Source organism: Citrobacter sp. CK188 (assembly GCF_030333525.1).
GTDB classification, from domain to species: Bacteria; Pseudomonadota; Gammaproteobacteria; order Enterobacterales; family Enterobacteriaceae; genus Citrobacter_B; species Citrobacter_B koseri.
In genome coordinates this window covers 403700-453326 of sequence record NZ_JAOWFU010000034.1, presented here as the reverse complement: position 1 = coordinate 453326, position 49627 = coordinate 403700, and the positions used below count along the sequence as shown (strand labels likewise).

The 49627-nt window shown below is 53.5% G+C and carries 45 protein-coding genes and 1 rRNA gene; 19 read left to right on the top strand and 27 right to left on the bottom strand.

What is annotated here, in order from left to right; genetic code table 11:
- Window positions 1–82, top strand: a 5S ribosomal RNA gene (rrf, locus tag OGV67_RS22185); the annotation flags it as partial.
- A 130-nt stretch (window positions 83–212) separates the two neighbouring features.
- Here the strand turns inward: rrf and OGV67_RS15815 are convergent.
- From OGV67_RS15815 to OGV67_RS15785, 7 genes are all read right to left on the bottom strand, one after another.
- On the bottom strand, window positions 213–971 hold the full coding sequence (locus tag OGV67_RS15815) for an amino acid ABC transporter ATP-binding protein (RefSeq protein ID WP_012135408.1): 759 nt from the start codon (window positions 969–971) through the stop codon (window positions 213–215).
- A 7-nt stretch (window positions 972–978) separates the two neighbouring features.
- Window positions 979–2082, bottom strand: coding sequence for an amino acid ABC transporter permease (locus OGV67_RS15810; protein WP_024130997.1), 1104 nt, complete (start codon window positions 2080–2082; stop codon window positions 979–981).
- A 9-nt stretch (window positions 2083–2091) separates the two neighbouring features.
- Window positions 2092–3273, bottom strand: coding sequence for an amino acid ABC transporter permease (locus OGV67_RS15805; protein ID WP_049010077.1), 1182 nt, complete (start codon window positions 3271–3273; stop codon window positions 2092–2094).
- A 69-nt stretch (window positions 3274–3342) separates the two neighbouring features.
- Window positions 3343–4368, bottom strand: coding sequence for an amino acid ABC transporter substrate-binding protein (locus tag OGV67_RS15800; protein WP_012135405.1), 1026 nt, complete (start codon window positions 4366–4368; stop codon window positions 3343–3345).
- 433 nt (window positions 4369–4801) lie between these two features.
- Entirely contained in the window at window positions 4802–5023 is a 222-nt protein-coding gene (locus tag OGV67_RS15795; protein WP_012135403.1) for a putative periplasmic lipoprotein, read from the bottom strand.
- A gap of 269 nt (window positions 5024–5292) precedes the next feature.
- A complete protein-coding gene (locus OGV67_RS15790; protein WP_286465723.1) occupies window positions 5293–8406 on the bottom strand; it encodes an efflux RND transporter permease subunit in 3114 nt (1037 codons plus the stop codon).
- An 11-nt stretch (window positions 8407–8417) separates the two neighbouring features.
- Window positions 8418–9575 (bottom strand): efflux RND transporter periplasmic adaptor subunit, encoded by a 1158-nt coding sequence (locus tag OGV67_RS15785; protein WP_047460889.1) that lies wholly within the window; start codon window positions 9573–9575, stop codon window positions 8418–8420.
- A 406-nt stretch (window positions 9576–9981) separates the two neighbouring features.
- On the opposite strand from OGV67_RS15785, the gene envR reads away from it, so the two are divergent.
- Entirely contained in the window at window positions 9982–10644 is a 663-nt protein-coding gene (gene envR, locus OGV67_RS15780) for an acrEF/envCD operon transcriptional regulator (RefSeq protein WP_115614370.1), read from the top strand.
- A 52-nt stretch (window positions 10645–10696) separates the two neighbouring features.
- Here the strand turns inward: envR and OGV67_RS15775 are convergent, their stop codons facing one another.
- The 14 genes from OGV67_RS15775 to acuI form a co-directional block, all read right to left on the bottom strand.
- Window positions 10697–10861 (bottom strand): DUF2556 family protein, encoded by a 165-nt coding sequence (locus OGV67_RS15775; protein WP_047460895.1) that lies wholly within the window; start codon window positions 10859–10861, stop codon window positions 10697–10699.
- 82 nt (window positions 10862–10943) lie between these two features.
- Entirely contained in the window at window positions 10944–11828 is an 885-nt protein-coding gene (gene yhdJ, locus OGV67_RS15770; protein ID WP_104868121.1) for an adenine-specific DNA-methyltransferase, read from the bottom strand.
- A gap of 86 nt (window positions 11829–11914) precedes the next feature.
- Window positions 11915–12211 (bottom strand): DNA-binding transcriptional regulator Fis, encoded by a 297-nt coding sequence (fis, locus tag OGV67_RS15765; RefSeq protein ID WP_000462905.1) that lies wholly within the window; start codon window positions 12209–12211, stop codon window positions 11915–11917.
- Between the two features lie 23 nt (window positions 12212–12234).
- A complete protein-coding gene (gene dusB / locus OGV67_RS15760) occupies window positions 12235–13200 on the bottom strand; it encodes a tRNA dihydrouridine synthase DusB (protein ID WP_115614371.1) in 966 nt (321 codons plus the stop codon).
- A 292-nt stretch (window positions 13201–13492) separates the two neighbouring features.
- Window positions 13493–14269 carry a carbonic anhydrase gene (locus OGV67_RS15755; RefSeq protein ID WP_153257904.1) on the bottom strand — a complete coding sequence of 259 codons (777 nt, stop codon included), beginning with the start codon at window positions 14267–14269 and terminating at the stop codon, window positions 13493–13495.
- A 141-nt stretch (window positions 14270–14410) separates the two neighbouring features.
- Entirely contained in the window at window positions 14411–15292 is an 882-nt protein-coding gene (gene prmA / locus OGV67_RS15750) for a 50S ribosomal protein L11 methyltransferase (protein ID WP_047460904.1), read from the bottom strand.
- Window positions 15293–15303: 11 nt separating this feature from the next.
- On the bottom strand, window positions 15304–16755 hold the full coding sequence (panF, locus tag OGV67_RS15745) for a sodium/pantothenate symporter (RefSeq protein WP_047460907.1): 1452 nt from the start codon (window positions 16753–16755) through the stop codon (window positions 15304–15306).
- Window positions 16745–16987, bottom strand: coding sequence for a YhdT family protein (locus tag OGV67_RS15740; protein WP_012135393.1), 243 nt, complete (start codon window positions 16985–16987; stop codon window positions 16745–16747). Before OGV67_RS15740 ends, panF begins: the two co-directional genes overlap by 11 nt.
- Before the next feature lie 106 nt (window positions 16988–17093).
- Complete coding sequence (accC, locus tag OGV67_RS15735) at window positions 17094–18443, bottom strand: acetyl-CoA carboxylase biotin carboxylase subunit (protein ID WP_012135392.1); 1350 nt, start codon at window positions 18441–18443, stop codon at window positions 17094–17096.
- A 10-nt stretch (window positions 18444–18453) separates the two neighbouring features.
- Entirely contained in the window at window positions 18454–18924 is a 471-nt protein-coding gene (accB, locus tag OGV67_RS15730) for an acetyl-CoA carboxylase biotin carboxyl carrier protein (RefSeq protein ID WP_012135391.1), read from the bottom strand.
- Between the two features lie 22 nt (window positions 18925–18946).
- Complete coding sequence (gene aroQ, locus OGV67_RS15725) at window positions 18947–19399, bottom strand: type II 3-dehydroquinate dehydratase (RefSeq protein WP_058668166.1); 453 nt, start codon at window positions 19397–19399, stop codon at window positions 18947–18949.
- 235 nt (window positions 19400–19634) lie between these two features.
- On the bottom strand, window positions 19635–20255 hold the full coding sequence (msrQ, locus tag OGV67_RS15720) for a protein-methionine-sulfoxide reductase heme-binding subunit MsrQ (RefSeq protein WP_012135388.1): 621 nt from the start codon (window positions 20253–20255) through the stop codon (window positions 19635–19637).
- Window positions 20256–21257, bottom strand: coding sequence for a protein-methionine-sulfoxide reductase catalytic subunit MsrP (msrP, locus tag OGV67_RS15715; protein WP_374189568.1), 1002 nt, complete (start codon window positions 21255–21257; stop codon window positions 20256–20258). It lies immediately after the preceding gene.
- A gap of 77 nt (window positions 21258–21334) precedes the next feature.
- Window positions 21335–22309 (bottom strand): acrylyl-CoA reductase (NADPH), encoded by a 975-nt coding sequence (gene acuI, locus OGV67_RS15710; RefSeq protein WP_047460914.1) that lies wholly within the window; start codon window positions 22307–22309, stop codon window positions 21335–21337.
- A gap of 203 nt (window positions 22310–22512) precedes the next feature.
- Here acuI and csrD point away from each other — a divergent pair, with 203 nt between their 5' ends.
- The 8 genes from csrD (at window position 22513) to tldD (ending at window position 34936) form a co-directional block, all read left to right on the top strand.
- Window positions 22513–24453, top strand: coding sequence for an RNase E specificity factor CsrD (csrD, locus tag OGV67_RS15705; RefSeq protein WP_115614373.1), 1941 nt, complete (start codon window positions 22513–22515; stop codon window positions 24451–24453).
- A gap of 307 nt (window positions 24454–24760) precedes the next feature.
- Window positions 24761–25804: a rod shape-determining protein MreB gene (mreB, locus tag OGV67_RS15700; RefSeq protein WP_000913396.1), complete on the top strand. Its 1044-nt coding sequence runs from the start codon at window positions 24761–24763 to the stop codon at window positions 25802–25804.
- 64 nt (window positions 25805–25868) lie between these two features.
- Window positions 25869–26888: a rod shape-determining protein MreC gene (mreC, locus tag OGV67_RS15695; protein ID WP_012135384.1), complete on the top strand. Its 1020-nt coding sequence runs from the start codon at window positions 25869–25871 to the stop codon at window positions 26886–26888.
- Entirely contained in the window at window positions 26888–27376 is a 489-nt protein-coding gene (gene mreD, locus OGV67_RS15690) for a rod shape-determining protein MreD (RefSeq protein WP_012135383.1), read from the top strand. The genes mreC and mreD overlap by 1 nt, the downstream gene beginning before the upstream one ends.
- An 8-nt stretch (window positions 27377–27384) precedes the next feature.
- Window positions 27385–27978, top strand: a complete 594-nt coding sequence (locus tag OGV67_RS15685) for a Maf family protein (RefSeq protein WP_115614374.1) — start codon at window positions 27385–27387, stop codon at window positions 27976–27978.
- Window positions 27968–29437, top strand: a complete 1470-nt coding sequence (gene rng, locus OGV67_RS15680) for a ribonuclease G (protein ID WP_012135381.1) — start codon at window positions 27968–27970, stop codon at window positions 29435–29437. Before OGV67_RS15685 ends, rng begins: the two co-directional genes overlap by 11 nt.
- 67 nt (window positions 29438–29504) lie before the next feature.
- A complete protein-coding gene (gene yhdP, locus OGV67_RS15675) occupies window positions 29505–33305 on the top strand; it encodes an AsmA2 domain-containing protein YhdP (protein WP_286465718.1) in 3801 nt (1266 codons plus the stop codon).
- A 185-nt stretch (window positions 33306–33490) separates the two neighbouring features.
- The gene (tldD, locus tag OGV67_RS15670; protein ID WP_047460926.1) at window positions 33491–34936 is read left to right on the top strand and encodes a metalloprotease TldD; all 1446 of its coding nucleotides are present in this window, start codon (window positions 33491–33493) and stop codon (window positions 34934–34936) included.
- Between the two features lie 102 nt (window positions 34937–35038).
- Here the strand turns inward: tldD and aaeR are convergent, their stop codons facing one another.
- Window positions 35039–35968 carry an HTH-type transcriptional activator AaeR gene (aaeR, locus tag OGV67_RS15665; protein WP_049010571.1) on the bottom strand — a complete coding sequence of 310 codons (930 nt, stop codon included), beginning with the start codon at window positions 35966–35968 and terminating at the stop codon, window positions 35039–35041.
- A 183-nt stretch (window positions 35969–36151) separates the two neighbouring features.
- Between aaeR and aaeX the strand changes: the two genes are divergently transcribed.
- The 5 genes from aaeX to OGV67_RS15640 all read left to right on the top strand — a co-directional run bounded on the left by aaeX (window position 36152) and on the right by OGV67_RS15640 (window position 41112).
- Window positions 36152–36355: a p-hydroxybenzoic acid efflux pump operon protein AaeX gene (gene aaeX, locus OGV67_RS15660; protein ID WP_000051840.1), complete on the top strand. Its 204-nt coding sequence runs from the start codon at window positions 36152–36154 to the stop codon at window positions 36353–36355.
- Between the two features lie 7 nt (window positions 36356–36362).
- Window positions 36363–37295, top strand: a complete 933-nt coding sequence (gene aaeA / locus OGV67_RS15655) for a p-hydroxybenzoic acid efflux pump subunit AaeA (RefSeq protein WP_012135375.1) — start codon at window positions 36363–36365, stop codon at window positions 37293–37295.
- A 5-nt stretch (window positions 37296–37300) separates the two neighbouring features.
- Window positions 37301–39268: a p-hydroxybenzoic acid efflux pump subunit AaeB gene (gene aaeB, locus OGV67_RS15650; RefSeq protein WP_012135374.1), complete on the top strand. Its 1968-nt coding sequence runs from the start codon at window positions 37301–37303 to the stop codon at window positions 39266–39268.
- Window positions 39269–39358: 90 nt separating this feature from the next.
- Window positions 39359–40807 carry an NAD-dependent succinate-semialdehyde dehydrogenase gene (locus OGV67_RS15645; RefSeq protein ID WP_115614375.1) on the top strand — a complete coding sequence of 483 codons (1449 nt, stop codon included), beginning with the start codon at window positions 39359–39361 and terminating at the stop codon, window positions 40805–40807.
- A 29-nt stretch (window positions 40808–40836) separates the two neighbouring features.
- Window positions 40837–41112, top strand: a complete 276-nt coding sequence (locus tag OGV67_RS15640) for a barstar family protein (RefSeq protein WP_047460936.1) — start codon at window positions 40837–40839, stop codon at window positions 41110–41112.
- 61 nt (window positions 41113–41173) lie between these two features.
- Here OGV67_RS15640 and yhcN read toward each other — a convergent pair whose 3' ends face one another.
- Both yhcN and argR read right to left on the bottom strand, forming a co-directional pair.
- Window positions 41174–41437, bottom strand: a complete 264-nt coding sequence (gene yhcN / locus OGV67_RS15635) for a peroxide/acid stress response protein YhcN (RefSeq protein WP_012135371.1) — start codon at window positions 41435–41437, stop codon at window positions 41174–41176.
- Window positions 41438–41814: 377 nt separating this feature from the next.
- Complete coding sequence (gene argR / locus OGV67_RS15630) at window positions 41815–42285, bottom strand: transcriptional regulator ArgR (protein ID WP_012135369.1); 471 nt, start codon at window positions 42283–42285, stop codon at window positions 41815–41817.
- Window positions 42286–42721: 436 nt separating this feature from the next.
- On the opposite strand from argR, the gene mdh reads away from it, so the two are divergent.
- Window positions 42722–43660: a malate dehydrogenase gene (mdh, locus tag OGV67_RS15625; RefSeq protein WP_012135368.1), complete on the top strand. Its 939-nt coding sequence runs from the start codon at window positions 42722–42724 to the stop codon at window positions 43658–43660.
- A 147-nt stretch (window positions 43661–43807) separates the two neighbouring features.
- Here the strand turns inward: mdh and degS are convergent, their stop codons facing one another.
- The 3 genes from degS to zapG all read right to left on the bottom strand — a co-directional run bounded on the left by degS (window position 43808) and on the right by zapG (window position 46901).
- Window positions 43808–44875, bottom strand: coding sequence for an outer membrane-stress sensor serine endopeptidase DegS (degS, locus tag OGV67_RS15620; RefSeq protein ID WP_012135367.1), 1068 nt, complete (start codon window positions 44873–44875; stop codon window positions 43808–43810).
- 91 nt (window positions 44876–44966) lie between these two features.
- Window positions 44967–46334: a serine endoprotease DegQ gene (degQ, locus tag OGV67_RS15615; RefSeq protein WP_058668160.1), complete on the bottom strand. Its 1368-nt coding sequence runs from the start codon at window positions 46332–46334 to the stop codon at window positions 44967–44969.
- 168 nt (window positions 46335–46502) lie between these two features.
- Window positions 46503–46901 carry a Z-ring associated protein ZapG gene (zapG, locus tag OGV67_RS15610; RefSeq protein WP_042292056.1) on the bottom strand — a complete coding sequence of 133 codons (399 nt, stop codon included), beginning with the start codon at window positions 46899–46901 and terminating at the stop codon, window positions 46503–46505.
- Between the two features lie 192 nt (window positions 46902–47093).
- Here zapG and zapE point away from each other — a divergent pair, with 192 nt between their 5' ends.
- From zapE to rpsI, 3 genes are all read left to right on the top strand, one after another.
- Complete coding sequence (gene zapE, locus OGV67_RS15605) at window positions 47094–48218, top strand: cell division protein ZapE (RefSeq protein WP_012135363.1); 1125 nt, start codon at window positions 47094–47096, stop codon at window positions 48216–48218.
- A gap of 302 nt (window positions 48219–48520) precedes the next feature.
- Window positions 48521–48949 carry a 50S ribosomal protein L13 gene (gene rplM / locus OGV67_RS15600; RefSeq protein WP_000847556.1) on the top strand — a complete coding sequence of 143 codons (429 nt, stop codon included), beginning with the start codon at window positions 48521–48523 and terminating at the stop codon, window positions 48947–48949.
- Window positions 48950–48964: 15 nt separating this feature from the next.
- Window positions 48965–49357: a 30S ribosomal protein S9 gene (rpsI, locus tag OGV67_RS15595; protein ID WP_000829818.1), complete on the top strand. Its 393-nt coding sequence runs from the start codon at window positions 48965–48967 to the stop codon at window positions 49355–49357.
- Window positions 49358–49627 lie beyond the last annotated feature (270 nt).

The following is a 49627-nucleotide window of genomic DNA, read 5'->3' as shown; positions in this document are numbered from 1 at the left end:
CCATGCCGAACTCAGAAGTGAAACGCCGTAGCGCCGATGGTAGTGTGGGGTCTCCCCATGCGAGAGTAGGGAACTGCCAGACATCAAATCAAGCGAAGGGCCCGGTCGAAAGACCGGGCCTTTTTGCGTTTACGCGCCCTGAGAACTGCCGGATGGCGGCAGTGCCTTATCCGGCTCAGGTTCCACCTGATAAGCGCAGCGCCACCAGGCAGTTAGTGAATGACTTGCGACAAGAACGCCCGGGTACGCTCTGATTTAGGATGGGCAAAAAACTCTTCCGGTGGCGCCTGCTCAACAATTTCACCACGATCCATAAAGATCACCCTGTCTGCTACCGTTCGGGCAAAGCCCATTTCGTGGGTGACGCAAAGCATTGTCATCCCGGACTGTGCCAGACCAATCATGGTATCCAGCACCTCTTTCACCATTTCAGGGTCCAGCGCGGAAGTCGGCTCATCAAACAGCATAATTTTGGGCTTCATGCATAGCGAACGTGCAATAGCCACGCGCTGCTGTTGCCCGCCGGAAATCTGCCCTGGAAACTTATGGGCGTGCTCAGCGATGCGCACACGTTCCAGGTAATGCATCGCCAGTGCTTCAGCTTCTTTCTTTGGCATCTTCCGCACCCAAATCGGCGCCAGAGTACAGTTTTGCAATACCGTCAGATGTGGGAAGAGGTTGAAGTGCTGGAACACCATACCGACTTCCTGTCTTACCCGCTCGATATTGCGAATGTCTTCATTGAGTTCAATACCGTCTACCACAATACGCCCTTGTTGATGTTCCTCCAGATGATTAATACAGCGAATGGTCGTGGATTTACCCGAGCCGGAAGGGCCACACAACACGATACGCTCCCCCTGTTTCACGTTCAGATTAATGTCTTTCAGAACATGAAACTGACCGTACCATTTATTGACGTTTTCCAGCGTGATCATCGCGTCGGCAGGTTGAATTAATAATTGGCTCATAAAATCCTCAGTGCGGCGTACGCCCGGTGTTAAAACGTTTCTCCAGATGCTGGCTGTAACGCGACATGCTGAAGCAGAAAATCCAGTAAATCAGTGCGGCAAAAACATACCCTTCGGTCGACATCCCCAGCCATGCAGGGTCAACAGTTGCCTGCTGAACGCTACTGAAAAGGTCAAATAAACCGATAATGATCACTAGGCTGGTATCTTTAAACAGGGCGATAATGGTGTTCACCAGACCCGGGATTACCAGCTTCAACGCCTGGGGGAGAATGACCAGTCCCTGGGTTTTCCAGTACCCGAGCGCCAGAGATTCCGCGGCCTCATACTGCCCTTTCGGTAATGCCTGTAACCCTCCGCGTACGACCTCTGCGACGTAGGCAGACTGAAAAAGGATCACCCCGACCAGCGCCCGGATAAGTTTGTCGATACTGGTTCCTTCCGACATAAACAGCGGCAACATGACCGAAGACATAAACAGCACGGTGATTAACGGTACGCCTCGCCAGAACTCGATAAAGATAACGGAGAGCATCCGAACGATCGGCATATGAGAGCGACGGCCCAGCGCCAGCAAAATTCCCAGAGGAAGGGCACCCGCAATACCGACGGAAGCGATGATCAACGTGAGTGTTAATCCTCCCCATTGCCGCGTTTCTACCCGCTCCAGCCCGAAGAAACCGCCATACATCAGCCACCAGACAACAATGGGATAGATAACCGCCCATGCGGCGATATAGCGCCCGCGACGGGGCATTGCTTTCCAGAACATCGGCACAATGGAGGCCAGACCAACGAGTAATGCCAGGTTGATGCGCCAGCGTTGGTCATGTGGATAAAGCCCATACATAAACTGACCAAAACGTTCGTGGATAAATACCCAGCATGCACCCGCCTTCGTGCAATCAGCACGCGTCGAACCCACCCAGTTAGCCTGTAGAAACGCCCAGTTCAGCAAGGGGGGAATGAGTATCCACATGAGCCACAGACAAAAAAGGGTTAGCAGGCTATTGGACCAACTGGAAAAGAGATTTTTACGTACCCACAAAATTATGCGACCTGCGCCGTTATTGGCCGGGCGCATGGGATGAGACAGAAGAGCTTTTGTCATCATGGTTCCTTAGCGCTCAATCAGGGCGATACGGCGGTTATAAATATTCATCAGCAGGGAAATACTGAGGCTGATGATCAGATAAACCGACATGGTGATGGCGATGGTTTCAATGGCCTGACCCGTCTGGTTCAGTACCGTTCCGGCAAACAGGGAAACCATATCCGGGTAGCCGATAGCGGCGGCAAGCGATGAGTTCTTCACGATATTCAGATACTGGCTGGTCAATGGAGGAATGATCACGCGCAGTGCCTGGGGAATGATGACCTGACGCAGCGTTACCGGATTAGGGAGGCCCAGTGAACGCGCGGCTTCATGCTGGCCGTGGGGAACCGCCTGGATACCGGAACGGATGATCTCAGCAATAAATGCCGAGGTGTATACCGAAAGCGCCAGCGTCAACGCAGCCAGTTCTGGAATTAATGCCATTCCTCCCCGGAAGTTAAACCCGCGTAACTCAGGCACATCCCAGTGTAGCGCCGCGCCAAATAGCCACTGAGCGACAGCCGGCAATAGCACGATGAGCGCCAACGCCGTAGGCCATGTTCGGCGCAATTGCCCCGTCTTAATCTGGTGCGTTTTATTGAAGCGAAAGAGCCCAGTGGAGATGACGATCGCCAGAAGGATTGCCATGCAAAAAGCGATAACGCCTTCACCCAGCTGTGGTGCCGGAATATAAAGTCCCCGATTACTCAGAAAAACCAAATCCAGCGCGCTGACCGCCTGCCGTGGCCCGGGTAAATTACGCAGGACGGCAAAGTACCAGAAGAAGATTTGCAGCAATGGCGGAATATTGCGAAAGGTTTCGATGTAAATGGTCGATAACTTACGCAATAACCAGTTATCCGACAGGCGTGCAAGGCCGAGGAAAAAACCTAAAAATGACGCAAAAACAATACACAGTGCGGAGACCAGCAGGGTATTGAGCAAGCCGACCAGAAAGACACGGCCATATGTATCCCCTTGCTCGTAGTCGATCAGGTGCTGAACAATACCGAACCCGGCGCTGCGATCGAGAAACGCAAATCCTGAGGTAATCCCCCGGCTGCTCAGATTGTTAATCGTATTATGAATTAAATAGACCGCAACACTGACAACCGCAATAACGGCGAGTATTTGAAATAACCAGGCGCGGACCGCAGGGTTAGAAAAGGAGAGCATTCCTTTCACGGTTGAGCGGCGATGGGACATAAGAAAACCTCGGTAACCATAACTCTGGGCTGAGCGCCGCAGGTGCGGCGCCCGTTACATCACAACGGCTTAGCGTACGGGTGGTGCGTACTGAATGCCGCCGTTATTCCAGAGATTGTTCTGGCCTCGTTTGATCTTCAGCGGGCTTTCCGATCCCACGTTACGTTCAAAGATCTCCGCGTAGTTACCAACCTGTTTAATGATGTTGTAGGCCCATTTGTTATCCAGTTTCAGATCCTTACCGTAATCCCCTTCTTTGCCCAACAAATGCGCCATGTCCGGTGTTGCCGGATTCGCCGCTTTCTCATCTACGTTCTGTGAGTTAATTCCCATTTCTTCAGCATTCAGCATAGCGAACAGCGTCCAGCGGACGACAGAAAACCACTCATCATCACCACGGCGCACAACGGGCCCCAGAGGCTCTTTCGAGATGACTTCAGGCAAGACGATCCATTCGGCAGGGTCGCTCAGCTTGATTCGCAGGGCATATAACTGAGACTGGTCAGAAGCCAGCGTGTCACAGCGGCCCGATTCCAGCGCTTTGGCTGACTCATCAGAGCGATCAAAGGTGACCGGGGTGTATTTCATTTTGTTGGCTTTAAAATAATCGGCCACGTTCAGTTCGGTATCCGTGCCAGCCTGTATACAGACGGTGGCGCCGTCCAGCTCTTTAGCGCTTTTTAACCCCGCTTTGTTATGCGTCAGGAAACCAATCCCGTCGTAATACGTCACGCCAGTGAATGACATGCCCATACCTGCGTCGCGTGAAGAGGTCCAGGTTGTATTACGGGATAACAGATCGACTTCGCCGGATTGCAAGGCGGTGAAGCGTTCCTTTGCAGTGAGTGGGGTATATTTTACTTTTGTATCATCGCCAAAGACGGCTGCGGCAACGCCACGACAAACATCGACGTCAATACCCGTGAATTTACCGCTTGCATCTGCATAAGAAAAACCAGGCAGGCCGTCACTGATCCCACATTGTACGAATCCTTTTTTCTTTACGGCATCCAGTGTTGCGCCAGCATGCGCCTGATTTGCAACAGCAAGCAGCACGCCGACCGCAGCCAGGCTGGCTATCATCATCTTTTTCATAATGCATCCTGTGTGGAGAAATTATCGTTATAGAGAGACGTTCTGGAACGTCTTTACCTGTCTGTGGCTTTGGCCATACTCTTTTAAGCAAAGGTAGTGCCAGGTTTTGCGAACGAATGCTCGACGCAATATGCAGAGTGTAGACAGGAAAAAATAAATGCAGCGCCCTGAAATGGTGCGAAAATGAAACGTAAGCCACATTTTGGAGCAAAATATTTAAATTTACGGGCGCTGTGCGGAATAACGATTTCGCCCGTTAATATCGGCAGGATAAGTATGATAAATGCAGTTTCACTAAGACAGAATAATGAAAAGCGCCAATCTTATAGAGTAGATATGTGAGAGAAATCTATAATTAATGATTAATAATAAATCGATTATCCAGAGCTTTGCCTTATATTAAAAGCGCGGGTTGCCGCGCTTTTAATAAAACCTATTTCGTCAGGGCAACAATCCCCAGCGTCAGGCCTGCGACAGCGGCTGCACCACCGGCAATCGCCCCCGCTGTTTCCCAGTTATCTTGCGTGGTGCCCTTCATACAGGTATTGGTATGAACCAGACGACCCTGGTCGTCATAAACCGGAACGCAAGGAGAGTCATGCGCACACCCCGCCAGCAAGGTTGTGAGCAATGCAACAGGAATTAATCTTTTCATGGTGTTACCTCAAAAATAAACGTTTCGCTACATCCAGCAAAGTCGAATGCTCCGCTAGCTGCGAACCCGACGCTATTTTATCACGCCTTAAAAAGGCACCCGCATATGGAATAATTTCAATTCATGTTGATTGTAAAAATAATGGAGAAAAGGATGGCTAAGCGGTGCATGTCTGGTAAATAGCAGGGAAAATAAATGACTATCTTTTTAATACATAAATGGATAATTATTTTGGAAAAAGGCGCCCGAGGGCGCCTTAATTTTAGTGGTTAATCATGATGCCGGTTAAATCGACGTCTCACGACCACAAAGAAGACCGGAACGAAGAAGATTGCCAGCAATGTCGCCGTCAGCATTCCTCCCATAACCCCTGTTCCCACCGCATTTTGTGCGCCACTGCCTGCGCCATGACTGATAACCAGCGGCATAACGCCGAGGATGAACGCCAGAGATGTCATCAGGATTGGGCGTAAACGCATACGCGACGCTTCAAGCGTTGCCTCAATCAACCCTCGTCCCTCTTTCTCCATCAGATCCTTGGCAAACTCCACAATCAGGATGGCGTTTTTAGCAGAAAGACCAATGGTTGTGAGCAGGCCAACCTGGAAGTAAACGTCGTTATTCAGTCCGCGAAGCGAGGCGGCCAGCAATGCGCCGACCACGCCTAGCGGTACAACGAGCATAACGGAGAACGGAATGGACCAGCTTTCATACAATGCAGCCAGGCAAAGGAAGACCACAATCAGTGAGATTGCATACAACGCCGGAGCCTGGTTGCCGGAGAGGCGCTCCTGATACGACATGCCTGTCCAGTCATGACCAATACCGTTCGGTAATTTTTCCGCCAGGCTTTCCATTAATGCCATCGCTTCCCCGGTACTTCTGCCGGGCGCCGCTTCACCCAACAGCTCCATTGAAGGCATACCGTTGTAGCGTTCCAGACGTGGTGAGCCGTAAATCCACCGTGCCGAACTGAAGGTGGAGAACGGAACCATTTCACCGTTTGCGCTACGGACATACAGATTGTTGATGTCACCGGGCAACATGCGGAACGGCGCATCCGCCTGGACATAGACTTTCTTCACTCGTCCATGATCGATGAAATCATTCACGTACGTGCCGCCAAGCGCGGTGGAAATCGTCTGGTTGATGTCTGACAGGCTGACTCCCAGAGCCTGTGCTTTTTCCTGATCGACATCCAGCTTGAACTGTGGCGTATCTTCCAGCCCGTTAGGGCGTACGCGAACCAGCAGGTCGGGATGCTCTTTTATCATACCCAGCAACTGGTTCCGGGCTTTGGTGAGCTCCGTGTGGCCCAGGTTCGCCTGATCGATCAGTTCAAAGTCAAACCCCGTTGCCGTACCCAGCTCAATAATCGCGGGCAGGTTGAACGGGAAGACAAGACCATCCTTTATCTGGCTGAATGCCCTGGTTGCGCGGGCAACGATCGCTTCTACGCCATTTTCTTCGCCGGGGCGTTCTTCCCAGGGCTTCAGGCTAATAAAGACGATACCGGAGTTCTGCCCCTGTCCGCTAAAGCTAAAACCATTCACGGTAAAGACGGATTCAACGTTGGCTTTTTCCTGGTTCAGATAGTAGTTCTGAATCTGATCCAGCACCTGCTGCGTACGCGTCTGCGTCGCGCCAGCCGGTAACTGCACCATCGTCATGAATACGCCCTGATCTTCTTCCGGCAGGAAGGAGGTGGGTAAGCGCAGGAACAAAATGGCCATGCCGCCGACGATAAGGACATACAGCAGCAAATAACGCCCGGTCTTGCGCAAAATACCGCTGACGCTGTTACTGTAATGCCCGACGCTTTTCTCAAACAGCGTGTTAAACCACCCGAAGAAGCCACCTTTCTTTTCATGGTGATCGGCAGACGCAGGCTTAAGCAGCGTGGCGCAAAGCGCAGGCGTCAGGATGAGCGCAACCAGTACAGAAAGCGCCATTGCAGAAACGATAGTCAGCGAGAACTGGCGGTAAATTGCGCCAGTTGAGCCGCCAAAGAAGGCCATCGGCACAAATACGGCGGAAAGCACCATCGCGATCCCCACCAGCGCGCCCTGAATCTGCGACATTGATTTCTGAGTCGCTTCTTTGGGCGGTAGCTTTTCTTCCACCATCACGCGTTCGACGTTTTCCACGACGACGATAGCATCATCGACCAGCAAGCCGATGGCGAGCACCATCCCGAACATTGTTAACGTATTAATAGAGAAACCGAACGCCGCCAGGATGGCGAATGTACCCAGCAGTACAACCGGCACAGCAATGGTCGGTATCAACGTCGCGCGTATGTTTTGCAGGAAAAGATACATGACCAGGAAAACGAGGATGATCGCTTCAAACAGCGTTTTCACCACTTCATGAATCGATATTTTCACAAACGGCGTGGTGTCATACGGGTAGACCACCTTCAACCCTTGCGGGAAGAACGGCTGTAGTTCCGCAAGCTTCGCTTTAATGGCCGCTGCCGTATCCAGCGCGTTCGCGCCGGTTGCCAGCTTAATACCCAAGCCTGTCGCCGCCTGGCCATTAATCTTCGTCACCATGTTGTAGTTTTCGCCGCCAAGTTCGATGCGGGCCACATCTTTAAGATGGACCATCGAACCATCCTGATTCACTTTCAGCGTGATGCGGCCAAACTCTTCCGGCGTTTTCAGGCGTGTTTGCGCGATGATAGAGGCGTTAAGCTGCTGTCCCGGGATGGAAGGCGTCCCGCCCAGTTGGCCTGCGGCAATCTGGTTGTTCTGCGTTTTCAGCTGGTTAATAACATCTAACGGCGTCAGTTGGTATTTGTTTAACGCATTGCTGTCGAGCCAGATACGCATCGCGTACTGTGCGCCAAACAGTTGGACGTCGCCGACGCCGGATGTCCGGCTGATGGTATCTTTAACGTTAGACGCCACATAATCGGAAATATCATCCTGCGTCAGGTTCTTATTGTCGGAAACAAAACCGGCCACCAGAAGGAAGCTACTGCTTGATTTCTCGACGCTGATACCTTGCTGCTGTACCTCCTGCGGCAACAAAGGCATGGCCAGTTGCAGTTTATTTTGTACCTGAACCTGTGCGATATCCGGGTCGGTGTCGGACTGGAACGTCAACGTAATGGTTACGCTACCGGACGAGTCGCTGGTGGACGACATATACATCAGGTTATCGATACCGTTCATATTCTGTTCGATAACCTGCGTTACGGTATCCTGCACCGTTTGCGCGTCTGCCCCCGGGTAGGTTGCGGAAATCGCAACGGCGGGCGGCGCGATGGTCGGGTACTGCGCAACAGGCAGTTGCATGATCGCCAGGGCGCCAGCCATCATGAGAATGATGGCCAGAACCCAGGCAAAAATCGGGCGATTAATAAAAAAGTTTGCCATGTCCGGTTACCTTATTGCGCTGCATTCGCCGCAGGGGCATCGGTGGTGGCTTTAACCTGTTCGCCCGGGCGGGCTTTCTGCAAGCCGCTGACGATAACTTTGTCGCCCGGTTGCAACCCTTTGCTGATTAACCATTTATCGCCGATCGCCTGAGTAGCGATAACGTCGCGCGCTTCAACCTGATCTTTATCATTGACGATCATCACCATCGCATCGCCACGCGGCGTGCGCGTTACGCCCTGCTGTGGAACGAGAATGGCATTGGGCTGAATGCCTTCATCAATTCGCGCGCGGACAAACATACCGGGAAGCAGGGTGTGCTGAGGATTGGGGAAAACAGCCCGAAGGGTGATAGAACCGGTACTTTCATCTACCGTAACGTCGGAAAATTGCAGCGTGCCTTTCAGCGGGTACGCCTGACCATTTTCCATTACCAACTCGACGTTGCTGCGGGTGTTGTCTTTGTGCAGGCTACCCTGCTCGACGGACTGCCTGAGACGCATAAAATCGCTGCTGGACTGCGTCACATCAACGTAAATAGGGTCAAGCTGTTGCACGGTCGCCAGTTCGGTTGCCTGACCATTGGTCACCAGCGCGCCTTCGGTGACACTGGATTTACCAATGCGGCCGCTGATCGGCGAAGTCACTTTGGTGTAGGCGAGGTTGATGCGCGCGCTTTCTACTGCGGCTTTTGCGGCGATAACGGCGGCATCGGCCTGACGAGCATCGGCGATGGCCTGGTCGTACTCTTGTTGGCTAATGTATTTTGTGCCAACCAGCGGAACGTAGCGTTTAACCGTTAAGTGCGCAATGGCGGCGGCAGCTTCGCTTTTTGCCAGCTCGCCTTTGGCGCTGTCGTAATCAGCCTGATAAGTCGCCGGGTCAATCTGATAAAGCGACTGGCCTGCTTCGATATCGCTACCTTCGGTGAAATTCCTTTTCAGTACAATGCCGCTGACCTGAGGCCGGACTTCCGCAATACGAAATGGCGTCGTGCGCCCCGGCAGCTCGGTCGTCACCGCTAAGGGGGCAGATTCGACTACGTGGACGGTGACTTGCGGCTCAGCAGGGTGAGCTTGCGTATCTCCCTGATCGTTACAACCGGCGAGTAACGCAGCGGAGATTATGATGAATGAGGGCAGGAGTGCAAACCTGGCATGTTTCGTCATTACTGTTCCTTAGAAAACCGAAGCTCGTTATTTACCGGATAACGGTAAGGCGTTAACGCGCACAAATAAAAGAGCAGTTGGCTATCCTACAAATTATCAGCTCGTGATGTAAGCAATACTTATTTCCGGTCGTCATGCACGGCACGTAAAAGCAAAAAAAGATTAATATCCTGTCGTTTCATAATGCGGTGGAAAAGTAAAACCCTGTCTTTCATTAACACAGATAGAAATATATATTTTTTTGATGAATGATTTTATTTGATTCATTTGTATTTATTATTTGTTTGGATGTATTGTGCGTAATAATACACGAGGACTCTCGTTTAAATAAAAATGAAGTGATACATTTGCGCGTTATCCCTGAACAGTATTTACTGTCATCCTTCGGTTTCAGACACACTTCATTATGACTAGGAAAACAAAAGCGGACGCCCTCAGAACCCGACAACACTTGATTGAAACAGCGATCGTACAGTTCGCCTTGCACGGGGTCGGCAACACCACGCTAAACGACATTGCAGACGCCGCGAATGTTACGCGGGGCGCTATCTATTGGCATTTTGAGAACAAGACGCAGTTGTTTAATGAGGTATGGGGTCAGCAACCGCCGCTACGCGATCTCATTCAGGACAGGTTAACAACGTGTGGGGGCGATAATCCGCTACAGAATTTGCGTGAAAAACTGATTGCCGCTTTGCAATATATTGCTGAGGTGCCCCGACAACAGGCATTAATGCAGATTTTATATCATAAATGTGAATTTCATAATGATATGATATCAGAGCAGGATATTCGGGAAAAAATAGGCTTCAGTTATCAGATAATGCGTGAAGCATTACAGCAATGTATGAATAAAGGACTGATTGCGACCGGTCTTGATGTCGAGGTCAATTTAATTGTGCTTCATGGCAGTTTTAGCGGGATCGTAAAGAACTGGTTAATGAATCCTTCCAGTTATGATCTCTATAAGCAGGCGCCGCAATTAGTGGATAATGTATTAAAAATGTTAGTTCCGAATGGCAATGTGATGGTATTAACGCAGAATAACAACCCGGTCGTGGAAGCGTAACGGTTATCCCCAACTGTGCGTCGGCATAATTTGCATAGAACTGGCTGGCGTACTACTCAAGGTCGGCGCAGTTGACGAGTTTGAGCGGGTTAACCGAATTCATGTTGCGGCATTTATCGTATTCCGTTGTCATCAGTTCGATCCACTGCATGAGTAATGCGTCAAAAAGGAAAACGGAGACTGCGAAAACAACCAGCCACCAATACTTACGAATCATTGCCAAATCCTGTGTATTCATGCCCAAGCGTGCAAGGAATATACACGAAACAACGCGGCAGAAAAGCAGACTTACAATGCTTTTACTTCACCTGAGATGCATCCGTCATTTCGGCCATACGGCTCTTTTTGGACAGGTTTGTTGTCTTGCGCTTCTTCACCTTTGCCAGTTCGTTTTCCGCATAGTGAGAGGTGACGTTCAGCCTTCTGATGCCCATTTTTACGTATTCATCGTTGATTTCGATGCCGACAAATTTTCGCCCGGTTTCCACGGCTACGGCGCCCGTCGTGAAGCTTCCGGCGAAGGGATCTAACACCGTGTCGCCCGGGTTTGAGGAGGCCAGGATGATCCGGCTCAACAGCGCTCTGGGTTTTTGCGTGGGATGGTTCTCATACTCATCCATTAAGTAACGGACGCGGGGAAAATCCCAGACGTTTCCGGGGACTTTTTGTGTGTTGTAGGGCTGGGGCGGATTTTTGCGGTAATCGATCAACGCTCTTTTTGCGCCGGTTTTGGTTTCAACCAGGATGTCATCACGATTAAACGTATAGTTCTTCGCATCTTTTACCATCATCAGGATGGGTTCATACATTGAGCCAAAATACTTTTTGGCCTGCACGCCTGAGCTGTCGTACGACCATATGATGCGGCTTTTGATATCGAACAGTTTCCTGCATTTGAGGTCGAGATAGGGCATGTTCTCCGTGCTGTTCATGATGTACATCGTGCCGTGTTTTTTCAGCACCCGATGGCACTCATCAATGCATTCAAACAGCCAGGCCAAAAAGGTCTCTTCGTCCCAGGACTCCACCAGACCGTCAAAATTTTTTCCGATGTTGTAGGGCGGGTCGGCAAAAATTAAATCGGCACTTTCCGGGGGCAGTTTTTTCAATTCTGAAAGCGCATCACCGTGAATGATCTTCTTCGATTCATCGCCAAAATATTGCGGCTCAAATCCGACATTCATGAACAAACTCCTGTCTGACGCGAATAAAAAAGGCGCTTCCCCATGCCGAGTAGCGCCTTTTTAAACAAGCAATTAGCTAATCGAAATTAGTTCATGCCGTATTTTTTCAATTTTTTACGCAGCGTACCACGGTTGATGCCCATCATCAGGGCAGCACGGGTCTGGTTACCACGGGTGTATTGCATCACCATGTCCAACAGGGGCTGTTCTACTTCAGCCAGTACCAGCTCATAGAGGTCATTAACATCCTGACCGTTCAGTTGAGCAAAATAGTTCTTCAGTGCCTGTTTAACCGAGTCACGCAGGGGCTTTTGAGTCACCTGATCCTGAGAGTTAACGGTAGAAACGGTCAGTACGTCAGAATTTACGCGTTGTTCGAACATAGTTCTGTCAGCTCTTTATTTCATTACGTAAAATTTTCGAAGTATGCCTCCAACGCCTCCAGCTGTTCGCTGGCATCCTCAATGGCGTTGAATGTGCGCCGAAACTGGTCATTTGGAGCGTGCTCCTGGAGATACCAGGAGACGTGTTTACGTGCAATTCGGTACCCTTTTGCCTGGCCATAAAAGTCATGCAGTTCCCGAACATGCGCGCAAAGCAAGCGCTTAACCTCTGCCAAAGGCAGGGGGGGTAGCAACTCCCCAGTGTCCAGATAATGCTGGATTTCCCGAAAGATCCAGGGTCTTCCCTGAGCTGCGCGGCCTATCATCAGGGCATCCGCCCCCGTATAGTTGAGCACAGCTCTGGCTTTATGCGGGTCAGTAATGTCGCCATTCGCGATAATCGGAATGGAAACTTTCTGCTTAACTGCCCGAATACTGTCGTATTCAGCATCTCCATTGAACAAACAGGCGCGGGTGCGTCCATGAATGGTCAGAGCCTGAATGCCACAGTCTTCAGCCAGTTGGGCAATCTCTACGCAGTTACGGTGTTCCGGGGCCCAGCCGGTGCGAATCTTCAGGGTGACAGGAACGTCCACTGCACTCACGACCTCGGTTAGTATCGACTTCACTAAATCCGGGTACTGCAAGAGGGCTGAACCTGCGAGCTTGCGATTCACTTTTTTAGCCGGACACCCCATATTGATATCAATAATCTGGGCGCCGCTTTCCACGTTAATACGTGCGGCATCGGCCATCTCAACAGGGTCGCTACCGGCGATTTGCACCGTGCGAACGCCTGGCTCATCAACGTGCACCATCCGTAAACGAGATTTGTCGCTTTCCCAAACCTGCGGGTTAGAAGACATCATCTCGGATACCGTCAATCCTGCTCCCATCTCATAGCACAGCGTCCGAAAAGGTCTGTCAGTAATGCCAGCCATGGGCGCTGCGATCAGGCGATTTCTAAGCTGGTATTGTCCGATGCGCATGAGTTAAGAAATGACCATACTGTGACTGCAAGGCGGCGTATATTACGCATTTTTTGCACGAGATGAAAGGCCAAACTTTGACCAATCCTCTGAGGTGGATCAAAGAATCGCAGTTAAGATGAATGATGAGAATTAATTAACTTTATAAATCATTGCGTTATAAAATGAAGCCGAATTTTTATACGCTTACAATTTTGCGTAACTTCTCATTTTTTCTTCTATGGCTGACGGCTGGACAACATAATCTGCTGATTTAACCAGCAGATTATCGTTTCATAGTGTGATCGCCGCCTCATTTCAGGACAGGATCGCGAAGCGTCGGTATCGACCATTCGTTAATGACGCGGCCATTCAAAGGCTGGACAGGGCGATTGTTGGCAGGGTGTATCGTATGGCGAAATTTTTCCAGTTGACCGGCAGAAAGCGTCATAGGCTGTTTCAGGACAATCCAGGTTACGCCTTCGCTACAGGGAGGCGTCGTTAATGAGCCGCTAAAACGCCAGTAGGTTCTGTCTTCCGGCAACAGCAGATTGATATCGACAGGGGAAAGCAGCGGTATGCTGTCGCCCGGAGTTGCCGGGATGGATTGCCATAAACGTTCAATTGCCTCATTTGGCTCACCGATATCAAACATGACGGCAACAACGGCAATCTCACCTTCCTGGTTTTTGTGCGTCAGGTGCAACTCCATCGCATAGTGTTTACCATTGATGGTATTTTCACTTGGGGCATGAAAATGAAATTCTGCTAAAGCATAAGGCTGATCGTCAATCTGAGCGAAAGCAGAAGAATAGGGGTTCATTGTTGCCTGAAGAGTGTGGTTAACGTTCAGGAGCATGTCGGCGCGATCGATGTACTGTACGTTAAGCGGCGGGAGCTGGATTTCATTCGTGGTGAGAATATCAACAGGGGACTGGCTCATCCCGGTCTGGCACAGTTTGTATGCTTTATTGATTTCACCCCAGTGCGCGGGAGAGGTGTCGCCTTCATAGCTCCAGTCAGTTGCCGAAACGGAAACGGGCATCATACAGATTGCCAGAAAGGCAGTGGTCAAAGAAATTAACTTCATGCATTTACCCGATGAATTGAAAACAACATAACATTATGTAAATCAATCAATTATAAAGAATATTGTATCGGTGACGAGCAGGAGAGGAAAGTGAATCGTGTGAAAAAGGCGTGGCCAGATGACCACGCCGGAAAGGACTGATTATTTTTTACGACCGGTAATGCGGCACCACTCTTCTTTCTCTACCACCGGGTCGAGCGTAAAGAGTTCGGTATAGGCTTCGCATACGCTTTCCGCCTGGCTGGCCAGGATGCCGGAAAGCCCCAGTAAACCGCCCTCAACGGGCAGTACGCTGATTAACGGGGCCAGTTCACGTAATGGGCCAGCCAGGATGTTAGCGACCACCACATCGGCTTTCATGGCTTCTGGCTGGTCTTTGGGGAGATAGAGCTCCAGACGCTCAGATACGCCGTTGCGCTCTGCGTTATCACGGCTGGCCTGGATCGCCTGCGGATCGATATCGATCCCGATAGCTTTCGCTGCGCCCAGTTTTAATGCGGCAATCGCCAGGATGCCGGAACCGCAGCCAAAGTCGATCACCGTCTTACCGTTCAGATCAAGCCCGTCGAGCCATTGCAGGCAGAGGGATGTGGTGGGATGCGTGCCGGTACCGAAGGCCAGACCCGGGTCCAGCATGACGTTGACGGCGTTCTCATCCGGTACATCGCGCCAGCTCGGGCAAATCCACAGACGCTCGCCAAAGCGCATCGGGTGAAAGTTGTCCATCCATTCGCGTTCCCAGTCTTTATCTTCCAGTTGCTCAATCTTATGCGCGAAACCCGCGCCCAGCAGCGGATGATGCTCAAGGATTGCCACCACCTCTTTCATGTCGGTTTCGGCATCGAACAGGCCGATAACGTCGGTATCGCCCCACAGACGCGTTTCACCTGGCAGCGGCTCAAATACCGGCGTGTCGTGCGTGTCCTGGAAGGTCACAGAGACCGCGCCGGTTTCCACCAGCGCATCGCTAAGTTCTTCGGCGTTCGTACCGGTCGTATTCAGTTTCAGTTGGATCCACGGCATGGCAAAACTCTTTATTTATCAGTAGTCAATAAGGTGGCTTGCTGGGCAGATGAACCAAAACGGTTTCCGGCCAGAAAAGCCAATAAACTGAGCAGTAGCGAGGGCACGATGGGGTGAAAGCCCAGGTACTGAACGTTAAAGGTGGCGAGCACGGCATACAACACGCCGCCAATGATCATGGCGCTTAGCGCGCCTGTCGCGTTTGCACGCTCCCAGTACAGGCCCAGCACCAGCGGCCATAAGAACACCGCTTCCAGGCCGCCGAAAGCCAGCAGGTTAAGCCAGATAATCATTTCCGGCGGTTTCCAGGCCGCGAGCAGCAGCAACGCGCCTAACAGCAGCGTGATGATGGCTGACATCCGCTTCAGGCGAGTTTCGTTATGCATTTGCTCCGGGCGAATATTCAGATAGAGATCTTTAATGATCGTAGCGGAACTTTGCAGCAACTGGGCATTGATTGTCGACATAATGGCCGCCATCGGCGCGGCGAGAAAGATGCCGGCGGCAATCGGCGGCAGAACCTTAACCATCAGCGTTGGAATGACCAGATCCGGTACGGTCAGGTCAGGAATCACCGCCCGCCCCAGCGCGCCCGCCAGGTGCATACCGAACATCAGGATCGCCACCACAATCGTGCCGATGATAATGCCGCGATGCACCGCTTTACTGTCTTTATAGGAGATGCAACGCACGGCAGTATGCGGCAGGCCGATCACGCCAAAGCACACCAGCACCCAGAATGAGGTCATAAAGGTCGGTGACAGAATGTCATCCGCGCCCTGCGGCGTCACCAGTTTCGGGTCGATCGTTTGCAGGGTTTCGACCGCGTGTCCGAGGCCGCCTGCCGCATGAACCACGCCGACCAACAGGACGATGGTGCCAATTAGCATGACCATGCCCTGCATCGTATCGTTGAGCACGCTGGCGCGAAAACCGCCAAATGCGGTATACAACGCGATGCTGACGCCAAAGATTAACAGCCCTGTTTCGTAGGGGATGCCCGCTGCGGTCTCAAGCAGGCGCGCGCCGCCAATAAACTGTACGGTCATCGCCCCGACGAAAGCCACCAGCAGGCTGAGGCTTGCCAGCCAGACCAGCAGACGGCTTTGATAGCGGGCAAACAGCATATCGTTAAGGGTGACGGCGTTGTAGCGCCGCGCCAGAATAGCGAACTTCTTACCCAGAATACCCAGCGAGAGCCAGACGGCGGGTAGCTGGATCATCGCCAGCAATACCCAGCCCAGGCCGTATTTATAGGCCGCGCCCGGGCCGCCGATAAATGAGCTGGCGCTGATGTAGGTGGCGGTCAGCGTCATCGCCAATACAATTCCGCCCATCGAACGGCTACCGAGGAAATACTCATTCAGGAAGGTGCCCGTCGTCCTTTTTCGCATGGCATAGACCGACAGACCAAACACCACCAGCAGATAGGCGATAAGCGGCAGAATGACTTCAAGCTGCATCATCGTCCTCCAGAGGAATGTCGCGATAGATAAATTTCACCATAGCCCAGCACAGTAAAATGAAAACAAGCGGCGTCAGCAGGCAGGCCATTTCAAACCAGTGTGGAAGGCCCGTTATGCCGGGTGCCGCGCCTGGTAAGTAAGCAGTCACTAACCACGCAGCCAGATACAGAAGGGTCAGCCACAGCGCCCAACGCGCCTCTTTGTTGGCCTGAACAAAACGCGTGTCCATTTTTTGTCCCTTGTGGATGAAGAAAGCGGGGATTGTACCTTATGGGATGTACCGGAGGGAAAAAAACAAAAGGCCGGAAAACCGGCCTTTTTCAATTAACGCACGCTTATTTTTCCTGAAGACCGAGTTTCTTCTCCAGATAGTGGATGTTGGTGCCACCGTGCTGGAAGTGCTCGTCGTTCATGATGCGGGTTTGCAGGTCAATGTTGGTTTTGATGCCATCAATGATCAGTTCCTGCAATGCGTTTTTCATACGGGCAATCGCTACGTCACGGTTTTCACCGTAGCAGATCAGCTTGCCGATCATGGAGTCATAGTACGGCGGTACGGTGTAACCCGCGTAGATATGGGACTCCCAGCGTACGCCAAAGCCGCCCGGCGCGTGGAAACGCGTGATTTTACCCGGGCTTGGCAGGAAGGTGTTCGGGTCTTCAGCGTTGATACGGCATTCTACCGCATGGCCTTTCACCACAACTTCTTCCTGCTTGATGGACAGCGGCTGGCCCGCAGCGATACGCAACTGTTCTTTGATCAGGTCAACGCCGGTGATCATTTCAGTAACCGGGTGTTCTACCTGAATACGGGTGTTCATTTCGATGAAATAGAACTCGCCGTTTTCGAACAGGAACTCAAACGTACCTGCTCCGCGATAGCCGATATCGACACACGCTTTGGAGCAACGCTCGCCGATGTAACGACGCAGTTCCGGGGTAATGCCCGGCGCTGGCGCTTCTTCGACCACTTTCTGGTGACGACGCTGCATGGAGCAGTCACGTTCTGCCAGATAGATAGCGTTACCCTGACCGTCAGCCAACACCTGAATTTCGATGTGGCGTGGGTTTTCCAGGTATTTTTCCATGTACACCATGTCATTGCTGAAGGCTGCTTTCGCTTCCGCTTTGGTCATGGAAATGGATTGCGCCAGTTCGGCATCGCCGCGCACAACGCGCATACCGCGACCGCCGCCGCCGCCGGACGCTTTGATAATAACCGGGTAGCCGATGCGTTTTGCAATGGCGCGGTTTTTATCCATATCGTCGCCCAACGGGCCGTCAGACCCCGGTACGCATGGAACGCCAGCCTGCTTCATTGCGCTGATTGCGGACACTTTATCGCCCATCAGGCGGATGGTGTCGGCCTTCGGGCCAATGAAGATAAAGCCGGAGCGTTCAACCTGCTCAGCGAAGTTGGCGTTCTCAGACAAGAAGCCATAACCCGGATGGATTGCCACCGCGCCGGTGATTTCAGCGGCGCTGATGATAGCCGGGATGTTCAGATAGCTTTTTACGGACGGAGCCGGGCCAATACAGACCGTCTCATCCGCCAGCAATACGTGTTTTAAATCGCGATCCGCGCTTGAGTGCACAGCCACGGTCTTGATACCCAGTTCTTTACAGGCACGAAGAATACGCAGTGCAATCTCGCCACGGTTGGCGATGACAATTTTATCCAGCATGTTCGCCTCGTTATTCGATGACGACCAGCGGCTCGTCAAATTCTACCGGCTGACCACTTTCGACCAGAATTGCTTTCACCACGCCGGATTTATCGGCTTCGATCTGGTTCATCATTTTCATGGCTTCAACGATGCACAGGGTATCGCCCGCGTTAACTTTCTGGCCGACTTCGACGAATGCTTTCGCATCCGGGCTCGGGGTGCGGTAGAAAGTACCAACCATTGGGGAACGTACGATGTGACCACTGATTTCCGCTGATGCAGCAGGCGCTTCCATTGCTGGAACAGCCGCCGGAGCGACAGCGTTAGACAGAGCTGGCTGCTGCATTGGCGCAGCATAAGCTTGTTGCATCACCGGAAAACCTGCGTTTGGCGCGGTGCGGCTGATGCGCACAGACTCTTCGCCTTCAGAAATTTCCAGTTCGGAGATGCCTGATTCTTCAACCAGCTCGATCAGTTTTTTAATCTTACGAATATCCATGAGTGGGTTCCGTACTCTTTGTTTAGTGTGATTGTGACAGGCGTTTTACCGCCGTCTGTAAAGCGTATGAGTAACCGTCAGCGCCGAATCCGCAAATGACGCCAGCCGCAATATCGGAAAGATACGAATGCTGGCGAAACGGTTCCCGCGCATGTACGTTGCTCAGGTGAATCTCGATAAACGGGATGCTCACCGCGAGCAGCGCATCGCGAATCGCAACACTGGTGTGCGTAAACGCGGCCGGATTAATCAGGATATAGTCCACAGTGTCTTTAGCCTGATGAATACGGTCGATGAGTGCATACTCCGCGTTAGACTGCAAATGATCCAGCGTCACATTCAGCGCGTCGGCCTCTGCATTCAAACGGTTAACAATTTCCGTTAGTGTCAGGGTGCCGTACTTATCGGGTTCACGGGTGCCGAGCATATTAAGGTTCGGACCGTTTAAAAGCAAAATGTGTGATTTGTCGGCCATCGTGCAGCTATCTCCTGCGATTCTCCGGTAAAAAACAAAATATACCTTTGATGCGCGATTGTCACCCTTTCAGCGGCTTAAAAACCCTGTCCGGGAAACCAAGGTCGCACATTATAACGATTTCGTAGCATTTGGCAGCTAAATACTGGTCTTATCAGGGAAGATTATCAACTGCTAACACGCAAAGACCCAAGGCGAGTCCTGGTTTTGCAACAAACCGCACATAACGGAGGCGTTACAGCATTTTGCCCGCAAACGACCGCCACCACTGGCGAAATGTCTTGTAGCGCCAGGCTAAAAGCACCAGCGCCAGCAGGGCATAAATGACCGGCTGCGGCGATAAAATTTTTACCGACCACAGATAATGAATGGGAGCCAGAATCGCGACAAGATAAACGAAGTTATGCAAACGTTGCCAGCGTTTCCCCAGTTTTCGTTGCGCCGCCTGCGTGGAGGTCAACGTAAGGGCGAATAAAATGAACCAACTGATAATGCCCAACGTTAAATAAGGACGAGTGATTAACTCCTGGCCCAGCAGCGCCAGATTATTTATGCCCAGTTCAAGTAGCGCATAGCTGGTTAAATGCAGCGTGGCCCAGGCGAAGCACCATAACCCTAACAAGCGGCGGGTGCGGATCAATAATGGCTGTTTAGCGTAGCGCGCCAGCGGTGAAACCAGCAAGGTGGCGAGCAAGAATTTCAGCGCTGTCCTACCGGTAAAGTGTTGAATATCTTTGACCGGATCGGCGCTGAGCCCTCCCTGATTCACCGCCCAGACGAGCCAGAGAAACGGTAATAATCCGGCAAGATGCAGCAGTACTTTTAGCCAGACGATCTGTTTTTGTGTCAGACGCACTTAGAAATTCTCCCGCAGATCCAGACCGCGATATAAAGACGCCACTTCACTGGCATAGCCGTTAAACAGCAGCGTCGGCTGTCTTTGTACATCCAGAATGCCGCCCGCGCCAATAAAACGCTCGGTCGCCTGTGACCAGCGCGGATGATCAACGTGCGGATTCACGTTGGCGTAAAATCCGTATTCGTTTGGCGCGGCCAGATTCCAGGTGGTCGGCGGGCGTTCGCGGGTCAGTTTAATACTGACGATCGACTTAATCCCCTTGAACCCGTATTTCCACGGCACTGTCAGACGGATGGGGGCGCCGTTTTGCGGCGGCAGCGCTTTACCATAGACGCCGACAGTCAGCAGCGTGAGTGGGTGCATTGCCTCGTCCAGACGCAATCCTTCGACGTAAGGGTATTTTAGCCCGCCGCCGATAAAGCGGTCTTTTTGTCCCGGCATATCATCGGGCGCGTAGATCGTTTCGAACGCCACATAGTTGGCACTGCTGGTGGGTTCGACCAGTGCGAGCAGTTTATGTAAGGGGAAGCCAATCCAGGGAACCACCATCGACCATGCCTCAACGCAGCGCATACGATAGATTCGCTCTTCCAGCGGGAAACGCGTCGTGAGCGCATCGTGATCGAGCGTTAGGGGTTTCGCTACTTCACCGCTAATTTTCAACGTCCAGGGATCGGTTTTCAGGCTACCCGCGTTGGCGGCCGGGTCTGCTTTATCGAGGCCGAATTCATAGAAATTATTATAGCCGGTGACTTTGTTTTCCGGCGTTAACGGGAGGTCGTTTTGCCAGGCGGCGGGTTTGCTGAAATCAAGCGGCTTACCGGCAGGCGCAGGGGGACGATCGTTGCCTTTAAACCAGCTCAGCAGGTCGGCCTGGGCGGTAGCGGGCAGAGAAAGGGCGGCCGCGCTGATACCTAAAGCTTTCAGTACCTGGCGGCGCTGCAACATAAAAACGGACTCCGCGGTTACGTCGGCTTCCGTCAGTTTTTTCATTTTCATAGCATCCTCCGTCATGCGTTTTTTTAAGCATGACGGAGGCGAAACGTTAACGCGAATATGTCACGAAAATTTGAAGATTAGGCAATCTTCACCAGCGTACGGCCCTGCGCCTGGTTATTGATGATGGCATCGGCGAATTTCGGCGCGTCTGCCAGCGTGATTTCTGTTGCAGCCTGCGCATAGAAAGAGGCTGGCAGGTCGTTGACCAGGCGTTTCCAGGCTTCTGCGCGGCGGGCAGGCGGAGTCATCACGGAATCCACGCCCTGCAAGCGGACATTACGCAGAATAAACGGCATGACCGTGGTAGGGAGCGCGAAGCCGCCCGCCAGGCCACAGGCCGCAACGCAGCCGCCGTAGTTCATCTGCGCCAACACTTTCGCCAGCACTTTATCGCCAACGGTGTCGATGGCACCGGCCCAGAGTTGTTTTTCCAGCGGGCGGGATTCGGCAAACTCATCGCGCCCCAGAATGCGGTTGGCGCCCAGGCTACGCAGGTAGTCGTGAGTGCTTTCGCGTCCTGACACGGCCACAACCTGGTAGCCCAGCTTATGCAGCAACGCAACGGCAGTGCTGCCCACGCCGCCGCTGGCGCCGGTCACGACAATCTCGCCATCTTCAGGGCGAATGCCCGCGTCTTCCAGCGCCATCACGCACAGCATGGCGGTAAAACCGGCGGTGCCGATAATCATCGCATTTCGGCTATCAAGACCTTTCGGGAGAGCAACCAGCCAGTCGCCTTTTACGCGGGCGCGCTCAGCCAGACCGCCCCAGTGGTTTTCGCCCACGCCCCAGCCGGTCAGTAAAACCTCCTGACCGGCATGGAAGCGGGGATCTTCACTGGCGCGTACGGTTCCGGCGAAATCGATGCCAGGAATCATCGGAAAGTTACGGATGATTTTCCCTTTCCCGGTGATGGCCAGAGCATCTTTATAGTTCAGGCTGGACCAGTGGACATCTACCGTTACATCCCCTTCCGGTAGCCGACTTTCTTCAAGGGTCTGAACGGAAGCAAGGGTTTTACCGTCCTGCTGTTCTAAGATCAAAGCCTGCATAACCTGTCCTCAATTTGCATAGTGGATTGGAAAAATATTTATGAAGACTATACTCGCTAATCAAAACGTGATGCCGATTCAACGCAATAAATTGCCAGATAGACCTGATTTGGTAGTATGCCCGCTTAGCTGTGCAATTTAACGGACTTCGCGTTCAGAGTTGCTCTTTCATGTCGTTTATAACTGTCGGAGTTAACACACGGATGCGATTAACGACGAAATTCTCAGCCTTTGTCACGCTGCTTACCGGGTTAACAATCTTCGTTACGCTCATCGGCTGCTCGCTGAGTTTTTACAATGCTATCGAGAATAAATTCACCAGCCGCATTCAGGCGGTCGCCACCGCTATTGACACGCATCTTGTCTCCTCTGATTTTGTCACGCTAACGCCGCAGATTAATGAACTGATGGTATCGGTCGATATCGTGCGTGTCGATTTGTTGCAGGATGGCCGCCAGGTGTATAGCCATTCGCGCAACAGCAGCTATCGGCCAGCGGGAAGCAACAACCTGTATCGTGAGCTGACGATTCCGCTGGTAAAACATCCCGGCACCTCGCTGCATGTGGTGTTTCAGGACCCGATGGGCAACTATTTTCACTCGCTCGTGACCACCGCGCCGCTCACGCTGGCGATCGGCTTTATCGTTTTCATCTTGTTCTTATCGGTACGCTGGCTACAGCGCCAGCTGTCCGGGCAGGAGCTGCTGGAAATTCGTGCAACGCGTATTCTGAACGGCGAACGCGGGCCGAATGCGCGAGGGTCGGTCTATGAATGGCCCGCGCGCACCAGTAGCGCGTTGGATATGCTGCTGTCTGAAATTCAGTTTGCCAGCGAACAGCGCAGCCGTCTGGATACGCTTATCCGTTCTTATGCGGCGCAGGATGTCAAAACCGGGCTGGGCAATCGCCTGTTTTTTGATAACCAACTGGCGACGCTGCTGGAAGATCAGGAAAAAGTGGGATCGCATGGCGTGGTGATGATGATCCGCCTGCCTGACTTTAACCTGCTTCACGACAGCTGGGGGCGCGATCTCGCGGAAGAACAGCTGTTTGCGCTGATTAATCTGCTGTCGACATTTATTATGCGCTACCCGGGTTCGCTGCTGGCGCGCTACCACCGCAGCGACTTTGCCGTCCTGTTGCCGCACCGCACATTGAAAGAAGCGGAGAGCATCGCCGGGCAGTTATTAAAAGCGGTAGATGCATTACCGGTTAATAAAAAGCTCGATCGTGACGATATGGTACATATCGGCATTTGCGCATGGCGTAGCGGTCAGTCGACGGAGCAGGTGATGGAACATGCCGAAGCCGCGACCCGAAATGCCGTGTTGCAGGGAGGGAACAGTTGGGCGGTGTATGACGATTCGCTGCCGGAAAAAGGCCGAGGCAACGTACGCTGGCGCACTCTTATTGAGCAGATGCTCAGCCGGGGCGGGCCGCGGATTTATCAGAAACCGGCGGTAATGCGTGAAGGACGCGTACACCACCGGGAGCTGATGTGCCGTATCTTTGACGGCGCCGAAGAGGTGATTTCGGCGGAATACATGCCGATGGTATTGCAGTTCGGTTTATCGGAAGAGTATGACCGCTTGCAAATTAGCCGTTTGATCCCGCTGCTGAAATACTGGCCGGAGGAAAATCTGGCGATGCAGGTAACGGTAGAATCGTTGATCCGCCCACGGTTTCAGCGCTGGCTGCGTGATACGTTGATGCAGTGCGAAAAATCGCAGCGAAAACGTATTATTTTTGAACTTGCCGAGGCAGATGTTTGTCAACACATCAGTCGGTTACAGCCTGTTATTCGTTTAATGAATGCGCTTGGCGTTCGGATCGCGGTGACACAGGCGGGTTTGACGCTGGTGAGTACCAGCTGGATTAAAGAACTTAATGTGGAATTACTGAAACTTCATCCGAGTCTGGTAAGAAACATTGAGAAACGAACGGAAAACCAGTTACTGGTACAGAGCCTGGTGGAAGCCTGCACGGGAACGCATACGCAGGTTTACGCGACAGGCGTCCGTTCGCGTAGCGAGTGGCATACGCTGACGGGGCGCGGAGTGGCGGGCGGACAGGGGGATTTTTTTGCCTCCTCCCAACCACTTGACACCAACGTGAAAAAATATTCGCAAAGATACTCGGTTTAACCTGCCGTTTAATTTGTTTTCACGTAGAATAACGCGCGCTGTGCCTCATGGGGGTGTGCTTGTCTGCTCGCCAGATTGTTGCAGCAAATATGCAGGTAAACGACCTTTTACAGGTTGCAAATGAAGGCCAGGATTGCTGCTGATGTATTCAGTTCTGATGGACCCAGACAGAGATTTGTAACAAAGGAAACGTACTGCGCTAATTTTCACCGTAGCAGATGATTTTTGCGCCTTGTCGCTGCTGCGTGTGGTTGGTAAAGTAAGCGGATTTTGTTTTCCGCCCCAGCTTTCAGGATTATCCCTTAGTATGTTGAAAAAATTTCGTGGCATGTTTTCCAATGACCTGTCCATTGACCTGGGTACTGCGAATACCCTCATTTACGTAAAAGGACAAGGCATCGTATTGAATGAGCCTTCCGTTGTGGCCATTCGTCAGGATCGTGCCGGTTCACCGAAAAGCGTGGCCGCAGTAGGTCATGATGCGAAGCAGATGCTGGGTCGTACGCCGGGCAATATCGCTGCTATTCGCCCGATGAAAGACGGCGTTATCGCTGACTTCTTCGTGACTGAAAAAATGCTCCAGCACTTCATCAAACAAGTGCACAGCAACAGCTTTATGCGTCCAAGCCCTCGTGTGCTGGTGTGTGTACCGGTAGGAGCGACCCAGGTAGAGCGTCGTGCGATTCGTGAATCCGCACAGGGCGCTGGCGCTCGTGAAGTGTTCCTGATCGAAGAGCCGATGGCTGCGGCAATCGGCGCCGGTCTGCCGGTGTCTGAAGCAACCGGTTCAATGGTTGTCGATATCGGTGGCGGTACGACGGAAGTGGCCGTTATCTCTCTGAACGGCGTGGTTTACTCTTCTTCTGTGCGTATTGGCGGCGACCGCTTCGACGAAGCGATCATCAATTATGTGCGCCGTAACTACGGTTCTCTGATCGGCGAAGCGACCGCAGAGCGTATCAAACACGAAATCGGTTCTGCGTATCCGGGCGACGAAGTGCGTGAAATCGAAGTTCGCGGGCGTAACCTGGCGGAAGGCGTTCCACGCGGCTTTACCCTGAACTCCAACGAGATTCTGGAAGCGTTGCAGGAGCCGCTGACCGGTATTGTGAGCGCGGTGATGGTTGCGCTGGAACAGTGCCCGCCGGAACTGGCGTCTGATATCTCCGAGCGCGGTATGGTGCTCACGGGCGGCGGCGCGCTGCTGCGTAACCTTGATCGTCTGTTAATGGAAGAAACCGGCATTCCTGTCGTTGTTGCTGAAGATCCGCTGACCTGCGTGGCGCGCGGCGGCGGCAAGGCGCTGGAAATGATCGATATGCACGGCGGCGACCTGTTCAGCGAAGAGTAATCGGATACCGGCAGGGTGATGGTTTGATTACCCTGCCGACTCTGATACGAGAATACGCAAACTTATGAAGCCAATTTTTAGCCGTGGCCCGTCGCTACAGATTCGCCTTATTCTGGCGGTGCTGGTGGCGCTCGGCGTGATTATAGCCGACAGCCGCCTGGGGACGTTCAGCCAAATCCGCACGTACATGGATACCGCCGTCAGCCCTTTCTACTTTATTTCCAATGGTCCCCGTGAATTACTCGACGGCGTGTCGCAAACGCTGGCTTCGCGTGACCAACTCGAACTTGAAAACCGGGCGCTGCGCCAGGAACTGTTGCTGAAAAACAGCGAATTGCTGATGCTGGGGCAATACAAACAGGAGAACGCGCGTTTGCGCGAGCTGCTGGGTTCGCCGCTGCGTCAGGACGAACAAAAAATGGTGACTCAGGTCATCTCCACGGTTAACGATCCTTACAGCGATCAGGTGGTGATCGACAAAGGAAGCGTGAACGGGGTCTATGAGGGGCAACCGGTCATCAGCGACAAAGGCGTAGTGGGCCAGGTCGTTGCGGTGGCGAAACTGACCAGCCGCGTTCTGCTTATTTGCGATGCGACACATGCGTTGCCGATTCAGGTGCTGCGTAACGATATCCGCGTCATTGCCGCCGGTAACGGCTGCACGGACGATTTACAGCTTGAGCATTTACCGGCAAACACCGACATTCGCGTTGGCGATGTGCTGGTAACGTCGGGTCTGGGCGGCCGTTTCCCGGAAGGGTATCCGGTGGGCGTGGTTTCGTCCGTCAAGCTGGACACCCAACGTGCTTACACCGTGATTCAGGCGCGTCCGACTGCGGGTTTACAGCGTTTGCGTTATCTGCTGCTGCTGTGGGGAGCCGATCGCAACGGCGCTAATCCGATGACGCCGGAAGATGTGCATCGCGTCGCTAACGAACGACTGATGCAGATGATGCCGCAGGTTCTGCCTTCGCCAGATGCGATGGGGCCGCCAGCGCCAATGCCGGACCCTGCCACGGGGATTAGCCCGGCGCCTGCCGCGCCTCAACAACCGTCGGCTACGCGCGCAACGGGGGGGCAATAGTGGCAAGTTATCGTAGCCAGGGTCGCTGGGTTATCTGGCTCTCGTTTCTTATTGCGCTATTGCTGCAAATCATGCCCTGGCCGGATGATATCATCGTTTTCCGGCCAAACTGGGTGCTCCTTATCTTGCTGTACTGGATCCTCGCACTGCCGCACCGCGTAAATGTGGGTACAGGTTTTGTGATGGGTGCAATACTGGATCTGATCAGCGGCTCTACGCTTGGCGTGCGGGCCTTGTCGATGAGTATCATTGCTTATCTGGTTGCACTGAAATTCCAGCTATTCCGTAACCTGGCGCTCTGGCAACAGGCACTGGTGGTGATATTGCTCTCACTGGTCGTGGACATTATTGTTTTCTGGGCCGAGTTTTTAGTGATCAACGTCTCTTTCAGACCGGAAGTATTCTGGAGTAGTGTAGTAAACGGTGTGCTCTGGCCCTGGCTTTTCCTGCTGATGCGCAAAGTGCGCCAGCAGTTTGCTGTGCAGTAAAGGTTTCTATGACTGACGTTTATCTTGCTTCCGGTTCACCTCGCCGCCAGGAGCTGCTTGCGCAGCTGGGCGTCTCTTTTGCACGTATCGTTACGGGAATTGAAGAAACGCGTGGCGAAGGCGAAAGCGCGCAACAGTATGTCTCCCGTCTGGCGCGGGAAAAGGCGCTGGCAGGCGTGGCGCAAACGGCGCGCGACTTGCCGGTGCTGGGCGCCGATACTATCGTGATTCTTAACGGTGAAGTGCTGGAGAAACCGCGCGATGCAGAACACGCGGCGCATATGCTGCGCAAACTGTCGGGGCAGACGCATCAGGTGATGACGGCCGTCGCGCTGGCGGACAGCCAGTACGTGCTGGATTGTCTGGTGGTGACGGAGGTGACGTTCAGGGCACTGAGTGATGAGGACATCGCGGGCTATGTCGCCAGCGGTGAGCCTATGGATAAAGCTGGAGCATACGGTATTCAGGGGCAGGGTGGCTGTTTTGTCAGGAAGATAAACGGCAGCTATCACGCCGTGGTCGGCTTACCGCTGGTTGAAACGTATGAGTTGCTGAGCAATTTTAACGCACTGCGTGAGAAAAGGGATAAACATGACGGCTGAATTGTTGGTAAACGTAACGCCATCGGAAACACGCGTGGCGTACATTGATGGCGGTATTCTTCAGGAAATTCATATTGAGCGTGAAGCGCGACGAGGCATCGTAGGCAATATCTACAAAGGCCGTGTAAGCCGTGTACTTCCGGGTATGCAGGCGGCTTTTGTAGATATTGGACTGGAGAAAGCCGCGTTTCTTCATGCTTCAGACATTATGCCGCATACCGAATGCGTGGCGGGTGAAGAACAAAAGAACTTCACCGTACGCGACATCTCTGAGCTGGTGCGTCAGGGGCAGGATCTGATGGTGCAGGTGGTAAAAGATCCGCTTGGCACCAAAGGCGCGCGCCTGACGACGGACATCACGCTGCCTTCCCGCTACCTCGTCTTTATGCCCGGCGCGTCGCACGTTGGCGTTTCTCAGCGTATTGAAAGCGAAACCGAACGTGAACGCCTGAAGAAGGTGGTGGCGGAGTATTGCGACGAGCAGGGCGGATTTATCATCCGTACGGCGGCGGAAGGGGTGTGCGAAGAGGATCTGGCGTCGGACGCCGCTTACCTCAAACGCGTCTGGACGAAAGTCATGGAGCGTAAAAAGCGGCCGCAAACGCGCTATCAGATGTACGGCGAACTGGCGCTGGCGCAGCGCGTACTGCGTGATTTTGCCGATGCCGAGCTGGACAGAATCCGCGTGGATTCGCGTCTGACGTACGAGGCATTGCTGGAATTTACTGCGGAATATATCCCCGAGATGACCAGCAAGCTCGAACACTACAGCGGTCATCAGCCGATTTTCGATCTCTTTGATGTTGAAAATGAGATTCAGCGCGCGCTGGAACGCAAGGTGGAGCTGAAATCCGGCGGTTATCTGATTATCGATCAAACCGAAGCCATGACCACCGTTGATATCAATACCGGGGCGTTTGTCGGGCACCGTAATCTTGATGATACGATCTTCAATACCAATATTGAGGCGACGCAGGCGATTGCGCGGCAGCTGCGTCTGCGCAATCTGGGCGGTATCATCATCATCGATTTTATCGACATGAATAATGAAGATCATCGCCGTCGGGTACTGCATTCTCTGGAGCAGGCGCTGAGCAAAGATCGCGTGAAAACCAGCATCAACGGCTTTTCGCAACTGGGTCTGGTAGAGATGACCCGTAAGCGTACGCGCGAAAGCGTGGAACATGTGCTATGCAATGAATGTCCAACGTGTCATGGACGCGGTACGGTGAAAACGGTGGAAACCGTCTGCTATGAAATTATGCGTGAAATCGTGCGTGTGCATCATGCCTACGACTCCGATCGTTTCCTCGTTTATGCCTCTCCGGCGGTGGCGGAAACGTTAAAAGGCGAAGAGTCGCACGCGCTGGCAGAGGTGGAAATTTTTGTCGGCAAGCAAGTTAAAGTCCAGATTGAACCGCTCTATAACCAGGAGCAATTTGACGTCGTAATGATGTAAAAGACCGCCGTTTCCAGGCCGGATAACGGGTTTGTGAGTCACATTTTTGGCAGACAAGGAGAGACGCGTGAGGCGATTGCCGGGGATATTACTGCTCACTGGAGCCGCGCTCGTCGTCGTCGTTGCGCTGCTGATCAGTGGATTGCGCCTTGCGCTCCCCCATCTGGATAGCTGGCGTCCGGCGATCCTCAGCAAAATTGAATCTGCCACGGGTATTCCTGTTGCCGCCAGCCAGTTGCATGCGAACTGGCAAACCTTTGGCCCCACGCTTGAAGCCCGGGACATCCATGCCAGTTTGAAAGATGGCGGCGAGCTTTCAGTAAAGCGCGTCACGCTGGCGCTGGATGTCTGGCAAAGCCTGTTGCACATGCGCTGGCAGTTTCGCGATCTCACCTTCTGGCAACTGCACATCCGCACCAATACGCCGATCCAACGCAGCGACAGCGACGAAGGCATTGAAACCAACCGTATTAGCGATCTTTTCCTGCGTCAGTTTGATCACTTCGATCTCCGGGATAGCCAAATTAGCTTTCTGACCTTATCAGGCCAGCGAGCCGAACTGGCGATCCCGCAGCTTACCTGGTTGAACGGCAAAGACAGGCACCGCGCGGAAGGTCAGGTCAGTCTCTCCAGCCTGACCGGGCAGCATGGCGTGATGCAGGTTCGTATGGATCTGCGTGACGACGACGGGCTGCTGAACAACGGTCGGGTCTGGCTACAGGCCGACGATATTGACGTGAAGCCGTGGCTGGGCAAATGGATGCAGGATAACGTGGCGCTGCAAACCGCACGCTTTAGCCTGGAAGGCTGGATGACGCTCACGAAAGGCGAAGTCTCCAGCGGCGATATCTGGCTTAAGCAGGGCGGCGCGAGCTGGCAGGGCGATAATCATTCGCACACGCTTTCCGTTGATAACCTGACCGCGCACATTACGCGTGAACAGCCGGGCTGGCAGTTTTATATTCCTGACACGCGTATCACGCTGGATAGCAAACCCTGGCCGCGCGGCGCGTTAACGCTGGCCTGGGTGCCGGAACAAGAAGTTGGCGGTCAGAACAACATACGCAGCGATGAATTGCGTATTCGCGCCAGCAACCTTGAACTGGCTGATATGGACGGGCTGCGTCCGGTGGCGGCGAAACTCTCGCCTGCGCTGGGCGACATCTGGCAGGCCACACAGCCACGCGGAAAAATAGACACTCTCGCGCTGGATATCCCGCTACAGGCGACGGAGAAAACACGTTTCCAGGCGTCGTGGGATAACCTCGCCTGGAAGCAGTGGAAGCTCTTACCGGGCGCGGAACACTTCTCCGGCACCTTGTCCGGCAGCGTGGAAAACGGCGCGCTGACTGCCTCGATGCAGCAGGCCGAAATGCCGTATGAAACCGTCTTTCGCGCACCGCTGGAAATTGAAAACGGCGTGGCGACGCTCACCTGGCTGAAGAATGACAAAGGGTTTCAGCTGGACGGGCGCAACATCGATGTGAAAGCGAAAGCCGTACATGCGCGCGGCGGTTTTCGTTATCTGCAACCCGCTGGAGAGGAGCCCTGGCTGGGGATTCTGGCGGGGATCAGCACCGATGACGGTTCACAGGCCTGGCGTTATTTCCCGGAAAACCTGATGGGCAAAGAGCTGGTTGATTACCTGAGCGGCGCGATTCAGGGCGGCGAAGCGGATAACGCCACGCTGGTGTATGGCGGCAATCCACATCTTTTCCCCTACAAACATAATGAAGGTCAGTTTGAAGTGCTGGTGCCGCTGCGTAACGCGAAGTTTGCTTTCCAGCCGGACTGGCCCGCGCTGTCCGACCTCAACATTGAGCTGGACTTCCTGAACGACGGCCTGTGGATGAAGGCGGATAGCGTCAATCTGGGTGGTGTTAAGGCCAGCAATCTGACCGCAATAATCCCGGACTATGCCAAAGAAAAGCTGCTGATTGATGCCGATATCAATGGGCCGGGTAAAGCGGTCGGCCCGTATTTTGACGACACGCCGCTGAAAGATTCTCTCGGCGCCACGCTGGAGCAACTCCAGATTGACGGCGATGTGAATGCTCGCTTACATCTTGATATTCCGCTGGATGGCGAGCTGGTCACCGCCAAAGGGGACGTCTTGCTGCGTAATAATAGTTTGTTCATTAAGCCGCTCGACAGCACGCTGAAGAACCTGAGCGGTAAGTTCAGCTTCAACAACGGCAATCTCAAGAGCGAACCGTTAACGGCAAACTGGTTTAATCAGCCGTTGAACGTGGATTTCTCCACCAATGAAGGGGAAAAGGCCTATCAGGTCGACGTCAACCTTAACGGCAACTGGCAGCCGGGCCGTATGGGCGTGCTACCTGCGCAGGTGAACGATGCTATAAGCGGCGGTATGGCGTGGAACGGTAAAGTGGGCATTGCGCTTCCTTATCACTCTGGTGCGACATACAACGTAGAACTGAAAGGCGACCTGAAGAATGTGAGCAGTCGCTTACCGTCACCGCTCGACAAGCAGGCCGGGGAATCCTTGCCAGTGAGCATTAAGGCCGACGGTAACTTGCGTGGCTTCGCGCTGACCGGCAGCGCCGGGAAGAATAATCACTTTAACAGCCGCTGGCTGCTGAATCAGAAACTGACGCTGGATCGGGCAATCTGGACAACGGATAGCCGCACCACGCCGACATTGCCTGATCGACAAGGCGTTGAGCTTAATCTTCCGGCAATGGATGGCGCAGAGTGGCTGGCGCTGTTCCAGAAAGGCGCGGCGGATAACGTTGGCGCAAAGACCAGTTTGCCGCAGCGCGTGACGCTACGAACGCCTTCGCTGTCGCTGGGCGGGCAACAGTGGAATAACCTGAGCATTGTCTCTGAGCCGTCGCTGAATGGTCAGAAGGTCGAAGCGCAGGGGCGCGAGGTTAACGCCACGCTGGCGATACGCAATAATGCTCCGTGGCAGGCGAATATCAAATACCTGTATTACAACCCGAGCGCGGCGAAGCGTACAGACGGCGCGCAGGCGACCTCGCCGTTCTCCTCCCTTGAGCGAGTCAGTTTCCGTGGCTGGCCTGATGTGCAGTTACGCTGCGTCGAATGCTGGCTGTGGGGGCAAAAATATGGGCGTATTGACGGCGACGTCGCGATTCAGGGAAATACGCTGACCCTGAGTAACGGGCTGCTGGATACGGGTTTCTCCCGGCTGACGGCTGAGGGTGTCTGGGTGAACACGCCGGGTAGCGAGCGCACGTCGCTGAAGGGGAAACTGCGCGGCCATAAAATTGATGCCGCAGCGGGATTCTTTGGCGTTTCGACCCCCATCCGCAACGCCTCGTTTAACGTGGACTATGACTTACACTGGCGTAACCTGCCCTGGCAGCCGGATGAGGCTTCCCTTAATGGCATTTTACGTACCCGCCTGGGGAAAGGTGAAATTACCGAGCTGAGCACCGGTCATGCGGGGCAGCTTCTGCGTTTGCTGAGCTTTGACGCACTGCTGCGTAAGCTGCGTTTTGATTTTAGCGATACGTTCAGCGACGGTTTCTACTTTGACTCTATTCGCAGTACGGCGTGGATCAAAGACGGCGTGATGCACACTGACGATACGCTGGTGGATGGGCTGGAGGCCGACATCGCCAAGAAAGGTTCAGTCAATCTGGTGCGTCGGGAACTCGATATTGAAGCCGTCGTCGCACCGGAAATCTCCGCCACGGTAGGGGTTGCCGCCGCGTTTGCGGTGAACCCGATTGTCGGGGCGGCGGTATTTGCCGCGAGTAAAGTGTTGGGGCCGTTGTGGAGCAAAGTCTCCATTCTGCGCTATCGCATCACGGGCCCGGTAGACAAACCGCAGATTAACGAAGTCCTGCGCCAGCCGCGTAAAGAAAGCCAGCAATGATTTGACGGGGGCGAGTAATTGCCCCAATCTCAGTAAATAGAAATGAATGACGAACTGCAAAAGCCGGATGGCGCTGCGCTTATCCGGCCTACATAACTTCTACCGCAGTCCGGCATTGAAGCGCCTGATGGCGACGCAGGCGCGTCTTATCAGGCCTACAACAGTAACTAACGAGTAGCAAAACGATGAGTCTGAACCTGGTAAGTGAACAATTGCTAGCGGCGAACGGCCTGAACCATCAGGATTTGTTTGCCATTCTGGGCCAACTGGCCGAACGCCGTCTCGATTACGGCGATCTCTATTTTCAGTCGAGCTATCACGAATCCTGGGTTTTAGAAGATCGCATCATTAAAGATGGTTCTTACAACATCGATCAGGGCGTTGGCGTGCGCGCTATCAATGGTGAAAAAACAGGGTTTGCCTATGCCGATCAGATCAGCCTGCAAGCGCTGGAGCAGAGCGCGCAGGCCGCGCGTACCATCGTGCGCGACAGCGGCGACGGCAAAGTAAAAACACTGGGCGCGGTAGAGCACCCGATGCTCTATACCGCCATTGACCCGCTACAGAGCATGAGCCGCGAAGAGAAACTCGACATTCTGCGTCGCGTGGACAAGGCGGCGCGTGAAGCCGACAAGCGCGTACAGGAAGTGACGGCCAGCCTGACCGGCGTGTATGAGCTGATTCTGGTGGCGGCGACCGACGGTACGCTGGCGGCGGATGTGCGCCCGCTGGTGCGTCTGTCTGTCAGCGTGCAGGTAGAGGAAGACGGTAAACGCGAGCGCGGCTCCAGCGGCGGCGGTGGTCGTTTTGGCTATGACTTTTTCTTAGGCGATTTGGACGGTGAAGTACGCGCCGATGCCTGGGCGAAAGAGGCGGTGCGTATGGCGCTGGTGAATCTGTCGGCGGTTGCCGCTCCGGCGGGAACATTACCCGTTGTGCTGGGCGCGGGCTGGCCTGGCGTGCTGCTGCACGAAGCGGTAGGCCACGGACTGGAAGGGGATTTCAACCGTCGCGGTACGTCGGTGTTCAGCGGCCATATCGGTGAACTGGTCGCGTCTGAACTGTGTACCGTGGTTGATGACGGCACGATCGCCGATCGCCGTGGTTCGGTTGCCATTGATGATGAAGGTACGCCGGGCCAGTACAACGTGTTGATTGAAAACGGCATCCTGAAAGGGTACATGCAGGATAAACTCAACGCGCGTCTGATGGGCGTTGCACCGACCGGTAACGGACGTCGTGAATCATATGCGCATCTGCCGATGCCGCGTATGACCAACACCTATATGCTGGCCGGGAAATCCACGCCGCAGGAGATTATCGAGTCTGTGGAATACGGTATCTATGCGCCTAACTTTGGCGGCGGGCAGGTGGATATCACTTCCGGGAAATTTGTGTTCTCGACTTCAGAAGCGTACCTGATCGAAAACGGTAAGGTGACGAAACCCGTGAAAGGGGCGACGCTGATTGGTTCTGGTATCGAAGCGATGCAGCAGATCTCTATGGTCGGGAACGATCTGAAACTGGATAACGGCGTTGGCGTCTGCGGTAAAGAAGGGCAGAGTCTGCCGGTAGGCGTGGGCCAACCGACGTTAAAAGTGGATAACCTGACCGTGGGCGGCACCGCGTAAAGTCGTTTTGTAGGCCCGATACGCCATTGCGTTATCGGGCATTTTGCCGGATGCGGCGTGAACGCCTTATCCGGCCTGCCTGTTCTGTAGTCGGGCCGTTGATCACTTCTCTTTCCCTCGACCGTACATTCCCTGAAATAACTGCGCGACATCGACAAAATAGTCTGTCAGATAGTTAATCACCACCTGCACCTTCAGCGGCAACTTATCTTTTTCGGTATACAGCGCGTAAACCGGGCGTGGATCGGACTGGTAGCGGGGCAGCAGGATCTCCAGTTCTCCGCTGTTGATCTCATTGATCACCCACATCAACGGAACGTAGGCGATCCCGGCGCCTGCGGTCAGCCAGCGGCTGAGCGTCATCGGATCGTTGGTGACGAAGCGTCCTTGTGGGATCAGCCGGGTGGAGATCCCTTCCGGAGCAATCAACTCAAACTCGTTATCCGGGCGCACGCTGTATTCCAGCCATGAGTGATTGCTGAGGTCGGCGGGTTTTTCCGGCACGCCAAATTGTGCGAGATAGCTTTTGGCGGCGCACACCACCATCGGCATTGCCCCCAGACGGCGTGAAAACAGGCTGGAGTCCTGCAACGCACCGACGCGAATCACCACGTCCAGACCATCGGCGATCAGGTCCGGCGCCGGGATGCCGGTCACCAAGTTAACCGTCAGGCCAGGGTACTCTTTCAGCATTTTGGCCGTTAACCCGGCGAGGACATTTTGTGCCATGGTTGAAGAACAACCAATTCGCAGGGTGCCGATAGGCGTGTTGTTGAAGGCATAAAGCTGCTCATGGACATCCTGTACTTCGTGCAGCATCCGACGGCAACCCTGATAATAAATTTTACCGGCCTCGGTCAGCCCAATGCTGCGCGTACTGCGGTTTAGCAGCTTAACCTGTAGCTCATCTTCCAGTTTTGCCACGGTCTGGCTGATAGAGGAAACGCTCATTTGTAGCTGTCTGGCAGCGGCGGTAAAGGAGCCAAATTCAACGACTTTGGCGAACACCGACATGCGTTTTAATCTTTCCATTATTCACTCTGGCTTAAAAGTGATTTAGATCACATATTATAGATAACAGCATAACAGTTACGTTAATATATTATTATTCAAATAACCGCTATGCCGCTCTCGCCTGGCTTTCCACGCCCTTCCCTGCGGTGGCATTGGCTGAAAACTGTATCGCCTGCACTCTCTTTATAAATCAAGGTCAACATGAGTCTGTTTCCCGTTATCGTGGTGTTTGGTCTCTCCTTCCCACCGATATTTTTCGAATTGCTTTTGTCACTGGCGATTTTCTGGCTGGTGCGCCGGATGCTGGTTCCAACCGGCATTTATGACTTCGTCTGGCATCCGGCTCTGTTTAATACCGCGCTGTATTGCTGCCTGTTCTATTTAATATCGCGCTTGTTCGTTTGAGGTAGAAGTGAAAACACTAACAAGAAAACTCTCTCGTACGGCCATCACGCTCGTACTGGTCATTCTGGCCTTCATCGCAATTTTTCGTGCCTGGGTCTATTACACCGAGTCGCCGTGGACGCGTGACGCGCGCTTCAGCGCCGACGTGGTTGCCATTGCGCCAGACGTCGCGGGCCTTATCACCAACGTGAGTGTGCATGATAACCAGCTGGTGAAGAAAGACCAGATACTGTTCACCATCGATCAGCCGCGCTATAAAAAAGCCCTCGAAGAAGCGGAAGCTGACGTTGCCTACTACCAGGTGCTGGCACAGGAAAAACGCCAGGAGGCTGGCCGCCGTAACCGCCTTGGCGTCCAGGCGATGTCGCGTGAAGAGATCGATCAGGCCAATAACGTTCTGCAAACCGTATTACATCAGCTTGCCAAAGCGCAGGCGACGCGCGATCTGGCAAAATTAGACCTCGAACGTACCGTGATTCGCGCCCCTGCTGACGGTTGGGTCACCAACCTGAATGTCTACACCGGCGAGTTTATTACCCGTGGCTCAACGGCGGTTGCGTTGGTGAAACAGCACTCTTTCTACGTGCTGGCCTATATGGAAGAGACCAAACTGGAAGGCGTCCGTCCAGGCTATCGCGCAGAGATAACGCCGCTTGGCAGTAACAAAGTGTTGAAAGGCACCGTTGACAGCGTGGCGGCTGGGGTCACTAACGCCAGCAGCACGCGTGACGCCAAAGGGATGGCGACCATCGACTCCAATCTGGAGTGGGTACGTCTGGCGCAGCGTGTTCCGGTACGTATCCGTCTGGACGATCAGCAGGACAACCTGTGGCCTGCCGGGACAACCGCAACCGTTGTGATTACCGGCAAGCAGGATCGTGATGAAACGCAGGACTCCTTCTTCCGTAAAATGGCGCACCGTCTGCGCGAGTTTGGTTAATCACCATGGGTATCTTCTCCATTGCCAACCAGCATATCCGCTTTGCGGTAAAACTGGCATGCGCCATCGTCCTGGCGCTGTTTGTTGGCTTTCACTTTCAGCTTGAGACGCCGCGCTGGGCGGTGCTGACCGCCGCGATTGTCGCCGCAGGCCCGGCATTCGCCGCCGGTGGGGAACCCTATTCCGGCGCGATTCGCTATCGCGGGATGCTGCGTATCATCGGGACATTTATTGGCTGTATCGCCGCGCTGACCATTATCATCACCATGATTCGCGCGCCGTTATTAATGATTCTGGTGTGCTGTATCTGGGCGGGATTTTGTACCTGGATCTCCTCGCTGGTGCGGGTTGAAAACTCCTATGCATGGGGGCTGTCCGGGTATACGGCGCTGATCATCGTCATTACTATTCAGGCGGAGCCACTACTGACGCCGCAGTTCGCGGTTGAACGTTGCAGCGAGATCGTGATTGGTATCGTCTGCGCCATTATGGCGGATCTGCTCTTTTCGCCGCGTTCAGTGAAACAGGAAGTGGATCGTGAAGTCGACGGTCTGCTGGTGGCGCAATACCAGCTGATGCAGCTGTGTATTAAGCACGGCGACAGTGAGGAAGTGGACAAAGCCTGGGGCGATCTGGTGCGGCGGACGGCGGCGCTGGAAGGCATGCGCAGCAATCTCAATATGGAGTCATCGCGCTGGGGGCGCGCCAACCGCCGCCTGAAAGCGCTGAATACGCTCTCGTTGACGCTGATCACCCAGTCCTGTGAAACATACCTGATTCAGAACACTCACCCGGAGTTGATCACCGACACCTTCCGCGAGCTGTTCGAAACGCCCGTCGAAACCGCGCAGGACGTACATAAACAGCTTAAGCGGATGCGTCGCATCATTGCCTGGACCGGCGAACGTGAAACGCCCGTAACCCTTTACACCTGGGCCGGTGCGGCGACGCGCTATCTGCTGCTAAAGCGCGGCGTGATTGGCAACGCCAAAATCAGCGTGACGGAAGAGGAAGTGTTGCAGGGCGAGCCCGTCGTGAAGGTGGAATCTGCCGAGCGCCATCACGCGATGGTTAACTTCTGGCGTACCACGCTGTCCTGTGTGCTGGGCACCTTATTCTGGCTGTGGACGGGCTGGACGTCGGGAAGCGGCGCGATGGTGATGATTGCGGTCGTCACGTCGCTGGCGATGCGCTTACCCAACCCGCGCATGGTCGCAATCGACTTTATTTACGGGACGCTGGCGGCGCTGCCGCTGGGTCTGCTCTATTTTTTAGTGATCATCCCGAATACGCAGCAAAGCATGTTGCTGCTGTGTCTGAGCCTGGCGGTGCTGGGATTCTTCCTCGGGATCGAAGTCCAGAAACGGCGGCTGGGTTCGATGGGGGCGCTGGCCAGTACCATTAACATCATCGTGCTGGACAACCCAATGACCTTCCACTTCAGTCAGTTCCTTGACAGCGCGCTCGGGCAGATTGTGGGGTGCATGATGGCGTTTATCGTCATTCTGTTGGTTCGTGATAATTCACGCGACAGAACCGGACGTGTGCTGCTTAACCAGTTCGTTTCCGCAGCGGTGTCTGCGATGACCACCAACGTTGTGCGCCGTAAAGAGAACCACCTTCCGGCGCTGTATCAGCAGTTGTTCTTGTTAATGAACAAATTCCCGGGCGACCTGCCGAAGTTTCGTCTGGCGCTGACGATGATCATTGCGCACCAACGTCTGCGTGATGCGCCCATCCCGGTCAATCATGATTTATCTGCTTTTCACCGCCAGCTCCGGCGTACGGCCGATCATGTGATTTCAGCCGGAAATGACGATAAGCGTCGGCGCTACTTTGGACAACTGCTGGATGAGCTTGATGTCTATCAGGAAAAATTGCGAGTCTGGGAAGCGCCGCCACGGGTGACGGAGCCGGTAAAACGGCTATCCGGCATGTTGCACAAATATCAGCACGCCTTGACGGATAACTAACACTCAGGAGCCGACGCCAAAAGCGTCGGTTTTTTTGTGGCTATACTTATCTGACGTGCGAAAAACATGACATCAGGAGGAGAAAGAACCATGCAAACGCTCCAGGACAACGAACTTTTTCAGACGGGATATCTGGTTGATGGACTTTGGAAAACGCTGGATAACACCTTCGATGTTCTTAATCCGGCAACCGGTGAAACGATAGCCGCCGTTGCCAAAGCCGGTAAAAAAGAGACCGAAGAGGCGATTGCGGCGGCGGCAAAAGCCTTCCCTGCCTGGCGGGCCAAAACGGCAAAAGAGCGCTCGGCCATTCTGTATCGCTGGTATGAACTGATCATTGAGCATAAATCCTGGCTGGGCCGTCTGATGACCACTGAGCAGGGGAAGCCGTTGAAAGAGGCAGAAGGCGAAGTGGAGTACGCCGCCAGTTTCATCCAGTGGTTTGCTGAACAGGCCAAGCGGGCAAATGGCGAAATAATCCCGCCGATCAAACCCGGATCGCGGATCTTTGCCACCCGTGAACCGATTGGCGTCGTGGCGGCGATTACGCCGTGGAACTTCCCGATGGCAATGTTGACCCGTAAATTAGGCCCGGCGCTGGCGGCAGGCTGTACGGGGGTCATTAAACCGGCGAATAACACGCCGCTTAGCGCATTCGCCTTGCTGACGCTGGCGAAGAAAGCTGGCGTACCTGACGGCGTGCTGAACGCCGTCGCGGGCAATACCCCAGAGATCAGCGACGCCATTATGGCCAGCCACGAGGTGCGCAAAATCTCCTTTACCGGATCGACCGCCGTTGGGAAAACGCTGGTGCGTAACGCGGCTGACACGATGAAGAAAGTCTCGATGGAACTGGGGGGCAATGCGCCGTATATCGTGTTTGACGATGCGGATATTGACGCTGCGGTACAGGGGGCGATCGCCAATAAATTCCGCAACGCGGGGCAGGTGTGCGTCAGCGTTAACCGTTTCTATATCCATGAGTCGGTCTATGACGAATTTACCCGCAAGCTGGCGGATGCCGTACAAAAACTGAAGGTCGGAAACGGTCTGGAGGAGGGCGTGATCGTCGGCCCGCTGATTGAACCGGCGGCTGTCGATAAAGTGCGTGAGCACGTTGAGGACGCTATCGCAAAAGGGGCGAAGGTGCTGGCAGGCGCTAAAGCGCATTCGTTAGGCGGGAATTTCTGGCAGCCCACCGTACTGGGCGACTGTGTCGATGGGATGAAACTGGCCAGTGAAGAGACCTTCGGGCCGGTCGCGGCCTGCTTTCGTTTTACCAGTGAAGACGAGGTCATTCAGCGCGCCAACAATACGCCGTTTGGCCTGGCGGCTTACTTCTACACGCAAAATTTACAACGCGTATTCCGTGTTTCCCAGGCGATTGAAAGCGGCATGATTGGGATTAATGAATGCGCCGTATCAACCGAGCTGGGGCCATTTGGCGGGGTGAAAGAGTCGGGTCTGGGGCGTGAAGGATCGGTGCTGGGGCTTGAAGAGTTTCTGGAAGTGAAGACCCTGCACATCGGCGGCCTGTAATGTGACTGCGTCGGGGATGGTGGCTGGCTATGAACATCTATACCTTTGATTTTGATGAAATAGAAGACCAGAACGATTTTTACCGCGAATTTACGCGGATGTTTGGCCTTGCCAGAGAGAAAGTCGGCGATCTTGATTCTCTATGGGATACTCTCATGAGCGAGGTGCTGCCATTGCCGCTGGAGATTGAGTTTGTTCATCTGCCGGAAAAACTGCGCAGGCGTTACGGCGCGCTGATTTTGCTGTTTGATGAAGCAGAAGAGGAACTGGAAGGGCAGCTGCGGTTTAATGTTCGCCATTCGTGATGACAAACATAAAAAAGCCCCCGGCAGTCGGGGGCAAGTCGTCGGACTAGACGACGAGGGTTTATTTGTAAAGTTCTGCCGTAGCGTGCCAGTTGTCGCCGCTACGTGCTTCAGTAATCTGATAGGCGGATGCGCCGTTTGCTTCTGCTTTTTTGTTCAGCATTTCATGCATATCCATCGGGGAAGAACCGATAGCGCTTACGGAAACAGAGCCGATAGCCTGACGGCCTTGCGCTTGTTCTGCGTTGATGGATTCGGCTGCGAATGCGCCAAAAGAGAGAACGGACAGAACGCTTAATGCTGCAACAGTAGTTTTGATTTTCATGATTTTTACCTCGTCGAATTCTTTTATTAGGGTCTGTGTTTCGTGACCCTCATCACAAAATCAAGTATACACTAATCACGCGATTAATTAATATCACGCTAATGGTTTCATGGGTTATTGTGTGTTAATGATTTGTTTTTTTATAACCGTATGGAATTAAAAACGTGTTAAAAAGCGTGTGATTAAGATTAAATGCAATAAAATCATAAGGATATGAAATTTTGCAATTTGTGCGTTTTTTCCAATGCACATTCACCATGTAAATGATTTTTGACGGTTAAACGCACTATTTGTTAAATGACAGGCAGTGAAAAATGACGGCAGAAGAGGTGGCGGCAGGTTTTTTCCCCGTCGCGCTTAACGACGGGGAGAAGGGATTACAGCTCTTGTTCGAACAGTTCCAGAATGGCTTCGTACAGATCTTTCACCGTAAAGCCATTCGCGGGGGTGGTGAAAATGGTGTCGTCACCGGCAATGGTCCCGAGGATGCCTTCCGCTTTCCCCAGCGAGTCCAGCAGACGCGCGATCAGCTGTGCGGCGCCAGGACTGGTATGGATCACCACAACAGCATCGTTGTAGTCGATATCTAACACCAGATTCTTTAAAGGGCTGGAGGTGGTTGGCACGCCTAGCTCAGCCGGGAGACAGTAGACCATCTCCATTTTTGCGTTGCGGGTACGCACCGCGCCGAACTTGGTCAGCATGCGCGAGACCTTGGACTGGTTGATGTTATCAAAGCCCTGATCCTGTAACGCGAGGACGATTTCGCCCTGTGAACTGAATTTTTCTTCTTTGAGTAGCGCTTTGAACGCCTTGACTAATTCTTCTTGTTTAGCCGAGCTTCGCATAAGTCACCCGTAATATGAGGATGGAAACAACATTATTATGCATACAGATGAATTTTTATGCAAACAGTCTGCCTCGCCGGAGGCTGAAATAATGTTATGAAAGAGCGGAATTCTATCAAATTCCGTTATCAAGAAACATGCCTGCGTCACGGCGCGCAAATAAGCTTAAAAGTAAATTAAATGTTATCAAATTGATGTTGTTTTGGAGGGGCAGTAGAGTATATTGTCAGCACCTGTTGGAAAGTTGTTCTGTGGTTCAGGCGCTTTTGAATTACGTAAATTAGCTTTTTTATTACGTAAGTTAAATGCATAAAAGCCAAATTTGCGTGACTACGCATTCTTGACGCGTGGTGGTTGTATTCATTGGATTTGTGAATTATGGTCGCCGCCGCGGAGCAACAAACACTTAGCTTATCAATATAATAAGGAGTTTAGGATGAAAGTCGCAGTCCTCGGCGCTGCCGGCGGTATCGGCCAGGCGCTTGCACTACTGTTAAAAACCCAACTGCCTTCAGGTTCAGAACTCTCCCTGTACGACATCGCTCCAGTGACCCCAGGAGTGGCCGTTGACTTGAGCCATATCCCTACAGCAGTAAAAATCAAAGGTTTCTCCGGCGAAGACGCGACCCCGGCGCTTGAAGGCGCAGACGTCGTACTGATCTCAGCTGGCGTGGCGCGTAAACCGGGTATGGATCGTTCCGATCTGTTTAACGTCAACGCAGGTATCGTGAAGAACCTGGTACAACAGATCGCAACGACCTGTCCGAAAGCCTGTGTAGGCATCATCACCAACCCGGTGAACACTACCGTCGCTATCGCTGCTGAAGTGCTGAAAAAAGCAGGCGTTTACGACAAGAACAAACTGTTTGGCGTGACCACGCTGGACATCATCCGCTCCAACACCTTTGTCGCGGAACTGAAAGGCAAACTGCCGACCGACGTTGAAGTTCCGGTTATCGGCGGTCACTCTGGCGTGACCATTCTGCCGCTGCTGTCGCAGATCCCGGGCGTCAGCTTCACCGAGCAGGAAGTGGCTGACCTGACCAAACGTATCCAGAATGCGGGTACGGAAGTGGTTGAAGCGAAGGCTGGCGGCGGATCGGCAACCCTGTCTATGGGTCAGGCTGCTGCGCGCTTTGGTCTTTCTCTGGTGCGCGCGCTGCAAGGCGAGAAGGACGTGGTGGAATGTGCCTACGTTGAAGGTGACGGCCAGTATGCGCGCTTCTTCTCTCAGCCGCTGCTGCTGGGTAAAAACGGCGTGGAAGAGCGCAAGTCTATCGGCAAACTGAGCGCGTTTGAACAGAATGCGCTGGAAGGTATGCTGGATACGCTGAAAAAAGATATCGCCCTGGGCGAAGAGTTCGTTAACAAGTAAGCGCTTTTGTGCAGGCCGGATAAGACGCGTTTGCGTCGCCGTCAGGCCTGGCGATAATGCCGGATGGCGGTGTAAACACCTTATCCGGCCTACAAGTTAATCGAGACACAGTAAAAAACCGGAGATGACTCCGGTTTTTTTATTATGTTAATTTGTCGCCGGGTATTCCTGAATGGTGACCTGGAGCGTCAGCTTTTTATCGTCACGCATCACAATCACCGGGATCACCGAACCTGGGCGTATTTCAGCAACCTGATCCATAGTCTCCAGAGCGGAAACGGCAGGTTTGTTGTTGACTGAAATGATCACATCATTGACCTGAATACCCGCCTGCGCAGCCGGGCCATCCGGCGACACTTCATTGACCACAATCCCCTGGATTTGATCCATCCCGGCGCCCTGCGCATGCAGCGGCGCGATTTCTCGCCCACCGATGCCGATATAACCGCGAATCACGCGACCATCGCGGATCAGCTTATCCATAATCTTGGTCGCTAACTGGAACGGGATTGCAAAACCGATCCCTTCCGGCGTCTCGCCGTCGTTACTCTTATCAAATGACAGGGTGTTAATGCCCATCAGTTCGCCCAGCGAGTTAACCAGCGCTCCGCCGGAGTTACCGTGGTTGATGGAGGCGTCCGTTTGCAGGAAGTTTTGTCGTCCGGTCGGGTTCAGACCGATACGCCCGGTGGCGCTGATGATCCCCTGAGTAATGGTCTGCCCCAGGTTATACGGGTTGCCGATGGCCAGAACCACATCACCAATATGCGGTGAGCGTTTCGTGTTGATCGGGATTGTCGGCAGACCGCCCGTGGCATTAATCTTTAACACCGCCAGATCCGTCAGCGTATCCGAACCAACCAGCAGCGCTTCAAACACGCGTCCATCCTGTAGGGCGACGATGATCTGATCCGCATCGTTGATCACATGCTTATTGGTGATGATGTAACCGCGCTGATCCATGATCACGCCCGATCCCAGCGTGCGGATCTCAAGCTGATTATGCGTGGTGCTGTTCATACTGCGATTATAAACGTTGACGACGGCAGGCGCGGCGCGGCGAACCGCCGAATTATAGCTGGCTGGCGTCTCATCCGCGCTGTCGAATTGCGGTGTGGTCAGGGTATTTATTTTGCGCAGCGAGGGCATGGCCGCCAACAGAATGGCACCCACAATAAGACCAATTGCGACCGAACGTAAGATCTTCACAAACATGATGGAGGCGTCATTAAAAAAGGGAACGGCAGCAGCATACCACGAGTTAACCGGACATCGCACGCGGGGCTGATGTCCGGTTAACGATGACTTAACGCAGGAGCAGGTAAATGTTCTCGTTACCGCGTACGACCTGTAGCGCAATAATCGACGGTTTCGCTTCCAGCACTTTGCGCATTTCCGCAATCGAGTGCACGCGATCGCGGTTAACGCTAATGATCACGTCATCTTTGTGCAAACCGGCCTGGGCGGCGGGACTGCTTTTTTCAACGTTATCAATTTTGATGCCTTTATTGCCGTCTTTTAACTGACCATCGCTCAGCGTTGCGCCCTGCAATGCCGGGGCGATCATCTCCGCGCTGGCGGAGGATGACGTGCTGGTGTCGAGGGTGACTTCGACTTCCAGCGGTTTGCCGTCGCGTAACAGACCGAGCTTCACTTTCGTGCCGGGTTCCGTCGTTGCGATGCGTGAGCGCAGTTCGGCGAAGCTGCTCAGCGGCTTGCCGTTGAGACTGGTGATCACGTCGCCGGATTTCACACCCGCTTTCGCGGAACCTGAACCCGGGAGCACTTCGCTGATGAACGCCCCGCGCTGTACATCCAGCTTGAAGGCTTTGGCGATATCGGCGGTCAATTCCATGCCTTTAATTCCCAGCAGGCCGCGTTTAATTTCACCAAACTGAATCAGCTGTTGCGCCAGCGTGCGCGCCATATTACTCGGAATCGCAAACCCAATGCCGATGCTACCGCCGCCAGGTGCCAGAATAGCGGTGTTGATGCCGATCAGCTCGCCGTTGAGATTCAGCAGCGCGCCGCCGGAGTTGCCGCGGTTAATCGAGGCGTCGGTCTGAATAAAGTTTTCCAGCCCTTCCAGATTCAGCCCGCTCCGGCCAAGCGCGGAGACAATGCCGGAGGTGGCGGTTTGCCCCAGACCAAACGGGTTGCCTACCGCGACGGCAAAGTCGCCGACGCGCAGTTTGTCGGAGTCGGCGATGGCGATTTGCGTCAGGTTGCTGGCGTTCTGGATTTGCAGCAGCGCGATGTCGCTCTGGTCGTCGCTGCCGATCAGTTTAGCGTCAAACTCGCGTCCGTCATTTAACTGAACGCTGATCTTCTGTGCCTGATTAATGACATGGTTATTGGTCAGAACGTAGCCTTTGGCGGCGTCAATGATGACGCCCGACCCCAGCCCTTCGAACGGCTGAGAGGGTTGATCAGGCAACTCGTCGCCAAAAAACTTTTTAAACTCTTCTGGAACCTTCTGACTTTGGGTCGCGGTTCCCTCAACCTTCACGCTAATCACGGCCGGCAGCACTTTTTCCAGCATTGGCGCGAGACTAGGGAGCGCCGCCTGACCGGGAATCTGCGCGGGTATCGATGCGACGGCCTGAAACGGTGCCGAGAGCGTTAACCCGACACTTAACGCTAATGCACTTAACAACGGGGTTTGTTTTTTCATGGAGCCTGCTCTCGTACCTTGAGTGAACGGAAAGACGATTCAAAACAGTTTGATGTTATTGAATTTTCGGCCTGGTAACAATGAGGTTAATGACTAAATAATAGCTGGGACAGGAGAGAAGAGACGGGCGCAATCGCTGCGCCCGAAAAATTTCTTAACGATGTGCGATTAGTCGCGTTTTGCGCCACTACGCAGCAGGCCGGAAGCGCCTTCGGAATAGTCACGCGGCATCTGGACCGGCGCCTGATCGTTACTGGCTTCAGACTCCGCCAGACGGTTACGGAACGGGTTCGATTCCGCAGACAGTTCCGGCAGCAGGCTACTGGAGCTTTTCGCCATGTGCTGATACAGCTGACGATAATCATGCGCCATGGTATCCAGCAGCTCGGCGCTGCGGGCAAAGTGGCTGACCAGCTCTTCACGATACTCTTCCAGCTCAGCTTTATTCTTTTCCAGTTCGTACTGCAATGCCTGCTGTTGGCGTAATTTACGATTACCAAAACGCATGGCTACGGCACCAATGATGATACCGACGACTAACCCAATTAGCGCATATTCCCAGGTCATGAACATCTCCCGTTGTCTTTTGTTTCCGTAGGGTGTTGGCTTTAGGCTCCATGCCTGCGCCTGATTATGCCACTATAACCGCTAATCCCGTAGAAGTGGAATCCCGTGTTTATATCACGTAATGTAGAACGGCCTTTTTTTCGTCAGCCGTGAACGTCGGCACATCGATTTTCAAGGAATAACAATAACATCATGCAAAGCATTTCTCCCACATCGCGTTACCTTCAGGCCCTCAACGATGGCAGCCATCAACCCGACGACGTGCAAAAAGATGCAGTCAACCGACTGGAGTCGATTTACCAGGCGCTGATCGCCAAAACGCCTCCGGCGCCGCAAACCGGCGGACTGATGGCCCGTTTCGGTAAACTGCTTGGCAAACGTGAACCGTCAGCGAATGCGCCGGTGCGTGGTCTGTATATGTGGGGTGGGGTCGGGCGAGGGAAAACCTGGCTGATGGATCTCTTCTATCATAGTCTGCCGGGCGAGCGGAAACAGCGTCTGCATTTCCACCGCTTTATGCTGCGCGTGCATGAGGAGCTGACGGCGCTACAGGGGCAGACCGACCCGCTGGAGATTATTGCCGATCGTTTCAAAGCCGAAACGGATGTGCTCTGCTTTGATGAGTTTTTTGTTTCCGACATCACCGACGCGATGCTGCTTGGCGGCTTAATGAAAGCGCTGTTTGCCCGCGGCATTACCCTGGTGGCGACCTCGAACATCCCGCCGGATGAGCTGTACCGCAATGGCCTGCAACGTACCCGCTTCCTTCCGGCTATCGACGCTATCAAAGCGCATTGCGACATCATGAATGTGGATGCCGGGGTGGATTATCGTCTGCGCACGCTGACGCAGGCGCATCTGTGGCTCTCGCCGCGTAATGACGAAACGCAGCAACAGATGGATAAACTCTGGCTGGCGCTGGCCGGTGCAAAACGTGAGAATGCGCCAACGCTGGAGGTGAATCATCGTCCGCTACCGACGATGGGGGTGGAAAACCAGACGCTGGCGGTTTCCTTCGTCACCTTATGCGTGGACGCCCGCAGCCAGCATGACTATATTGCGCTGTCACGCCTGTTCCACACGGTTCTGCTGTTTGATGTGCCGGTCATGACGCCGCTGATGGAAAGCGAAGCGCGCCGTTTTATCGCGCTGGTGGATGAATTCTACGAGCGCCATGTGAAGCTGGTGGTGAGCGCCGACGCGCCTTTATATGAGATCTATCAGGGCGAACGCCTGAAGTTTGAGTTCCAGCGCTGTTTGTCGCGTTTGCAGGAGATGCAGAGCGAGGAGTATCTGAAACGTTCGCATATGCCGTAGGCCGGATAAGGCGTTTCTCCGCCATCCGGCGCAGGTTGCCTGGTGGCGCTTCGCTTATCAGACCGGCAGAAATGCCCCGCACAAAACCCATTGCAAATCACAAAAAGGGGTCGATCTTTGCCCCTGACTTCTCTATAATCCTGCGACCCCACGTTACAAGAAAGTTTTTTTCCCAAAACTTTTTGTGTGCTGGCATTGGCTATTCGAAGGGGTAGGTTTGCCGGACTTTGTCGTGTGAACCTCAACAATTGAAAACGTTTGGGTGTTCACCAACGTGTAACTATCTATTGGGTAAGCTTTTAATGAAAACTTTTACAGCTAAACCAGAAACCGTAAAACGCGACTGGTACGTTGTTGACGCGACCGGTAAAACTCTGGGCCGTCTGGCTACTGAACTGGCTCTTCGCCTGCGCGGTAAGCACAAAGCGGAATACACTCCGCACGTCGATACCGGTGATTACATCATCGTTCTGAACGCTGACAAAGTTGCTGTAACCGGCAACAAGCGTACTGACAAAGTGTACTATCACCACACCGGTCACATCGGTGGTATCAAACAAGCGACCTTTGAAGAGATGATTGCTCGCCGTCCTGAGCGTGTGATTGAAATCGCGGTTAAAGGCATGCTGCCAAAAGGCCCGCTGGGTCGTGCTATGTTCCGTAAACTGAAAGTTTACGCTGGCAACGAGCACAACCACGCGGCACAGCAACCGCAAGTTCTTGACATCTAATCGGGATTATAGGCAATGGCTGAAAATCAATACTACGGCACTGGTCGCCGCAAAAGTTCCGCAGCTCGCGTGTTCATCAAACCGGGCAACGGCAAAATCGTTATCAACCAACGTTCTCTGGAACAGTACTTCGGTCGTGAAACTGCCCGCATGGTAGTTCGTCAGCCGCTGGAACTGGTCGACATGGTTGAGAAACTGGATCTGTACATCACTGTTAAAGGTGGTGGTATCTCTGGTCAGGCTGGTGCGATCCGTCACGGTATCACCCGCGCTCTGATGGAGTACGACGAGTCTCTGCGTTCTGAACTGCGTAAAGCTGGCTTCGTTACTCGTGACGCTCGTCAGGTTGAACGTAAGAAAGTCGGTCTGCGTAAAGCACGTCGTCGTCCGCAGTTCTCCAAACGTTAATGGGTTTCTGCTCCGGCAGATTACCATTGGCGAAAAAACCCGCTTCGGCGGGTTTTTTTATGGAAAAAATGCGCGTGTGTCCAAAGTAATCCTCTGATTGCCACCTCTTTTTCCCCATTTCCAGAATCGACTCACCACAAAGGTCACAAAATCTGGTAAACTATCATCCATTTTCTGCCCAAATAACGGGTATTGTTCATTTTTTGTTTGCTTTTTGAACAATGATGACTTTTCCGCAGGCGGGTGACATAACTTCTGGCTGGCCACGCG

What these genes read in the sequence shown, in the direction of transcription:
- OGV67_RS15815 (WP_012135408.1), bottom strand. Translation starts at nt 971, where the DNA reads ATGAGCCAATTATTAATTCAACCTGCCGACGCGATGATCACGCTGGAA.
- OGV67_RS15810 (WP_024130997.1), bottom strand. Translation starts at nt 2,082, where the DNA reads ATGACAAAAGCTCTTCTGTCTCATCCCATGCGCCCGGCCAATAACGGC.
- OGV67_RS15805 (WP_049010077.1), bottom strand. Translation starts at nt 3,273, where the DNA reads ATGTCCCATCGCCGCTCAACCGTGAAAGGAATGCTCTCCTTTTCTAAC.
- OGV67_RS15800 (WP_012135405.1), bottom strand. Translation starts at nt 4,368, where the DNA reads ATGAAAAAGATGATGATAGCCAGCCTGGCTGCGGTCGGCGTGCTGCTT.
- OGV67_RS15795 (WP_012135403.1), bottom strand. Translation starts at nt 5,023, where the DNA reads ATGAAAAGATTAATTCCTGTTGCATTGCTCACAACCTTGCTGGCGGGG.
- OGV67_RS15790 (WP_286465723.1), bottom strand. Translation starts at nt 8,406, where the DNA reads ATGGCAAACTTTTTTATTAATCGCCCGATTTTTGCCTGGGTTCTGGCC.
- OGV67_RS15785 (WP_047460889.1), bottom strand. Translation starts at nt 9,575, where the DNA reads ATGACGAAACATGCCAGGTTTGCACTCCTGCCCTCATTCATCATAATC.
- envR (WP_115614370.1), top strand. Translation starts at nt 9,982, where the DNA reads ATGACTAGGAAAACAAAAGCGGACGCCCTCAGAACCCGACAACACTTG.
- OGV67_RS15775 (WP_047460895.1), bottom strand. Translation starts at nt 10,861, where the DNA reads ATGATTCGTAAGTATTGGTGGCTGGTTGTTTTCGCAGTCTCCGTTTTC.
- yhdJ (WP_104868121.1), bottom strand. Translation starts at nt 11,828, where the DNA reads ATGAATGTCGGATTTGAGCCGCAATATTTTGGCGATGAATCGAAGAAG.
- fis (WP_000462905.1), bottom strand. Translation starts at nt 12,211, where the DNA reads ATGTTCGAACAACGCGTAAATTCTGACGTACTGACCGTTTCTACCGTT.
- dusB (WP_115614371.1), bottom strand. Translation starts at nt 13,200, where the DNA reads ATGCGCATCGGACAATACCAGCTTAGAAATCGCCTGATCGCAGCGCCC.
- OGV67_RS15755 (WP_153257904.1), bottom strand. Translation starts at nt 14,269, where the DNA reads ATGAAGTTAATTTCTTTGACCACTGCCTTTCTGGCAATCTGTATGATG.
- prmA (WP_047460904.1), bottom strand. Translation starts at nt 15,292, where the DNA reads ATGCCGTGGATCCAACTGAAACTGAATACGACCGGTACGAACGCCGAA.
- panF (WP_047460907.1), bottom strand. Translation starts at nt 16,755, where the DNA reads ATGCAGCTTGAAGTCATTCTGCCGCTTATCGCCTATCTGCTGGTGGTG.
- OGV67_RS15740 (WP_012135393.1), bottom strand. Translation starts at nt 16,987, where the DNA reads ATGGACACGCGTTTTGTTCAGGCCAACAAAGAGGCGCGTTGGGCGCTG.
- accC (WP_012135392.1), bottom strand. Translation starts at nt 18,443, where the DNA reads ATGCTGGATAAAATTGTCATCGCCAACCGTGGCGAGATTGCACTGCGT.
- accB (WP_012135391.1), bottom strand. Translation starts at nt 18,924, where the DNA reads ATGGATATTCGTAAGATTAAAAAACTGATCGAGCTGGTTGAAGAATCA.
- aroQ (WP_058668166.1), bottom strand. Translation starts at nt 19,399, where the DNA reads ATGGCCGACAAATCACACATTTTGCTTTTAAACGGTCCGAACCTTAAT.
- msrP (WP_374189568.1), bottom strand. Translation starts at nt 21,257, where the DNA reads ATGAAAATGAAAAAACTGACGGAAGCCGACGTAACCGCGGAGTCCGTT.
- acuI (WP_047460914.1), bottom strand. Translation starts at nt 22,309, where the DNA reads ATGCAGGCTTTGATCTTAGAACAGCAGGACGGTAAAACCCTTGCTTCC.
- csrD (WP_115614373.1), top strand. Translation starts at nt 22,513, where the DNA reads ATGCGATTAACGACGAAATTCTCAGCCTTTGTCACGCTGCTTACCGGG.
- mreB (WP_000913396.1), top strand. Translation starts at nt 24,761, where the DNA reads ATGTTGAAAAAATTTCGTGGCATGTTTTCCAATGACCTGTCCATTGAC.
- mreC (WP_012135384.1), top strand. Translation starts at nt 25,869, where the DNA reads ATGAAGCCAATTTTTAGCCGTGGCCCGTCGCTACAGATTCGCCTTATT.
- OGV67_RS15685 (WP_115614374.1), top strand. Translation starts at nt 27,385, where the DNA reads ATGACTGACGTTTATCTTGCTTCCGGTTCACCTCGCCGCCAGGAGCTG.
- rng (WP_012135381.1), top strand. Translation starts at nt 27,968, where the DNA reads ATGACGGCTGAATTGTTGGTAAACGTAACGCCATCGGAAACACGCGTG.
- tldD (WP_047460926.1), top strand. Translation starts at nt 33,491, where the DNA reads ATGAGTCTGAACCTGGTAAGTGAACAATTGCTAGCGGCGAACGGCCTG.
- aaeR (WP_049010571.1), bottom strand. Translation starts at nt 35,968, where the DNA reads ATGGAAAGATTAAAACGCATGTCGGTGTTCGCCAAAGTCGTTGAATTT.
- aaeX (WP_000051840.1), top strand. Translation starts at nt 36,152, where the DNA reads ATGAGTCTGTTTCCCGTTATCGTGGTGTTTGGTCTCTCCTTCCCACCG.
- aaeB (WP_012135374.1), top strand. Translation starts at nt 37,301, where the DNA reads ATGGGTATCTTCTCCATTGCCAACCAGCATATCCGCTTTGCGGTAAAA.
- OGV67_RS15645 (WP_115614375.1), top strand. Translation starts at nt 39,359, where the DNA reads ATGCAAACGCTCCAGGACAACGAACTTTTTCAGACGGGATATCTGGTT.
- OGV67_RS15640 (WP_047460936.1), top strand. Translation starts at nt 40,837, where the DNA reads ATGAACATCTATACCTTTGATTTTGATGAAATAGAAGACCAGAACGAT.
- yhcN (WP_012135371.1), bottom strand. Translation starts at nt 41,437, where the DNA reads ATGAAAATCAAAACTACTGTTGCAGCATTAAGCGTTCTGTCCGTTCTC.
- argR (WP_012135369.1), bottom strand. Translation starts at nt 42,285, where the DNA reads ATGCGAAGCTCGGCTAAACAAGAAGAATTAGTCAAGGCGTTCAAAGCG.
- mdh (WP_012135368.1), top strand. Translation starts at nt 42,722, where the DNA reads ATGAAAGTCGCAGTCCTCGGCGCTGCCGGCGGTATCGGCCAGGCGCTT.
- degS (WP_012135367.1), bottom strand. Translation starts at nt 44,875, where the DNA reads ATGTTTGTGAAGATCTTACGTTCGGTCGCAATTGGTCTTATTGTGGGT.
- degQ (WP_058668160.1), bottom strand. Translation starts at nt 46,334, where the DNA reads ATGAAAAAACAAACCCCGTTGTTAAGTGCATTAGCGTTAAGTGTCGGG.
- zapG (WP_042292056.1), bottom strand. Translation starts at nt 46,901, where the DNA reads ATGACCTGGGAATATGCGCTAATTGGGTTAGTCGTCGGTATCATCATT.
- zapE (WP_012135363.1), top strand. Translation starts at nt 47,094, where the DNA reads ATGCAAAGCATTTCTCCCACATCGCGTTACCTTCAGGCCCTCAACGAT.
- rplM (WP_000847556.1), top strand. Translation starts at nt 48,521, where the DNA reads ATGAAAACTTTTACAGCTAAACCAGAAACCGTAAAACGCGACTGGTAC.
- rpsI (WP_000829818.1), top strand. Translation starts at nt 48,965, where the DNA reads ATGGCTGAAAATCAATACTACGGCACTGGTCGCCGCAAAAGTTCCGCA.